The 57,437-nt window shown below is 74.2% G+C and carries 48 protein-coding genes, 1 tRNA gene and 1 pseudogene (2 of these 50 cut by a window edge); 31 read left to right on the forward strand and 19 right to left on the reverse strand.

The window, feature by feature from the left end:
• Positions 1-1,775 carry the 5' portion of an AMP-dependent synthetase/ligase gene (locus AB0K92_RS14245; protein ID WP_365922589.1) on the reverse strand. The gene continues 52 nt to the left of window position 1, outside the view, so the window shows 1,775 of its 1,827 coding nt (coding positions 1-1,775); it begins with the start codon at positions 1,773-1,775; the stop codon falls past the left edge of the window.
• A gap of 289 nt (positions 1,776-2,064) precedes the next feature.
• A complete protein-coding gene (locus tag AB0K92_RS14250; RefSeq protein ID WP_365922591.1) occupies positions 2,065-2,970 on the reverse strand; it encodes a LysR substrate-binding domain-containing protein in 906 nt (301 codons plus the stop codon).
• Between the two features lie 199 nt (positions 2,971-3,169).
• Here AB0K92_RS14250 and AB0K92_RS14255 point away from each other — a divergent pair, with 199 nt between their 5' ends.
• On the forward strand, positions 3,170-4,222 hold the full coding sequence (locus AB0K92_RS14255) for a bile acid:sodium symporter family protein (protein WP_365922593.1): 1,053 nt from the start codon (positions 3,170-3,172) through the stop codon (positions 4,220-4,222).
• Here AB0K92_RS14255 and AB0K92_RS14260 read toward each other — a convergent pair.
• The 3 genes from AB0K92_RS14260 to fdhD form a co-directional block, all read right to left on the reverse strand.
• On the reverse strand, positions 4,155-5,405 hold the full coding sequence (locus tag AB0K92_RS14260; RefSeq protein ID WP_365922714.1) for a hypothetical protein: 1,251 nt from the start codon (positions 5,403-5,405) through the stop codon (positions 4,155-4,157). The genes AB0K92_RS14255 and AB0K92_RS14260 overlap by 68 nt on opposite strands.
• 59 nt (positions 5,406-5,464) lie before the next feature.
• Positions 5,465-7,402 carry an exo-alpha-sialidase gene (locus tag AB0K92_RS14265; RefSeq protein WP_365922595.1) on the reverse strand — a complete coding sequence of 646 codons (1,938 nt, stop codon included), beginning with the start codon at positions 7,400-7,402 and terminating at the stop codon, positions 5,465-5,467.
• Positions 7,403-7,730: 328 nt separating this feature from the next.
• Positions 7,731-8,579, reverse strand: a complete 849-nt coding sequence (gene fdhD / locus AB0K92_RS14270; protein ID WP_365922597.1) for a formate dehydrogenase accessory sulfurtransferase FdhD — start codon at positions 8,577-8,579, stop codon at positions 7,731-7,733.
• 251 nt (positions 8,580-8,830) lie between these two features.
• Between fdhD and AB0K92_RS14275 the strand changes: the two genes are divergently transcribed.
• The 19 genes from AB0K92_RS14275 (at position 8,831) to AB0K92_RS14365 (ending at position 31,913) form a co-directional block, all read left to right on the forward strand.
• Positions 8,831-9,778: a beta-ketoacyl-ACP synthase III gene (locus tag AB0K92_RS14275; RefSeq protein ID WP_365922599.1), complete on the forward strand. Its 948-nt coding sequence runs from the start codon at positions 8,831-8,833 to the stop codon at positions 9,776-9,778.
• A 328-nt stretch (positions 9,779-10,106) separates the two neighbouring features.
• Entirely contained in the window at positions 10,107-11,288 is a 1,182-nt protein-coding gene (locus AB0K92_RS14280; RefSeq protein ID WP_365922601.1) for an ROK family transcriptional regulator, read from the forward strand.
• Positions 11,289-11,465: 177 nt separating this feature from the next.
• A complete protein-coding gene (locus AB0K92_RS14285; RefSeq protein WP_365922603.1) occupies positions 11,466-12,989 on the forward strand; it encodes a sugar ABC transporter ATP-binding protein in 1,524 nt (507 codons plus the stop codon).
• Positions 12,986-14,005, forward strand: coding sequence for an ABC transporter permease (locus AB0K92_RS14290; RefSeq protein WP_166003218.1), 1,020 nt, complete (start codon positions 12,986-12,988; stop codon positions 14,003-14,005). Before AB0K92_RS14285 ends, AB0K92_RS14290 begins: the two co-directional genes overlap by 4 nt.
• Positions 14,006-14,022: 17 nt before the next feature.
• Entirely contained in the window at positions 14,023-15,063 is a 1,041-nt protein-coding gene (locus AB0K92_RS14295; protein WP_166003219.1) for a substrate-binding domain-containing protein, read from the forward strand.
• 592 nt (positions 15,064-15,655) lie between these two features.
• Entirely contained in the window at positions 15,656-16,804 is a 1,149-nt protein-coding gene (locus tag AB0K92_RS14300; RefSeq protein WP_365922716.1) for a Gfo/Idh/MocA family oxidoreductase, read from the forward strand.
• Positions 16,805-16,817: 13 nt separating this feature from the next.
• A complete protein-coding gene (locus tag AB0K92_RS14305; protein ID WP_365922606.1) occupies positions 16,818-17,816 on the forward strand; it encodes a sugar phosphate isomerase/epimerase family protein in 999 nt (332 codons plus the stop codon).
• 145 nt (positions 17,817-17,961) lie between these two features.
• Positions 17,962-20,493, forward strand: coding sequence for a PQQ-dependent sugar dehydrogenase (locus tag AB0K92_RS14310; RefSeq protein ID WP_365922608.1), 2,532 nt, complete (start codon positions 17,962-17,964; stop codon positions 20,491-20,493).
• A gap of 12 nt (positions 20,494-20,505) precedes the next feature.
• On the forward strand, positions 20,506-21,906 hold the full coding sequence (locus AB0K92_RS14315; RefSeq protein ID WP_365922610.1) for a ThuA domain-containing protein: 1,401 nt from the start codon (positions 20,506-20,508) through the stop codon (positions 21,904-21,906).
• A gap of 98 nt (positions 21,907-22,004) precedes the next feature.
• Positions 22,005-23,324 carry an inositol-3-phosphate synthase gene (locus AB0K92_RS14320; RefSeq protein ID WP_365922612.1) on the forward strand — a complete coding sequence of 440 codons (1,320 nt, stop codon included), beginning with the start codon at positions 22,005-22,007 and terminating at the stop codon, positions 23,322-23,324.
• Positions 23,321-24,772 (forward strand): SCO3242 family prenyltransferase, encoded by a 1,452-nt coding sequence (locus tag AB0K92_RS14325; RefSeq protein ID WP_365922614.1) that lies wholly within the window; start codon positions 23,321-23,323, stop codon positions 24,770-24,772. Before AB0K92_RS14320 ends, AB0K92_RS14325 begins: the two co-directional genes overlap by 4 nt.
• Positions 24,769-25,662 (forward strand): sugar phosphate isomerase/epimerase family protein, encoded by an 894-nt coding sequence (locus AB0K92_RS14330; protein ID WP_365922616.1) that lies wholly within the window; start codon positions 24,769-24,771, stop codon positions 25,660-25,662. Before AB0K92_RS14325 ends, AB0K92_RS14330 begins: the two co-directional genes overlap by 4 nt.
• Complete coding sequence (locus AB0K92_RS14335; protein WP_365922618.1) at positions 25,659-26,390, forward strand: EboA domain-containing protein; 732 nt, start codon at positions 25,659-25,661, stop codon at positions 26,388-26,390. The genes AB0K92_RS14330 and AB0K92_RS14335 overlap by 4 nt, the downstream gene beginning before the upstream one ends.
• Complete coding sequence (locus AB0K92_RS14340; RefSeq protein ID WP_365922620.1) at positions 26,390-27,238, forward strand: TatD family hydrolase; 849 nt, start codon at positions 26,390-26,392, stop codon at positions 27,236-27,238. Before AB0K92_RS14335 ends, AB0K92_RS14340 begins: the two co-directional genes overlap by 1 nt.
• 3 nt (positions 27,239-27,241) lie before the next feature.
• Positions 27,242-28,411 carry a metabolite traffic protein EboE gene (gene eboE, locus AB0K92_RS14345; RefSeq protein WP_365922622.1) on the forward strand — a complete coding sequence of 390 codons (1,170 nt, stop codon included), beginning with the start codon at positions 27,242-27,244 and terminating at the stop codon, positions 28,409-28,411.
• Positions 28,408-29,802 carry a nucleotide pyrophosphatase/phosphodiesterase family protein gene (locus AB0K92_RS14350; RefSeq protein WP_365922624.1) on the forward strand — a complete coding sequence of 465 codons (1,395 nt, stop codon included), beginning with the start codon at positions 28,408-28,410 and terminating at the stop codon, positions 29,800-29,802. The genes eboE and AB0K92_RS14350 overlap by 4 nt, the downstream gene beginning before the upstream one ends.
• A 60-nt stretch (positions 29,803-29,862) precedes the next feature.
• Positions 29,863-30,912: a sugar phosphate isomerase/epimerase gene (locus AB0K92_RS14355; protein ID WP_365922626.1), complete on the forward strand. Its 1,050-nt coding sequence runs from the start codon at positions 29,863-29,865 to the stop codon at positions 30,910-30,912.
• A 194-nt stretch (positions 30,913-31,106) separates the two neighbouring features.
• Positions 31,107-31,191 (forward strand) — tRNA-Leu (locus AB0K92_RS14360).
• Between the two features lie 257 nt (positions 31,192-31,448).
• Entirely contained in the window at positions 31,449-31,913 is a 465-nt protein-coding gene (locus AB0K92_RS14365) for a MarR family transcriptional regulator (protein WP_365922628.1), read from the forward strand.
• A 138-nt stretch (positions 31,914-32,051) separates the two neighbouring features.
• Here AB0K92_RS14365 and AB0K92_RS14370 read toward each other — a convergent pair whose 3' ends face one another.
• From AB0K92_RS14370 to AB0K92_RS14380, 3 genes are read right to left on the reverse strand one after another with little or no spacing between them, the layout of a single operon-like run.
• Complete coding sequence (locus AB0K92_RS14370) at positions 32,052-32,732, reverse strand: DUF3618 domain-containing protein (protein ID WP_365922630.1); 681 nt, start codon at positions 32,730-32,732, stop codon at positions 32,052-32,054.
• Positions 32,708-33,115: a phage holin family protein gene (locus AB0K92_RS14375; RefSeq protein WP_365922632.1), complete on the reverse strand. Its 408-nt coding sequence runs from the start codon at positions 33,113-33,115 to the stop codon at positions 32,708-32,710. The genes AB0K92_RS14370 and AB0K92_RS14375 overlap by 25 nt, the downstream gene beginning before the upstream one ends.
• A gap of 1 nt (position 33,116) precedes the next feature.
• The gene (locus AB0K92_RS14380) at positions 33,117-33,791 is read right to left on the reverse strand and encodes a hypothetical protein (protein WP_365922634.1); all 675 of its coding nucleotides are present in this window, start codon (positions 33,789-33,791) and stop codon (positions 33,117-33,119) included.
• Positions 33,792-33,963: 172 nt separating this feature from the next.
• On the opposite strand from AB0K92_RS14380, the gene AB0K92_RS14385 reads away from it, so the two are divergent.
• Complete coding sequence (locus AB0K92_RS14385; RefSeq protein WP_365922636.1) at positions 33,964-34,890, forward strand: universal stress protein; 927 nt, start codon at positions 33,964-33,966, stop codon at positions 34,888-34,890.
• Between the two features lie 131 nt (positions 34,891-35,021).
• Here the strand turns inward: AB0K92_RS14385 and AB0K92_RS14390 are convergent, their stop codons facing one another.
• A complete protein-coding gene (locus tag AB0K92_RS14390) occupies positions 35,022-36,080 on the reverse strand; it encodes a helix-turn-helix domain-containing protein (protein ID WP_365922638.1) in 1,059 nt (352 codons plus the stop codon).
• Positions 36,081-36,386: 306 nt separating this feature from the next.
• Here AB0K92_RS14390 and AB0K92_RS14395 point away from each other — a divergent pair, with 306 nt between their 5' ends.
• On the forward strand, positions 36,387-36,575 hold the full coding sequence (locus AB0K92_RS14395; protein ID WP_365922640.1) for a hypothetical protein: 189 nt from the start codon (positions 36,387-36,389) through the stop codon (positions 36,573-36,575).
• 155 nt (positions 36,576-36,730) lie between these two features.
• Here AB0K92_RS14395 and AB0K92_RS14400 read toward each other — a convergent pair whose 3' ends face one another.
• Positions 36,731-38,182: an amidase gene (locus AB0K92_RS14400; protein WP_365922642.1), complete on the reverse strand. Its 1,452-nt coding sequence runs from the start codon at positions 38,180-38,182 to the stop codon at positions 36,731-36,733.
• Positions 38,183-38,293: 111 nt separating this feature from the next.
• Between AB0K92_RS14400 and AB0K92_RS14405 the strand changes: the two genes are divergently transcribed.
• Complete coding sequence (locus AB0K92_RS14405) at positions 38,294-39,145, forward strand: helix-turn-helix domain-containing protein (protein ID WP_365922644.1); 852 nt, start codon at positions 38,294-38,296, stop codon at positions 39,143-39,145.
• Positions 39,146-39,223: 78 nt separating this feature from the next.
• Here AB0K92_RS14405 and AB0K92_RS14410 read toward each other — a convergent pair whose 3' ends face one another.
• Entirely contained in the window at positions 39,224-40,009 is a 786-nt protein-coding gene (locus tag AB0K92_RS14410; protein WP_365922646.1) for an alpha/beta hydrolase, read from the reverse strand.
• Positions 40,010-40,146: 137 nt separating this feature from the next.
• Here AB0K92_RS14410 and AB0K92_RS14415 point away from each other — a divergent pair, with 137 nt between their 5' ends.
• Positions 40,147-41,013 carry a helix-turn-helix transcriptional regulator gene (locus AB0K92_RS14415; protein ID WP_365922648.1) on the forward strand — a complete coding sequence of 289 codons (867 nt, stop codon included), beginning with the start codon at positions 40,147-40,149 and terminating at the stop codon, positions 41,011-41,013.
• Positions 41,014-41,350: 337 nt separating this feature from the next.
• Here AB0K92_RS14415 and AB0K92_RS14420 read toward each other — a convergent pair.
• A pseudogene (locus tag AB0K92_RS14420) lies at positions 41,351-41,557 on the reverse strand (glycoside hydrolase family 15 protein); the annotation flags it as partial.
• Positions 41,558-41,690: 133 nt separating this feature from the next.
• Between AB0K92_RS14420 and AB0K92_RS14425 the strand changes: the two are divergent.
• A complete protein-coding gene (locus AB0K92_RS14425) occupies positions 41,691-42,812 on the forward strand; it encodes an amidinotransferase (RefSeq protein WP_365922650.1) in 1,122 nt (373 codons plus the stop codon).
• Between the two features lie 99 nt (positions 42,813-42,911).
• On the opposite strand, the gene AB0K92_RS14430 is transcribed toward AB0K92_RS14425, so the two are convergent.
• The 4 genes from AB0K92_RS14430 to AB0K92_RS14445 form a co-directional block, all read right to left on the reverse strand.
• Positions 42,912-43,688: a cation transporter gene (locus tag AB0K92_RS14430; protein ID WP_365922652.1), complete on the reverse strand. Its 777-nt coding sequence runs from the start codon at positions 43,686-43,688 to the stop codon at positions 42,912-42,914.
• A 2-nt stretch (positions 43,689-43,690) separates the two neighbouring features.
• Positions 43,691-44,026, reverse strand: a complete 336-nt coding sequence (locus AB0K92_RS14435; protein WP_365922654.1) for a metalloregulator ArsR/SmtB family transcription factor — start codon at positions 44,024-44,026, stop codon at positions 43,691-43,693.
• 376 nt (positions 44,027-44,402) lie between these two features.
• Positions 44,403-45,776 carry a trypsin-like serine protease gene (locus AB0K92_RS14440; RefSeq protein ID WP_365922656.1) on the reverse strand — a complete coding sequence of 458 codons (1,374 nt, stop codon included), beginning with the start codon at positions 45,774-45,776 and terminating at the stop codon, positions 44,403-44,405.
• A gap of 242 nt (positions 45,777-46,018) precedes the next feature.
• Positions 46,019-47,683, reverse strand: coding sequence for an alkaline phosphatase D family protein (locus AB0K92_RS14445; protein WP_365922658.1), 1,665 nt, complete (start codon positions 47,681-47,683; stop codon positions 46,019-46,021).
• Positions 47,684-47,859: 176 nt separating this feature from the next.
• Here AB0K92_RS14445 and AB0K92_RS14450 point away from each other — a divergent pair, with 176 nt between their 5' ends.
• From AB0K92_RS14450 to AB0K92_RS14475, 6 genes are all read left to right on the forward strand, one after another.
• The gene (locus tag AB0K92_RS14450) at positions 47,860-49,446 is read left to right on the forward strand and encodes an ABC transporter substrate-binding protein (protein ID WP_365922660.1); all 1,587 of its coding nucleotides are present in this window, start codon (positions 47,860-47,862) and stop codon (positions 49,444-49,446) included.
• Between the two features lie 20 nt (positions 49,447-49,466).
• Complete coding sequence (locus AB0K92_RS14455) at positions 49,467-50,435, forward strand: ABC transporter permease (protein WP_365922662.1); 969 nt, start codon at positions 49,467-49,469, stop codon at positions 50,433-50,435.
• Positions 50,425-51,330 carry an ABC transporter permease gene (locus AB0K92_RS14460; protein ID WP_365922664.1) on the forward strand — a complete coding sequence of 302 codons (906 nt, stop codon included), beginning with the start codon at positions 50,425-50,427 and terminating at the stop codon, positions 51,328-51,330. The genes AB0K92_RS14455 and AB0K92_RS14460 overlap by 11 nt, the downstream gene beginning before the upstream one ends.
• Positions 51,331-51,386: 56 nt before the next feature.
• Complete coding sequence (locus tag AB0K92_RS14465; protein WP_365922718.1) at positions 51,387-52,508, forward strand: ABC transporter ATP-binding protein; 1,122 nt, start codon at positions 51,387-51,389, stop codon at positions 52,506-52,508.
• A gap of 103 nt (positions 52,509-52,611) precedes the next feature.
• Positions 52,612-53,280, forward strand: coding sequence for an ATP-binding cassette domain-containing protein (locus tag AB0K92_RS14470; RefSeq protein ID WP_166005425.1), 669 nt, complete (start codon positions 52,612-52,614; stop codon positions 53,278-53,280).
• Between the two features lie 333 nt (positions 53,281-53,613).
• Positions 53,614-55,383 carry an ATP-binding cassette domain-containing protein gene (locus tag AB0K92_RS14475; protein WP_365922721.1) on the forward strand — a complete coding sequence of 590 codons (1,770 nt, stop codon included), beginning with the start codon at positions 53,614-53,616 and terminating at the stop codon, positions 55,381-55,383.
• Positions 55,384-55,498: 115 nt separating this feature from the next.
• On the opposite strand, the gene AB0K92_RS14480 is transcribed toward AB0K92_RS14475, so the two are convergent.
• The 3 genes in view from AB0K92_RS14480 to AB0K92_RS14490 are tightly spaced (at most 6 nt apart) and all read right to left on the reverse strand, a layout consistent with a single transcriptional unit that may run on beyond the window.
• Positions 55,499-56,353 (reverse strand): ATP-binding cassette domain-containing protein, encoded by an 855-nt coding sequence (locus AB0K92_RS14480; protein WP_365922666.1) that lies wholly within the window; start codon positions 56,351-56,353, stop codon positions 55,499-55,501.
• Positions 56,350-57,111 carry a cobalt ECF transporter T component CbiQ gene (cbiQ, locus tag AB0K92_RS14485; protein WP_365922668.1) on the reverse strand — a complete coding sequence of 254 codons (762 nt, stop codon included), beginning with the start codon at positions 57,109-57,111 and terminating at the stop codon, positions 56,350-56,352. Before cbiQ ends, AB0K92_RS14480 begins: the two co-directional genes overlap by 4 nt.
• Positions 57,112-57,117: 6 nt before the next feature.
• Positions 57,118-57,437, reverse strand: the 3' portion of a protein-coding gene (locus AB0K92_RS14490; RefSeq protein WP_365922670.1) for an energy-coupling factor ABC transporter substrate-binding protein. The gene runs 109 nt beyond the window's last position; 320 of the gene's 429 nt are visible here — the last part of the coding sequence; its start codon lies off the right edge, out of view; it ends in the stop codon at positions 57,118-57,120.

A 57,437-nucleotide genomic window follows, 5' to 3' on the forward strand; every position in this document is an offset into this window, starting at 1 on the left:
TTGCGCTTCAGCTTCAGCGACGGGGTGAGCAGCCCGTGCTCCTCCGTGAACGGCTGGGCGAGGATGCGGAACGTGCGGATCGACTCGGCCTGCGACACCAAGGTGTTCGCGGCGACCACCGCGCGCCGGATCTCCGTCTCGAGATCCGCGTCGCGCACGAGTTCGGCGGGGGTGAGCAGGGGCTTGTTGCGCATCTTCAGCCAGTGGTCCACGGCTTCCCGGTCGAGGGTGATCAGCGCGGCGACGAACGGGCGGTCGTTGCCGACGACGACGCACTGCGCGACCAGCGGGTGGTCCCGGACACGTTCCTCCAGCGGCCCCGGTGAAACGCTCTTGCCGCCGGATGTGACCAGGATCTCCTTCTTGCGGCCGGTGATGGTGAGGTAGCCGTCCTCGTCCAGGGTGCCGAGGTCGCCGGTGGCCAGCCAGCCGTCGTGCAGGGCCGCGTCGGTCGCCTTGGCGTTGTTCAGATAGCCCTGGAAGACGTTGGGGCCGCGCAGCCAGATCTCGCCGTCGTCCGCGATGTGCACGGTGACGCCAGGGATGGGCTGCCCGACCGTGCCGTAGCGGGTGCGCTCGGGCGGGTTGGCGGTGGCGGCGGCCGTGGTCTCGGTGAGCCCGTACCCCTCGTAGACGCGCACGCCCGCGCCCGCGAAGAACAGGCCGAGCCGCCGGTCCATCGCCGAGCCGCCGGACATCGCGTGCCGCACCCTGCCGCCCATGGCCTCGCGCAGCCTGGCGTAGACGAGCTTGTCGAAGAACTGGTGCTGCATCCGCAGCCCCGCCGACGGGCCGGGGCCGGTGCCCCAGGCCTTCTCCTCCAGCGCCTCCGCGTACCGGACGGCGACGTCGACGGCCTTCTCGAACGGCCCCGAGCGGCCCTCCAGCTCCGCCTTGCGGCGGGCGGAGTGGAAGACCTTCTCGAAGATGTACGGCACCGCGAGGAAGAAGGTCGGCCTGAAGGCGGCCAGGTCGGGCAGCAGGGCGGCGGCGTTCAGCTGCGGCTGGTGGCCGAAGCGGACCCGGCCGCGGACCGCCGCGACCTGCACCATCCGGCCGAACACGTGCGCGAGCGGCAGGAAGAGCAGGGTGGCCGCCTCGTCGCCCTTGCCGGAGCGGAACACCGGCTCCCAGCGCTCGACGACCGTGTCCGCCTCGTACATGAAGTTGCCGTGCGAGAGCACACAGCCCTTGGGGCGGCCGGTGGTGCCCGAGGTGTAGATGACCGTCGCGACCGTGTCCGGGGTGACCGCGGTGCGGTGCCGGTGCACCATCTCGTCGTCCAGGTGGGCGCCCGCGTCGTACAGCTCGCGCACCGCGCCCGCGTCCAGCTGCCACAGCTGCTTGAGCCGGGGCAGCCGGTCGATGACGGTGGCGATCGTCATCGCGTGGTCCTCGTGCTCCACGACCGCGGCGGTCACCTCCGCGTCGTACAGCATCCAGAAGCACTGGTCGGCCGACGAGGTCGGGTACACCGGCACGACCTGCGCCCCGATCGACCACAGCGCGAAGTCGAACAGCGTCCACTCGTAGCGGGTGCGGGACATGATCGCGACCCGGTCGCCGAACCGGACGCCCTGCGCGAGCAGCCCCTTCGCGAGGGCCAGCACCTCGTCGCGGAACTCCGCGGCGGTCACGTCCCGCCACCGCCCGGTCTCGTCCTTGCGGCCCAGCGCGACGCGGTGCGGGTCCTCGTCGGCGTTGCGGTAGACCGCGTCGGCCAGACCGCCCACGGGGGGCGCCAAGGCCGGCGGAGGGTTGGTGAACTCGCGCAAACCCGCTCCCCCGATCTCCGTGACGGTTCCCGGTGACGCCTGGCGCCCCGCACAGACGGTGAAAGCTACCTCACGCGGAGTCGGGACGGGAGGGGTGTCGAAGGCGAGCGGTGCTCACGTTCGCGCTGGTCAGCGGGGGACAAAGCGCGTAGATCGGGAGGGGCCGGGCGCATTCCTGACGGCGGAGTAAGTTTCGGTGCCGTAATCTCCACGGAATCTGTACGACCCGCTTACCGGGCCGCCGGTGCGCGCACCGTCACCTCTCTCAGCGCGGGAACGGGCAATTTCGTCACTCCCGGTCTCCGCCCGGCCGCTCCCGCGCGGCCGGGGTTCCGCCCCGGTGCAGCCGGTCCCCGCCCGCGAGGATCGCCGCAGCCAGCGCGTCGGCCGCCTCCTGCGCCGGCGTACGCCGCCGGCCGTGCACCAGCACGAAGTCGACCCGGCCCAGCTCCGGCAGCCCGAACCTGTCGGGGACGCGGACCAGGCCCGGCGGGACCAGCCCCCGGGAGTGCGCCATCACCCCGAGCCCGGCGCGGGCCGCCGCGATCAGCCCGTTGAGGCTGCCGCTGGTGCACACGATCCGCCAGGCGCGCCCCTGCCGCTCCAGCGCCTCCAGCGCCAGCGCCCGGGTGATGCCCGGCGGGGGATAGACGATCAGCGGCACCGGGCGCTCCGGGTCGAGGCGCAGCCGGTCGGCGCCGATCCAGACGAGCCGGTCGTGCCAGACCAGCTCGCCGCGCGGGTCCTCCGGCCGCCGCTTGGCCAGCACCAGGTCCAGCTTCCCGGCCGCCAGCTGTTCGTGCAGGGTGCCCGACAGCTCGACCGTCAGCTCCAGGTCGACCTCCGGATGGTCGTGCCGGAAGCCCTCCAGGATCTCCGGCAGCCGGGTCAGCACGAAGTCCTCCGACGCGCCGAACCGCAGCCGGCCCCGCAGCCGGGTGCCGGTGAAGAACGCGGTCGCCTGCTCGTGCACCTCCAGGATGCGCCGGGCGAAGCCGAGCATCGCCTCGCCGTCCTCGGTCAGCTCCACGGAGTGGGTGTCGCGGGAGAACAGCGTCCGCCCGGTGGCGTCCTCCAGCCGCCGCACATGCTGGCTGACGGTCGACTGGCGCAGCCCGAGCCGCCGCGCGGCCTGCGTGAAGCTCAGCGTCTGCGCGACCGCCAGGAAGGTGCGCAGGTGAGAGGGGTCGTACACGGTGCGAGCATAGCGCCGTCATCGCGATCGGCGATGACAGTCAGAGTGGTATGCCGGATTCCCGATCGGCGGGCCGGGGAGCACGATGGAGAGGGCGGCCGGACCTTGTTGCCTGACCCCCTGACCCCCTGACCCCCTGACCCCCTGACCCCCTGACCCCTGCCCCCGAACCCCCTGACCGCGAACTGTGTGGAGCACCGTGAAACGCCTGCGACGGCCGAGCCGGCTGCCGATCGACCCGTACATCCTGCTGCTGCTCGGGACGGTGGGCCTCGCGGCGCTGCTCCCGGCCCGCGGCACGGCCGCCGACGTGGTCTCCGGCGCATCCACCGCCGCCATCGCGTTCCTCTTCTTCCTCTACGGCGCCCGCCTGTCCACCCGCGAGGCGCTGGACGGACTGCGCCACTGGCGGCTCCACGTCACCGTCCTCGCCTGCACCTTCGTCGTCTTCCCGGTGCTCGGGCTGGCCGCCCGCGGACTGGTGCCGGTGGTGCTCACCCACTCCCTGTGGCAGGGCCTGCTCTTCCTCACCCTCGTCCCGTCGACGATCCAGTCCTCCATCGCCTTCACCTCGATCGCCCGCGGCAACGTGCCCGCCGCGATCTGCGCCGGCTCCTTCTCCTCCCTCGCGGGCATCGTCATCACCCCGCTGCTGGCCGCGTCCCTGCTCGGCGGCACCGCCGGCGGGTTCTCCGCCGACTCGCTGGTGAAGATCGTGCTCCAGCTGCTCGTGCCGTTCCTTGCCGGGCAGGTGCTGCGCCGCTGGATCGGCGGGTTCGTCACCCGCCACAAGAAGGTCCTCGGTTACGTCGACCGCGGCTCCATCCTGCTCGTCGTCTACGCCGCGTTCAGCGAGGGCGTCGTCCAGGGCATCTGGCATCAGGTCAGCCCCGCCCGGCTCGCCGGACTGCTCGCGGTGGAGGCCGTGCTGCTGGCCGTGATGCTCGCCCTGACCTGGTACGGCGCCAGGGCGCTCGGCTTCGGCCGCGCCGACCGGATCACCATCCAGTTCGCCGGCTCCAAGAAGTCCCTCGCCGCCGGGCTGCCCATGGCGAGCGTCCTGTTCGGCGCTCAGGCCGCGCTGGCCGTGCTGCCGCTGATGCTCTTCCACCAGATGCAGCTGATGGTGTGCGCGGTCATCGCCAGACGCCGCTCCCGCGACCCGGAGGAAGAGCCCGGACCGGTCAGCGGTCCGCCGGCCGCAGCCGCAGCGTCACGAACCGCGGCCGGTACAGACCGGCGTTCCCGCTGAGCTGCGCCGAGGCGTCCGTCGTCCGCAGCCAGTTGACGTCGTAGCTGAGCACCAGCCGTCCGTCGTCGCCGCCCAGTTCCGGATGCGCCTGCGGGTTGTACGCGGCGACCTCGCCCGGCGGGAGCGGCGCGGTCAGGACGCGGGCCGGGCCGTGCCACGGGCCGGTGGGGGAGCAGGCCCAGTACGACGTCACGTCGGCCAGCCCGCGGGTGCCCGCCGCCATGGTGAACAGCACATACGTGCCGCCCCGCCGCACCACCGAGAACGCGCTGCCCACCCCCGTGCGCCGCTCGTCGCCGAGCACCGCAGCGGGCCGCGCCCCGGCCGCCCACCCGGAACCCGTCCAGAACTCCCAGGCGGCCGCCTCGGCGAGGGAGCCCGCCGGGACCCGGGCGACGAAGGCGGAGGAGACCGGCCGGGCGGCGGCCTGCCCGTCGTCGCCGCCGAAGACATAGCTGAAGCCGTCCCGCGCGACCAGCGTGGTCCCGAACAGCACCCGCCGCGAGGGGTCGGCCACCGCGCGCTCGTCCCGCACCACGGCGATGCTCTCGACGCGCAGTTCCGGCAGCGACAGCGTGGCGACCTCGGTGGCCAGCGGGACACCGTAGATCCACGGCGCCCGGCCGGCCTCGCGCGTCCACAGCACCACCCGCACCACCTGCTCGGCGGCGCCCGGCGAGCGGGGCTCGACGCGGGCGGCGACGGGCCAGCGCCACTGCCCGGGGGCCGGGTCGGGGAAGAGCGGGGCGGGCAGGGTCGCGGTCAGCCGGCCGCCCGCCGTCATCACCACCGCGGAGTTGCGTACCAGCGGGGCGCCGGCGTCGCGCCACGGGTGGGACTCGCTGGCCGGGTTGGGCGGGGCGTGCACCGGGCCGAGGTAGGTGTCGGAGAAGAGCCACAGCAGACGGCCGTCGGGCAGGCGCAGGGAGTGGGTGCCGTCGCCGCCCGTCCAGTCGTCGGTGCGGGCGGGGTCGTCGCCGTAGCGGGCGAACTCGGCGGTGAGGCGGTCGGCGGCGGACCAGGCGGCGACGGTGTGCGGCACGCAGCCGGCCCCCGGTCGTGCCCGGTCGCCGGAGTCCCGCCCGCCGCCCGGCAGCAGGGCCGCGAGCGCCAAGGCCAGCAGCACGGCCGTGAGCGCGGGCACCAGCGGCGGCCCGCCCCCGGCCCGGACCCGGCGCCGCACATCCGGCGCCTTGCGTACGTCTCGTCGCGCGCGTCCGTCCTCGGGCACGCTCCGGGACGTTAGCGGCTGCGGTCCACCCGGTCCATGGGCAGCCACAGCACGGTGCCCGCGGGGGAGGCGTCGTCCGGCTCGCCGTCGGCCAGTGCCCGGTTCCACAGCCGGACCTCGTCGATCGCGCCGGCGAAGAACGCCCGCGCGTCCATGCGCTGCCCGACGCGCACCCCGAACGGCGCGTTGCGGCTGAGCGAGCCGGGCACGTCCGCCGTTTCGGCGGCCGGCGCGCCGTCGACGGACAGGGTGAGCCGCCCGCCCCCGCGCCGCAGCACCAGGCGGTGCCAGCGGCCGTCGTTGCGGGCGCCCGCCGCGCTCACCTCGGCCGTGCGCACCGCCCTGGCGCCCTCCCGCACGGTGATCAGCCCGCGCAGCCGGTCGTGCGCGGGCTCCGCCCACAGCCGCAGCCGCGGCTGCGAGCCGCCGGCGCCGCCGACCGACAGCAGCGGCTGTTCGCCGGAGTCCGCGGTGTACCGGAACCACAGGGACGCCGTGAACTCGCCCGTGCCCAGTTCCAGTTGGGCGCGGTGGGGCAGTCGTACGGCGTCGTCGGCGCCGTCCAGGGCCAGCGCGCCGCCCAGGGCGCCGTCGGGGACGGGCGCGGCGCCGCCGAGGACGGCCGCCCGCTCGCCGTACGGGCCTAGATCCGGGGTGGTCGGGTCGGGGCCGAGGGGCGGCACCAGCCAGTCCTCGGTGAAGCGGGCGAAGCGGATCTCGTCGCGGGCGTCGGCGGTCCCGGCCTCGTAGAGCAGGCCGACGGTGTCCGGGGCGATCTCCGTCATGTCGGAGTAGCCCGCCCAGTCACGGGTGACGACCGTGCCCCGGTCCACGCTGTCCCAGGTGCGGCCGCCGTCGGGGGAGGAGCGGATCATCATGGTCCGGCGGCGGTCGGGATCGGCGGGCGCGGACAGCAGCAGGCGCGAGCCCAGCCGGAGGACCGCGCCCTGCACCTGCGGGGTGTACAGGTCCGGCAGGGCCTCGAAAGGCGCGTCGAAGGTGTCGCCGCCGTCGCCGCTGACGGCCTGGGTGCGGTGGCCGAGGTCCGTGCCGTCCTGTTCCCGGCCGCTCACCAGGACGGCGCCGTCGGCGAGTTCGGTCACCGTCAGCTCGGAGGGCTTCTGGCGGAAGACGCCGTCGTCCGCGACCGGCCAGGAGTCCGTCGCCCCGATCCGCCAGTGGTTGCCGCCGTCGTCGCTGACGACCAGCGCGGCGTGGTTCTCGGTGACCCGGCCGCCGTCCCACGTCTCGGCGTTGACACCGAACACCAGCCGTCCCGCGTGGGTCCCGTGGGCGAGCTGGACGCCGTGCACGGGCCCGGTGGCGTACCAGGAGTTCCAGTGCGGGGGCAGGATCTCCCCGCTCAGCTCGCGCGGCGCGGACCAGGTCCGCCCGTCGTCGTCGCTGTGCTGCAGATGCGGGGTGCGGTCGCAGGGCACCCCGCAGCCCGCTGCGTCCGTACGGCCCGTGTTGTGCGTCTGGGCCAGCAGGACGCGGCCCGTCTCCCGGTCCACCACCGGGGCGGGGTTGCCGTGGGTGTCACCGGCGCCCTCGGTGACCACCTGGAGCGGGCCCCAGGTGCGGCCGCCGTCCGTGGAGCGCTTGACGACGATGTCGATGTCGGCCGCGTCCCCGCAGTTCAGGACCCGTCCCTCGGCGAACGCGAGCAGGGTGCCCGCGGTGGTCCGCACCAGGGCGGGGATGCGGAAGCAGGCGTAACCGGGGTCCTGCGAGGCCTTGAAGAGCACCTGCTGCTCGAACGGGGCCATGCCCGCCGGGGATGCGGCCCACGCGGCTTCCGGGAAGACGCCGGCCCCCGGAAGGCCGCCGGCCCCCGGGAGGACGCCGACGCCCGGAAGGACGCCGGCTCCCGGAAGGACGGCGGTCGCCGTGAGGACGGCGGCCGTGGTGACGGTGGATCTCGTGCGTGCGAGAAGGCCTGACGGCACAGTGGGTCTGCCCTTCGGCTGGGACGGACTTGCGGACCTCCCGCGTCAACCTAGGGAGCCGCGGACGGCCGCCGCCGTCACCGACACCCGCGCGCGGGCACACCGTCACCGGGTCGGGCGTACGCCGCTCCTGACGCCCCGTCAGGCCCGCGGCACCACCTTGCCGAGATCACCCCGCCCTTCGATCATCTCGTGCACACGCCCGGCTGGCGTCGAGGCGAACTTCCGGGTGAACGACGGGCCGTAGCGCACCCTCGTCGCAGTCGCAGTCGCAGTCGCAGTCGCAGTCGTTGTCGCAGTCACACAGCGCCGGGTCGCGGCGCGCCGGTCAGTCGCGGGTGGCCGGGGTGCGCAGCGCGAGGCGGTGTTCCCCCGCGTACACGTTCATGGAGCTGCCGCGCAGGAAGCCCACCAGTGTCAGCCCCGTCTCCGCGGCCAGGTCGACGGCGAGCGAGGACGGCGCCGACACCGCCGCCAGCATCGGAATGCCCGCCATGACCGCCTTCTGCGCCAGCTCGAAGGAGGCCCGGCCGGACACCAGGAGGATCGCCCGGGACAGCGGCAGGCCGCCGCTCCGGAGGGCGCGGCCGACCAGCTTGTCGACCGCGTTGTGCCGGCCCACGTCCTCCCGTACGTCCAGCAGCTCGCCGTCCTCGTCGAACAGGGCCGCCGCGTGCAGCCCGCCGGTGCGGTCGAAGACCCGCTGGGCCGCGCGCAGCCGGTCGGGGAGGGCCGCCAGCAGCTCCGGGTCCACGCGCAGCGGGGGCTCGTCGGCGACCGGGAAGCGGGCCGTCGTGCGCACCGCGTCGAGGCTCGCCTTGCCGCACAGGCCGCAGGAGGAGGTGGTGTAGACGTTGCGTTCGAGGGTGATGTCCGGGAGGGACACCCCGGGAGCGGTCTGCACGTCGACGACGTTGTACGTGTTGGAGCCGTCCGCCGTCGCCCCGGCGCAGTACACGATGGTGCGCAGATCGTCCGCCGCCGCGAGGACGCCCTCGCTCACCAGGAAGCCGGCGGCCAGCGCGAAGTCGTCGCCCGGTGTCCGCATGGTGATCGCGAGCGGCTTGCCGTTCAGCCGGATCTCCAGCGGCTCCTCGGCGACGAGCGTGTCGGGGCGGGACGTGACCGCCCCGTCGCGGATGCGGATCACCTTGCGTCGTTCCGTGACTCGTCCCATGTCCCGATCAGTCCCGTCCGTCCCGGTTGTGTACGTGCCGGCAGCCGACGCGGCCCGTACGCACTCATTGTCCTGCACGCGCCGGGACGGGTCGCGGCCGCACCGTGGCACGCGCGGCTCCCCGCGGCCGGTCTGATGGGAGCCGACAATCCGGGCGCCCGTTTCCTGTGGCATCACCTGCCGTGCTACCCGTCAGTCACTGATCAGACTGGTGAACCCCGCTACCCGAGGCCCAAGGGGGAACACCATCCATGAACGGCTCGCGCATCACCGCCGTCGGCCACTACCAGCCCGCCAGGGTCCTCACCAACGAGGACCTGGCGGGCATGGTCGACACGAGTGACGAGTGGATCACGTCCCGGGTCGGCATCCGTACGCGGCACATCGCCGGCCCCGACGAGCCCGTGGACGAGCTGGCCGCGCACGCCGCCGCCAAGGCGCTCGCGGCGGCGGGACTCACCCCCGGCGACATCGACCTGGTGCTCGTCGCCACGTCGACGGCCGTCGACCGCTCCCCGAACACGGCCGCCCGGGTCGCCGCCCGCCTCGGCATCCCGCAGCCCGCCGCGATGGACGTGAACGTGGTGTGCGCCGGCTTCACCCACGCCCTGGCGACCGCCGACCACACCGTGCGGGCCGGGGCGGCGCGGCGGGCCCTGGTCATCGGCGCCGACAAGATGTCCGACGTCACCGACTGGACCGACCGCACCACCTGCGTGCTCGTCGGTGACGGGGCGGGGGCCGCGGTCGTGGAGGCCTGCGGGTCCGGCGAGGAGGCGGGCATCGGTCCGGTGCTGTGGGGATCGGTGCCCGAGATGGGGCACGCGGTGCGCATCGAGGGCACGCCCGCGCGGTTCGCGCAGGAGGGCCAGAGCGTCTACCGCTGGGCGACGACCCAGCTGCCGCCGCTCGCCCGCGCGGCCTGCGAACGGGCCGGGCTCGCCCCCGAGGACCTGGCCGCGGTGGTGCTGCACCAGGCCAACCTGCGCATCATCGAACCCCTCGCCGAACGGCTCGGCGCCGTCAACGCGGTGGTGGCGCGCGACGTGACCGAATCGGGCAACACCTCGGCCGCCAGCATCCCGCTCGCCTTCTCGAAGCTGGTGGAGAAGGGTGCCGTGTCGAGCGGTGACCCGGTGCTGCTGTTCGGTTTCGGCGGCAACCTGTCGTACGCCGGGCAGGTCGTCCGCTGCCCGTGACACGACCTTGCCGTGTCGCGGGCCCGTCGTGACGCCTTGCCGTGTCGCGGGCCCGCCGTCACCGCCTCGTCGCCGGCGGGGTGCGGGCCTCAGAAGGCGTCGGCGTGCGCCCGGGCTCCCTCGGCGCCGCTCCTTCGGCGGCCCGTACCGATCCCGTCCCCGCGCGGCTTTGTCCGCGCAGCTTTGTCCTGTGAGTGGAAAAAGTCGGGGCCAATTCCTGCGCGACTTCTTCCCACCTCCGGCAGCCGCTGCTACGTTCCCCCTCGAAAGCCGGACGCACCGGTGACCGCGATGGCCGGACATGAGGCGGGAGGGGCACGTGAGACGTATGACCGCGCGACCCGCGAACGCCCATCAGGCCAGACTGCTGAAGCTGTTGCGGGACGGCGGGCCCAACTCGCGGGCCCAGCTGGGCGATCAGGTCGATCTGTCGCGGTCCAAACTGGCCGTGGAGGTCGACCGGCTGCTGGAGACGGGCCTGGTCGTGGCCGACGGACTCGCCGCCTCGCGCGGCGGCCGGCGCTCCCACAACATCCGGCTCGCCCCCGGCCTGCGTTTCCTCGGCGTCGACATCGGTGCCACCTCCATCGACGTCGCCGTCACCAACGCGGAACTCGAGATCCTGGGCCACATCACCCAGCCCATGGAGGTCCGCGAGGGACCCGTCGCGGTTTTCGAGCAAGTCCTCGCCATGGCAGGCAAGTTGAAGGCCTCGGGGCTCGCCGAGGGCTTCGACGGCGCCGGCATCGGCGTGCCCGGCCCGGTGCGCTTCCCCGAGGGCATCCCGGTCGCGCCCCCGATCATGCCGGGCTGGGACGGCTTCCCGGTCCGGGAGGCGCTCAGCCAGGAACTCGGCTGCCCCGTCATGGTCGACAACGACGTGAACCTGATGGCCATGGGGGAGCAGCACGCCGGCGTCGCCCGTTCCGTCGGCGACTTCCTCTGCGTCAAGATCGGCACCGGCATCGGCTGCGGCATCGTCGCCGGCGGGGCGGTCCACCGCGGTACGACGGGCAGCGCCGGCGACATCGGCCACATCCAGGCCGTACCCGACGGCCGCCCCTGCGCCTGCGGCAACCGGGGCTGCCTGGAGGCCCACTTCAGCGGCGCTGCCCTCGCCCGCGACGCCCTGGAGGCCGCCCAGCAGGGGCAGTCCGCCGAACTCGCCGCCCGCCTGGAGGCGAACGGCACCCTCACCGCCGTTGACGTCGCCGCCGCGGCCGCCGCGGGCGACGCCGTCTCGCTCGACCTGATCCGTGAGGGCGGCACCCGCACCGGCCAGGTCATCGCCGGCCTGGTCAGCTTCTTCAACCCCGGCCTGGTGGTGATCGGCGGCGGGGTGACCGGCCTCGGCCACACCCTGCTCGCCGCGATCCGCACCCAGGTCTACCGCCAGTCGCTGCCGCTCGCGACCGGCAACCTGCCCATCGTGCTGGGCGAGTTGGGCCCCACCGCCGGTGTCATCGGCGCGGCCCGTCTCATCAGCGACCACCTGTTCTCACCCGCGTAGGCACAGCCCCGTACGACCGCACGACCGTACGACCCCGAGTTCGACCGCGTCAGTTCGGCACACACACCCGGCTCAGCGCTCCGCCCTGCCCTGCCCTGTTCCGCCCAGACCTTCCCCCCCCCCGCTCCACCCTCGCCCTGAACCGGCCCGCACCCACGCCCGCCGAGGGGAACCCACATGGCACCAGAACCACCGCTGCTCAGCATGTCCGGCATCACCAAGTCGTTCCCCGGAGTCCGCGCCCTGGACGGTGTCGACCTCGACGTCCAGGCCGGTGAAGTGCACTGTCTGCTCGGCCAGAACGGGGCCGGCAAGTCCACCCTCATCAAGGTCCTCGCCGGCGCCCACCAGCCCGACGACGGCACCATCCGCTGGCGCGGCGAGCCGGTCACCCTGCGCTCCCCGGTCGCCGCCATGCGCCTCGGCATCGCCACCATCTACCAGGAACTCGACCTGGTGGAACACCTGTCGGTGGCCGAGAACGTCCACCTCGGCCACGAACCCACGGCCGCCGGCTTCGTCGTACGGCGCGGAGCGGCCCGCGCCTCGACGGCCGCGCTGCTCAAGCGGCTCGGGCACCCCGAGATCGATCCGGCGCGCCTGGTGGGGGAGTTGTCGGCGGCGCAGCAGCAGATCGTCTCCATGGCGCGGGCGCTCTCCCACGACGTACGGCTGATCGTGATGGACGAGCCGTCCGCCGCGCTCGATCCGGACGAGGTCGACAACCTGTTCCGGATCGTCGGCGACCTCACCGCCGACGGCGTCGCGGTCGTCTACATCTCGCACCGGCTGGAGGAGATCCGCCGGATCGGCGACCGGGTGACCGTGCTGAAGGACGGGCGGGCGGTGGCGGGCGGGCTGCCCGCGAAGACGACGCCGACGCGCGACGTCGTGGCCCTGATGACCGGCCGGAACGTGGAGTACGTCTTCCCCGAGCGGCCGGCCGCGCCGGCACCGGGGACGCGGCGCCCCGTGCTGGAAGTGCGGGGACTGGCGCGCAAGGGCGAGTTCGCGCCGCTGGACCTCACGGTGCACGCGGGCGAGATCGTGGGGCTGGCCGGGCTGGTCGGGTCGGGACGGTCCGAGATCCTGGAGACGGTGTACGGCGCGCGCAAGCCGACGGCCGGTCAGGTCCTGGTCGGCGGGCGGCCGTTGAGGACCGGCAGCGTACGGGCCGCCGTCCGCGCCGGCCTCGGCCTGGCCCCCGAGGAACGCAAGGCGCAGGCCCTGCTGATGCTGGAGTCCGTCACCCGCAACGTCTCCGTCTCCTCGCTGTCCCGCTTCTCCCGCGGCGGCTGGATCGACCGGGGCGCCGAACTCGGTGCCGCCCGGGCCGCGACCCGCGAGCTGTCGCTGCGGCCCGACAACCCCGCCGTCCCCGTGCGCACCCTCTCCGGCGGCAACCAGCAGAAGGCCGTCCTGGCGCGCTGGCTGCTGCGCGGCTGCAAGGTGCTGCTGCTCGACGAGCCCACCCGCGGTGTCGACGTCGGCGCCCGCGCCGAGCTGTACGCGGTGGTCCGCCGGCTGGCGGACGAAGGCCTCGCCGTGCTCCTCGTCTCCAGCGAGGTGCCCGAGGTGCTGGGCCTCGCCGACCGTGTGCTGGTGCTGCGCGAGGGCCGCGTCGTCCACACCGCGCCGGCCGGCGAACTCGACGAACACCGCGTACTCGACCTCGTGATGGAAGGAAGCCCGGCGTCATGACGCAGCCCGTCTCCCCGCCGCGGGGCGCCACCGACAAGGCGCCGCCGGCCGACCCCCGCCCCGCCTGGAGCACCCTGGTGTTCCGCGCCGACGTCCGCACCCTGTCCCTGCTGGGTGTGCTGGCCGCGCTCGTCGTCATCGGCGGCATCACCAAGCCCGACGAGTTCCTGGACACCCGCAACCTCCAGCTCGTCCTCACCCAGGCCTCGGTCATCGGTGTCGTCACCGTCGGCATGACCTTCGTGATCACCTCCGGCGGCATCGACCTCTCCGTCGGCGCGATCGTCGCCCTCGCCTCGGTGTGGGCGACGACGGTCGCCACCCAGGAGTACGGCTTCGCAGGCATCCTGTTCACCGCGGTCCTCGTCGGCGTCGGCTGCGGACTGGTCAACGGACTGCTGATCGCCTACGGCGGGATGGTCCCGTTCATCGCCACGCTCGCCATGCTGGCGTCCGCCCGCGGCCTGGCCCTGCAGATCACCGACGGCAAGACGCAGATCGTCACCGTCGACGGCATCCTCGACCTCGGCGAACGCGACGCGTACGTCCTCGGCGTCCCGCCGCTCGTCCTGGTCTTCGCCGCCGTCACGGTCATCGGCTGGCTGGTGCTGAACCGCACCACCTTCGGCCGCCGCACCGTCGCCGTCGGCGGCAACGCGGAGGCCGCCCGGCTCGCCGGCATCGACGTCCGCCGCCAGCGCCTCTACCTCTACCTGCTGTCCGGGCTGTGCTGCGGCATCGCCGCCTTCCTGCTGATCGTCCTGTCCGGCTCCGGCCAGAACACCAACGGCAACCTCTACGAACTCGACGCCATCGCCGCCGCGATCATCGGCGGCACCCTGCTCAGCGGCGGCCGCGGCACCATCACCGGCTCCGTGCTCGGCGTCCTGATCTTCACCACGATCACCAACATCTTCGCCCTGAACAACCTGCAGAGCGACGTCCAGCAGATCGCCAAGGGCGCGATCATCGTCGCCGCCGTGCTGGTCCAGCGCCGTACCGCAAGCACGACCTGAGGAAAGGGTTCACCACCATGTCGCACCTCCCCAGTCGCAGAGGACTGCTCTTCGGGACCGCCGCCGTCTCCGCCGGTGCCCTCCTCGCAGGTTGCACGAGTAACGAGAAGGACGACGACAAGCCCGCCGCGAACGACCAGCCGGCCGCCGACGACAAGCCGGGCAAACAGGTCACCATCGGCTTCGCCGGACCGCAGGCCGACCACGGCTGGCTCAACGCGATCAACGAGAATGCCAAGAGCCGCGCCGAGAAGTACCAGGACGTCACCCTGGAGATCACCGAGGGCTCCAACGACACCGCCCAGCAGATCGGGCAGATCGAGACCCTGATCAACAAGAAGGTCGACGTCCTGGTCGTCCTGCCCGCCGACGGCAAGGCCCTCACCCAGGTCGGCCTGAAGGCGATGCGCGCCGGCATCCCCGTCGTCAACCTCGACCGCATCTTCAACACCCCGCAGGCCTACCGCTGCTGGATCGGCGGCGACAACTACGGCATGGGCCTGAACGCCGGCCACTACATCGGCGAGAAGCTCAAGGACAAGCCGGACGCCCGCGTCATCGAACTCGCCGGACTGGACAACCTGGAACTGACCAAGCAGCGCACCCAGGGCTTCGACGACGCCCTCAAGAACTACCCCAACATCAAAAAGGTCGCCCGCCAGGCCGCCGAGTTCACCGTCGAGTCCGGGCAGGCCAAGATGGCGCAACTGCTCCAGGCCCAGTCCCGGTTCGACGCCCTGTGGAACCACGACGACGACCAGGGCGTGGGCGCGCTGCGCGCCATCGAACAGGCCGGACGCGACGACTTCCTGATGGTCGGCGGAGCCGGTGCGCTCTCCGCCTTCCAGGCCATCAAGCAGGACGACGGCGTCCTCAAGGCGACCGTCCTCTACCCGCCCACCATGGCCGCGTCCGCGATCGACCTCGCCCGCGCCCTCGGCCAGGGCAAGGGCGTCGGCGGTCTCGCCGAGTTCGAGATCCCGGCGTCCCTCACCCTCTACTCGGCCGTGGTCGACAAGACCAACGTCGACCAGTACATGCCCACCGGCTTCGAGTGAGGCGTCCTGCCGCACCCCCCACCGCGCACGGCCCGGGCCGCCCCGGCGGCCCACTGACGAGGAGGACATCTGCATGGAAGAGCCGGAGCAGTCCGCGGCACCGGAACGGTCCGTGACGCCGGATCGGTCCGCGGCACCGGACCGGCCCGCGGACCCGGAGCGGTCGGTGACACCGGAGCAGTCCGCGGCATCCGAGCGGCCCGCGACGGCGGAGCCGTCCGTGGCGGCCGGGCAGACCGTGGTGGCCGGGCAGACTGTGGCGGCCGGGCCGTCTGCGGCGGTACCGGGGCAGTTCGTGGTGGCCGGGCAGCCCGTGGCACCGGGGCAGTCCCTGACGTCGGAGCAATCCATCGCACCGGAGCAATCCGTCGCACCGGAGCAGCTAATCGCACCGGAGCAGCCCATCGCACCGGAGCAGTCCGCGGCACCGCTGCCGACCGCGGCGGCGGAGCGGCCCGCAACGGCAGAGCGACCCGTCGCGGCGGAGTCACCCGCCACGGCGGAGTCACCCGCCACGGCGGAGCGACCCGTCACGGCGGAGCGGCCCGCCGCACCGCCGCCGGGAACGGGCAAGCCCCCGCTGCGCATCGGCATGGTCGGCTACGCCTTCATGGGCGCCGCCCACTCCCAGGGCTGGCGCACCGCGGGCCGTGTCTTCGACCTGCCCCGGCGCCCGGTGCTGGCCGCCATCTGCGGGCGGGACGCGGACGCCGTGCGCGCGGCGGCCGACCGGCACGGCTGGGCCGCCGCCGAGACCGACTGGCGGGCGCTGATCGCCCGCGACGACGTCGACCTCGTCGACATCTGCACCCCCGGCGACAGCCACGCCGAGATCGCGCTCGCCGCCCTCGCCGCCGGCAAGCACGTCCTGTGCGAGAAGCCCCTAGCGAACACCGTCGAGGAGGCCGAGGCGATGACCGAGGCCGCCGAAACCGCCTATCGCAACGGCCAGTTGGCGATGGTCGGGTTCAACTACCGCCGCGTCCCCGCCACCGCGCTCGCCCGCCGGATGGTCGCCGAAGGCCGCCTCGGCACCCTGCGGCACGTACGGGTGGCGTACCTCCAGGACTGGCTGGTCGACCCCCAGTTCCCGCTCACCTGGCGGCTGCGCAAGGAACAGGCCGGCTCCGGCTCGCTCGGCGACCTCGGCGCGCACATCGTCGACCTCGCCCAGTACCTGGCGGGAGAGCCGCTGGCGGGGGTGTCCGCCCTGACCGAGACCTTCGTACGGCAGCGGCCGCTGCCCGGCGGGCCGACGAGCGGTCTCGCCGCCGTCTCCGCGAACGGCACCGGGACCGTCACCGTCGACGACGCCGCCCTGTTCACCGGCCGCTTCGCCTCCGGGGCTCTCGCCTCCTTCGAGGCCACCCGCTACGCCACCGGCCGCAAGAACGCCCTGCGTCTCGAACTCAACGGCGAACGCGGCTCGCTCGCCTTCGACCTGGAGCGGCTGAACGAGCTGTGGTACCACGACGCCACCGAGCCCGGCACGCACGCGGGCTTCCGCCGCATCCTCGTCACCGAGCCCGAGCACCCCTACCTGGACGCCTGGTGGCCGCCCGGCCACGGACTCGGCTACGAGCACACCTTCGTCCACCAGGCCCGTGACCTGGTGCACGCCGTCGCCGAGGGCCGTCGCCCCGAACCCTCCTTCGCCGACGGGCTCCAGGTGCAGCGCGTCCTCGCCGCGGTGGAGGAGAGCGCCCAGAAGAACTCCGTCTACACGCCGATCGCCGCCTGAGGGGACACGCCGTATGCCGCGCAGGTTCACGCTCTTCACCGGTCAGTGGGCCGACCTCCCGCTGGAGGAGGTCTGCCGCCTCGCCCGCGACTTCGGCTACGACGGCCTCGAACTCGCCTGCTGGGGCGACCACTTCGAGGTCGACCGGGCGCTCGCCGACCCCGCCTACGTCGCCTCCCGGCACGAGCTGCTCGACAAGTACGGCCTGAAGTGCTGGGCGATCTCCAACCACCTCGTCGGCCAGGCCGTCTGCGACGCCATCATCGACCAGCGCCACCAGGCGATCCTGCCGTCCGCCATCTGGGGCGACGGCGACCCCGAAGGCGTGCGGCAGCGGGCGGCGGCCCGGATGAAGGACACCGCGCGGGCCGCCGCCGCCCTCGGCGTCGACACCGTTATCGGCTTCACCGGGTCGGCGATCTGGCACCTGGTCGCCATGTTCCCGCCCGCGCCCGAGTCGATGATCGAGCGCGGCTACGAGGACTTCGCCGAGCGCTGGAACCCGATCCTCGACGTCTTCGACGCCGAGGGCGTGCGGTTCGCGCACGAGGTCCACCCCAGCGAGATCGCCTACGACTACTGGACGACCGTACGCGCGCTGGACGCCGTCGACCGCCGGCCCGCCTTCGGCCTCAACTTCGACCCCTCCCACTTCGTCTGGCAGGACCTCGACCCGGTCGGCTTCCTGTGGGACTTCCGCGACCGCATCTATCACGTCGACTGCAAGGAGGCCCGCAAGCGCCTCGACGGCCGCAACGGCCGCCTCGGGTCCCATCTGCCGTGGGGCGACCCGCGGCGCGGCTGGGACTTCGTTTCGGCCGGACACGGTGACGTGCCGTGGGAGGACGTCTTCCGGATGCTGCGGTCCATCGACTATCAAGGACCGGTCTCCGTCGAGTGGGAGGACGCGGGCATGGACCGGCTCCAGGGCGCGCCGGAGGCGCTGACCCGCCTCAAGGCGTACGACTTCGAGCCGCCGTCGGCCTCCTTCGACGCGGCGTTCGGCAACTGAACCGCCCCGGTGCCGGCCGGCGGCCCCACCGCCGGCCCGCACCGGACCCGCACGGCACCGCACCGCACCGCACGACTCTCCGGGATGACGGCGCATCCCGGCGCAGGCACCCGCCCGTACAACCCGCCCCTTTCTGGAGGCATTCGTGCACGGGAACGACCGGAACCACCCCACGACCGGCACCGGAAGAACCGACACCCCCGGGCGACCGCGCCAGGCCCTGCGCAGAGCCGTCGCCCTGCTCGGCGGGGCGCTGCTGGCCGGCGCCTCCCTCACCTTCGTGGCGCCCCAGGCCGGCGCGGCCGTGCCCGGCCGGGACGCCGCCGACGGCCGGAGCGCCGTGGCCGCAGAGGACTTCCAGCAGGTCACCCTGGCCAAGGGCGAGGCGGAGGTGGGCGAGCCCATGTCGCTCGCCGTCCTCCCGGACCGCTCCGTCCTGCACACCTCGCGCGACGGCGAACTGCGCCTGACCGACGCCGCGGGCAACACCAGACTCGCCGGGAAGATCGACGTCTACAGCCACGACGAGGAGGGCCTCCAGGGCGTCGGCGTCGACCCCGGCTTCGCGGAGAACCGTTTCATCTACCTCTACTACGCGCCCCCGCTGAACACCCCCGCGGGCGACGCGCCCGAGACCGGCACCGCCGCCGACTTCGCCCCCTTCGACGGCGTCAACCGCCTCTCCCGCTTCGTGCTGCGGACGGACGGCACCCTCGACACCGCCAGCGAGAAGAAGATCCTCGACGTCCCGGCCAGCCGCGGCATCTGCTGCCACGTCGGCGGCGACATCGACTTCGACGCCGCCGGCAACCTGTACCTGTCGACGGGCGACGACTCCAACCCGTTCCAGTCGGACGGCTTCACCCCGATCGACGAGCGCGCGAACCGCAACCCCGCCTTCGACGCCCAGCGCACCTCCGGCAACACCAACGACCTGCGCGGCAAGATCCTGCGCATCAAGGTGAACGCCGACGGCTCCTACTCCGTCCCCGATGGCAACCTCTTCCCGCCCGGCACCGACAGGACGCGGCCCGAGATCTACGCGATGGGCTTCCGCAACCCGTTCCGCTTCAGCGTCGACAAGGAGACCGGCATCCTCTACGTCGGCGACTACGGCCCCGACGCCGGCGCCGCCGACCCGGCCCGCGGCCCGGCCGGCCAGGTCGAGTTCGCCCGCGTCACCGGCCCCGGCAACTTCGGCTGGCCGTACTGCACCGGCGACAACGACGCCTACGTCGACTACGACTTCGCCACGAAGACCTCGGGCGCGCCCTTCGACTGCGCCGCCCCGAGGAACACCTCGCCGAACAACACCGGCCTGACCGAGCTGCCCCCGGCCCAGCCCGCCTGGATCCCGTACGACGGCGGCTCACTGCCCGAGTTCGGCAGCGGCTCCGAGTCCCCGATGGGCGGCCCGGTCTACCGCTACGACCCGGCGCTCGACTCGCCGGTGAAGTTCCCCGAGGCGTACGACGGCGACTTCTTCGCCGGGGAGTTCGGGCGGCGCTGGATCAAGCGGATCGAGCACGGCGGCGACGGCACGGTGCAGGCGATCTCCGACATCCCGTGGACCGGCACCCAGGTCATGGACATGGCCTTCGGCCCGGACGGCGCGCTGTACGTCCTCGACTACGGCACCGCCTGGTTCGGCGGTGACGAGCACTCGGCCCTGTACCGCATCGAGAACGCCACCGACGGCCACTCCCCGGTCGCCCAGGCGAGCGCGAGCCGCACCTCCGGCAAGGCCCCGCTGTGGGTCCGGTTCTCCTCCGAGGGCTCCACCGACCAGGACGGCGACGCCCTGACCTACCGCTGGGACTTCGGCGACGGCACCAGCTCCACCCAGCCGAACCCCGCCCACCGCTACCGCAAGAACGGCACCTACACGGCGACCGTGACCGCCACGGACCCCTCGGGCCGCACCGGCAGCGCCAGTGTGCGGATCGTCGTCGGCAACACCGCGCCCACCGTGGTGCTGGAGACACCGCGCGACGGACAGCTGTTCAGCTTCGGTGACGCCATCCCGTTCAAGGTGAGGGTCACCGATCCCGAGGACGGCACCGCGATCGACTGCGCCAAGGTCAAGGTCACCTTCATCCTCGGCCACGACTCCCACGGCCACCCGCTGACCTCGGCCAACGGCTGCACCGGCACCCTGCAGACCAGCGCCGACGGCGGCCACGACGAGGACGCCAACATCTTCGGCGTGATCGACGCCGAGTACACCGACGGCGGAGGCGGCGGCCAGGCCCCGCTCACCACCCACGACCAGAACGTCGCCCAGCCCAAGCACCGCCAGGCCGAGCACTTCGGCAACGGCTCCGGCGTCTCGGTCATCACCAAGGACACCGCGCACGGCGGCCGCACCGTCGGCAACGTCCACAACGGCGACTGGATCTCCTTCACGCCGTACCTCCTGAACAATGCCAAGAGCATCACCGCGCGCGTCTCCTCCGGTGGCGCGGGCGGCACCCTGGAGATCCGCGCGGGCTCCTCCACCGGCACCCTCCTCGGCAAGGCCACCGTCCCGGTGACCGGCGGCTGGGACGTCTTCCAGGACGTCAGCGCCGGCCTCTCCCGCGCCCCGCGCGGCACCACCACCCTGTACCTGGTCTTCAAGGGCAGCGGCACCGGCGCGCTGTTCGACGTCGACGACTTCACCTTCACCACCGGCTGAGAGGAGGCCGCGATGCGATCCACCGCACGACTGACCACCGCGGTCACCGCGGCGGCGCTGCTGCTCGGCGGCCTCGCCGCGCAGCCGGCGCTCTCGGCCGCGGAGGGCGCGCACGACGGCAAGCGCGTACTGGTCTTCTCCAAGACGGCCGGCTTCCGCCACGACTCCATCCCCGAGGGCGTCGCCACCGTGCGCGCGCTCGGCGAGCGGGGCGGCTTCACGGTCGACGCCACCGAGGACGCGGCCGCGTTCACCCCGGCCAACCTGCGCCGCTACGACGCGGTCGTGTTCCTCTCCACGACCGGCGACGTCCTGAACGCCACCCAGCAGTCCGCCTTCGAGGGGTTCATCCGCCGCGGCGGAGGTTACGTCGGCATCCACGCGGCCGCCGACACCGAGTACGACTGGGCGTTCTACGGCGGACTCGCCGGCGCCTACTTCCGGTCGCACCCGGCGATCCAGCCGGCCGACGTCCACGTCGAGGACCGCGCCCACCCGGCGACCTCCGGGCTGGCCCGCACCTGGCACCGCACCGACGAGTGGTACGACTACCGCTCCAACCCGCGCGAGCGCGCCCATGTCCTCGCCTCGCTCGACGAGTCCTCGTACACCGGCGGCACCATGCACGGCGACCACCCGATCGCCTGGTGCCAGACCTACCAGGGCGGCCGCGCCTTCTACACCGGCGGCGGCCACACCGAGGAGTCCTTCGCCGAACCCGCCTTCCGCGAGCACCTGCTCGGCGGGATCCGGTACGCCATCGGCGACGCCCAGGCCGACTGCCGCCCGGAGAACGGCTACCGTCCGCTCTTCGACGGCACCCAGGCCTCGCTGGACGGCTGGCGCCAGGCCGGCCCCGGCTCCTTCACCCTCTCCGACGACGGCACGCTCACCTCGTCCGGCGGCATGGGGATGCTCTGGTACGCCGCGTCCGGCTTCTCCGCCTACTCGCTGAAGCTGGACTGGCGCATGGCCGGCGACGACAACTCCGGGGTGTTCGTCGGCTTCCCGCCGTCGGACGACCCCTGGTCGGCGGTGAACCAGGGCTACGAGATCCAGATCGACGCCACCGACGTACCGGAGAAGACCACCGGTTCCGTCTACGGCTTCCGCTCCGCCGACCTGAGGAAACGCGACCGCGCGCTCAACCCGCCGGGGGAGTGGAACACGTACGAGATCCGCGTGGAGGGCGAACGCCTCCGCGTCTGGCTCAACGGCGTGAAGATCAACGATTTCACCAGCACGGACCCGGCGCGGAGCCTTCGGGACGGACACATCGGCATCCAGAACCACGGAGCCGAGGACCAGGTGTCCTTCCGCGACATCCGGATCAAGGAACTGCCCGCGACCGCCTCCCGGGACCTCCAGGGCTCCCAGGGCTCCCAGGGCTCCCAGGGCTCGCAGGGCGACTGAACGGCGGCGGGCGGGGGACGCCGGACCCCTGCCCGCCGTCCTCCGCCACCGCTACGGGGACGACATCCGGCCACATCGTGGGCACAAGGAGGCCGCTCATGTCCGCGTCCGTTTCCCGGCCACGCGTCGGCGTCTGGCTGATCGGGGCCCGCGGGTCCGTCGCCACCACCGTCGTCGCCGGCTGCGCCGCCGTCACGGCGGGACTGCACCCACCCACCGGCATGGTCACCGAGACCCCGCCCTTCGCGGACTGCGGGCTGCCACCCCTGTCCTCCCTCGTCTTCGGCGGCCACGACGTCGTCGACTGCCCCCTGCCCAAACGCGCCGAGGCGCTCGCCGCGGGCGGCGTCCTGCCGCCCGGCCTGCCGGCCGCCGTCGCCGCCGAACTCGCCGCCGCCGACCGGGAGATCCGGCCCGGCGGTCCGGCCCCGGGCGGCGCCGGCGACACCCGTGACGCGGAGGACCTGATCACCGTCTTCACCTCCGACATACGGGACTTCATACGGCGGCACGGGCTGCAGCGGGCCGTCGTGGTGAACGTGGCCTCGACGGAACCCGCGCCGGCCGGCGAGGAGCTGCCGGCCAGCTCCCTGTACGCGGCGGCGGCCCTGCGCGCCGGCTGCCCCTACGTCAACTTCACCCCCTCCACAGGCCTGCACCACCCGGCGCTGGCCGCGGAGACGGCCGCCTCCGGACTGCCGTACGCGGGCCGCGACGGCAAGACCGGGCAGACGCTGCTGCGCTCCGTGCTGGGCCCGATGTTCGCCCAGCGGGCGCTCACCGTACGCGCCTGGTCCGGCACCAACCTGCTGGGCGGCGGGGACGGCGCCGCCCTCGCCGACCCGGCCGCCGCCGCGGCGAAGAACGCCGGCAAGGAACGCGTCCTCGCCGACACCCTCGGCACCGTCCCCGAGGGCGAGATCCACATCGACGACGTGCCCGCCCTCGGTGACTGGAAGACCGCCTGGGACCACATCGCCTTCGACGGCTTCCTCGGCACCCGCATGATCCTCCAGACCATCTGGCAGGGCTGCGACTCCGCCCTCGCCGCGCCCCTCGTCCTCGACCTGGCCCGCCTCCTCGCCCGCGCCCACGAGCAGGGCCTTGCCGGCCCCCTCGCCGAACTGGCCTTCTACTTCAAGGACCCGGTGGGCAACGCCCCGTCGTCCCTCGGCGAGCAGTACACGGTCCTGCTGGACCTCGCGGAACGGCTACGGGGCGAGGGGCGGCCGCAGCCGCCCGAGGCGGAGCCGTTCGGAGCCACGGGGGCGGAGGCGGAGGCCGCCGGGACGACGGCGGAGCGTTCCGGGGCCGCCGGGGCGGGGCGTCGTCACGCTGCGACGGCGGAGCGTTCCGGGGCCGCCGGGGCGCAGGCTCCCGGCGTCGCCCGGGCCGAGTCGTCCGGGGAGCGCCGATGAGTGAGCGACACGTCGACGGGCAGGGACCGTCGGGCGAGACCGGCGGCGGGGCGCTGCGCGACGGGACCGGCCGCCGCACAGGCAGGCTCGCGCACCACGTGTCCGGCGGTGCCGGCCGCACCACCGCCCCGCTCCTCACCGGCACAGGCGGTGCCCCGGAGGCCTCCGACGCCCGCGACGCCCCCGACGTCTCCGACACGGGGGCCGCCCGGGCCGTGCGGGCCGCGCGGCGCGGTGGCCGGGACGGGGCCCGCGCCTGGGCGGAACTGCTGCGTCTGCCCGCCCTGTTCACCGTCCCCGGCGACGCCCTCGCGGGCGCCGCGGCGACGGGGACGCGTCCCGACACCCGCACACTGCTCGCCATCGGTTCCTCCCTCTGCCTGTACGAGGCCGGCATGGCCCTCAACGACTGGGCGGACCGCGCGGAGGACGCCCGGGACCGCCCGCACCGGCCGCTGCCCTCGGGCCGGGTCCGCCCGGTGGCGGCCCTGACCGCGGCCTGTGCGCTGACCGGCGCGGGGCTCGCCCTCGCCGCCCGCGCAGGGCGCCCCGCGCTGGCCGTCGCCGCACCCCTCGCGGCCACCGTCTGGTCGTACGACCTCGGCCTGAAGCACACCCCGGCCGGGCCGGCCGCCATGGCCGCCGCCCGCGGCCTCGACCTGCTCCTGGGTGCCGCGGCCGGCGGCGGTCGCACCCGTGCCGCCCTCCCGTCCGCGGCGCTGCTGGCCGGCCACACCCTCGCGGTGACGACGGTGTCCCGCCGGGAGGCGCAGGGCGGCTCGTCCGCCGGCCCGCTGGCCGCGCTCGCCGCCTCCGCCCTGCTGACCGGCCTGCTGACCCGCCGGCCCGCCCCACCGGAGTCCCGGCAGACCGCCGAGCCCCGGCAGGCGGTGGCGCTCCGGCAGGCCGTCGAGTCGTGGCAGGCCGCCGCGTCCCGGCAGACCACCGCATCCCGGCAGGCCGCCGAGCCCCGGCAGATCGCCGCCCTGCTGACCGGCCCGCTGACCCGCCGGCCCGCCCCACCGGAGTCCCAGCAGACCGTCACGTCGTGGCAGGCCGCCGAGTCCCGGCAGATCGCCGCCCTGCTGACCGGTCTGCTGACCCGCCGGCCCGCCCCACCACTGTCCCGGCAGGCCGCCGAGTCGTGGCAGACCGCCGCATCCCGGCGGACCACCGCACCCCGGCCGGCCGCCGAGTCCCGGCAGACCTCCGCCCTGCGGACCGCCCTCGGCGCCGCGTACGCCGCCACCGTCGCCCGCCCCTACCTGCACGCCGCCCTCAACCCCTCACCCCCGCTCACCCAGCGGGCCGTCGGCGGCGGCATCCGCGCCACCATCCCGCTGCAGGCCGCGCTGTGCGCCCGCGCCGGAGCCCGCGTCACCGCCCTGGCCGTCGCCGCCCTCGCCCCGATCGGCCGGGCCTGCGCGAGGAAGGTGAGCATCACATGACCACCCGCCCCGCCGCCGCCGGCACCCGCTCCCCCCTCCGCTTCGGCTACGGCACCAACGGCCTCGCCGACCTGCGCCTCGACGACGCCCTCGCCCTGCTCGCCGACCTCGGCTACGACGGCGTCGGACTGACCCTCGACCACATGCACCTCGACCCGTACGCACCCCTCCTCTCCGCCCGCACCCGCCGCGTCGCCCGCCGTCTGCACGCGCTCGGCCTGTCCGTCACCGTGGAGACCGGCGCCCGCTACGTCCTCGACCCGCGCCGCAAGCACGGCCCCTCCCTGCTGGACCCGGACCCGCGGGACCGGGCCCGCCGCGCCGACCTGCTGCTGCGCGCCGTGCGGATCGCCGCCGACCTCGGCGCCCACGCCGTGCACTGTTTCAGCGGCATCACCCCCGCCGGGACGGACCCGGACACGGCGTGGAAACGCCTCGCCGACAGCCTCGCCCCCGTCCTGGACGCCGCCGCCACCGCCGGCGTCCCCCTCGCCGTCGAACCCGAACCGGGCCACCTCCTCGCCACCCTCGCCGACTTCCACCACCTGCGCCGCCTCCTCGGCGACCCCGGACCCCTCGGGCTCACCCTGGACATCGGCCACTGCCAGTGCCTCGAACCGCTCCCGCCCGCCGACTGCGTCCGCGCCGCCGCCCCCTGGCTGCGCCACGTCCAGATCGAGGACATGCGGCGCGGAGTCCACGAGCACCTGCCGTTCGGCGACGGCGAGATCGACTTCCCGCCGGTCCTCGCGGCCCTGGCCGCCACCGGCTACCAGGGACTCACCGTCGTCGAACTGCCCCGCCACTCCCACGCGGGCCCGCACCACGCCGAGCGGTCCCTGCCCTTCCTCCGTCACGCGGCGCCGACCCCACAAGGGAGCACCCCATGACCCACGCACAGCCCGACCCGGGCGGCCCCACGCCGGGCGGCCCGGTACCGGGCGTCACCCTCGCCCGCGCCCCGCTGGACGACCTCCGCGCCCGCCTCGACGCCGAACTGTCCGGAGCCGCCCGCGCCTGGCTCGACCAGGCGCTCGCCGAGGCCACCGCCCACCCCGGCGCCCACGGTCCGATCTCGGTGTGGGAGCTGCGGCTCGCCGAGGCCGGCCGCCGCTGCGGCGCCGCCCACGCCGACGCCGCCCGCGTCCTCGTCCTGCACGCCGCCCGCGCCGACCCGGCCGCGCTGCGCCGCGTCTACGCCCAGGGCACCGCCGCCGAACGCCGCGCCGTCCTGCACGCCCTGCCCCACCTGGTGCCCGGCCCGGACGCCCTGCCGCTCGTCGAGGACGCCCTGCGCACCAACGACACCAGCCTGCTCGCCGCCGCCGTAGGCCCGTACGCCGCCCGCCACCTCGACCCGCACACCTGGCGCCACGCCGTCCTGAAGTGCCTGTTCACCGGCGTGCCCGTCGACGCGGTGGCCGGCTTGGCGGAGCGCGCCCGCGGCGACGCCGAACTGGCCCGCATGCTCGGCGACTACGCCGCCGAACGCACCGCCGCCGGCCGCCCCGTCCCCGAGGACCTGCACCGCGTACTGGCCCTGACCGAACCCGGCACCGAGAGCGCGCCCCCGCCCCCGTCGCACGGACCGGACGTCCCCCACGGCAAGGAGTCCTGATGCGCATCTTCGACCCCCACATCCACATGACCTCCCGCACCACCGACGACTACGAGGCCATGTACGCGGCCGGTGTCCGCGCCGTCGTCGAACCCTCCTTCTGGCTCGGCCAGCCCCGCACCTCGCCCGCCACCTTCTTCGACTACTTCGACTCCCTCCTCGGCTGGGAACCCTTCCGCGCCGCCCAGTACGGCATCGCCCACCACTGCACCATCGCGCTCAACCCGAAGGAGGCGAACGACCCGCGCTGCCGTCCCGTCCTCGACGAACTGCCCCGCTATCTCGTCAAGGACCAGGTCGTCGCCGTCGGCGAGATCGGCTACGACTCCATGACCCCCGCCGAGGACACCGCGCTCGCCGCCCAGCTCCAGCTCGCCGCCGACCACGGCCTGCCCGCCCTGGTGCACACCCCGCACCGCGACAAACTCGCCGGTCTGCGCCGCACCCTCGACCTGGTCCGCGAATCCGCCCTCCCGCCGGAGCGGGTGCTGCTGGACCACCTCAACGAGACCACCGTCAAGGAGGCCAAGGACAGCGGCTGCTGGCTCGGCTTCTCGGTCTACCCCGACACCAAGATGGACGAGGAACGGATGGTCGCCCTGCTGCGCGCCCACGGCCTCGACCAGGTCCTGGTGAACTCCGCCGCCGACTGGGGCAGAAGCGATCCGCTGAAGACCCGCAAGGTCGGCGACCTGATGCTCGCCGAGGGCTTCACCGAGGACGACGTCGACCGGGTGCTGTGGCGCAACCCCGTCGCCTTCTACGGCCTCAGCGGCCGGCTCACCCTCGACGTCGCCGCCACCGACGCCACCCACGAGGGCAACTCCATCCTGCGCGGCGGGGAGTGAGCGATGCGCTTCCGCCACCCCGACGGCTCCGTCGTCCACCTCGCCTACTGCACCAACGTCCACCCCGCGGAAACCCTCGACGGAGTCCTCGCCCAGCTGCGCGACCACTGCGAACCGGTGCGCCGCCGCCTCGGCCGCGACCGCCTCGGCATCGGCCTGTGGCTCGCCCGGGACGCCGCCCGCGCCCTCGTCGCCGACCCGTCCGCGCTGCGCGCCCTGCGCACCGAACTCGACCGGCGCGGCCTGGAGGTCGTCACCCTCAACGGCTTCCCCTACGAAGGGTTCGGCGCCGAGGAGGTCAAGTACCGCGTCTACCGCCCCGACTGGGCCGACCCGGAACGTCTCGACCACACCACCGCCCTCGCCCGCGTCCTCGCCGGGCTGCTCCCCGACGACGTCACCGAGGGCAGCATCTCCACCCTGCCGCTCGCCTGGCGCACCGCCGCCGACGAGGAACGCGCCGCGGCCGCCCGCACCGCCCTGGCCACCCTCGGCGAACGCCTCGACGCCCTCGCCGAACTGACCGGCCGCTCCCTGCGCGTCGGCCTCGAACCCGAGCCCGGCTGCGTCGTCGAGACCACCGGCGACGCCCTCGCCCCGCTGGCCGCCATCGCCCACCCCCGCATCGGGATCTGTGTCGACACCTGCCACCTCGCCACCTCCTTCGAAGACCCGGACACCGCCCTCGACGCCCTCACCGACGCCGGTGTCCCCGTCGTCAAATCCCAGCTCTCCGCCGCCCTGCACGCCGAACACCCCCACCTCCCCGAGGTCCGCGACGCCCTCGCCGCCTTCGACGAACCCCGCTTCCTGCACCAGACCCGCACCCCCACCGCGGCCGGCCTGCGCGGCACCGACGACCTCGGCGAGGCCCTGCGCGGCGACACCCTCCCGGACGGCGCACCCTGGCGGTCCCACTTCCACGTCCCGCTGCACGCGGCCCCCGCCGCGCCCCTCACCTCCACCCTCCCCGTCCTCAAGGCCGCCTTGGCCCGGCTCGTCGGCGGCCCGCACCCGCTCACCCGCCACCTGGAGGTCGAGACCTACACCTGGCAGGCCCTCCCGCCCGAACTGCGCCCCCACACCCGCGGCCGGCTCGCCGACGGCATCGCCGCCGAACTCGCCCTCGCCCGCGACCTCCTCACCGACCTCGGCCTGAAGGAGCTGCCGTGACCGCCCACACCCCGGCGCGCCCCACCCCGCTCCTCGTCCTCGACGTCGTCGGCCTCACCCCCCGACTCCTCGACCACATGCCGCACCTCAAGGCCCTCGCCCGGTCCGGCTCCCACGCCCCGCTCGGCACCGTCCTGCCCGCCGTCACCTGCGCCGCCCAGTCCACCTTCCTCACCGGCACCATGCCGGCCGAGCACGGCATCGTCGGCAACGGCTGGTACTTCCGCGAACTCGGCGAGGTGCTGCTGTGGCGCCAGCACAACGGTCTGGTCGCGGGCGACAAGCTCTGGGACGCCGCCCGCCGCGCCCACCCCGGCTACACCGTCGCCAACATCTGCTGGTGGTACGCCATGGGCGCCGACACCGACGTCACCGTCACCCCCCGTCCGGTCTACTACGCCGACGGCCGCAAGGAGCCCGACTGCTACACCCGCCCCGCCGGCCTGCACGACGAACTCACCCGCAACTTCGGCACCTTCCCCCTCTTCCAGTTCTGGGGCCCCGGCGCCGGCCTCGTCTCCAGCCGCTGGATCATCGACGCCACCCGGTACATCCAGCGCACCCGCCGCCCCGACCTGACCCTGTGCTACCTCCCTCACCTCGACTACGACCTCCAGCGCTTCGGCCCCGAGGACCCCCGCTCCCTGCGGGCCGCCGCCGACCTGGACACCGCGCTCGGCCCGCTGCTGGACGACGCCCGCGCCGAGGGCCGCACCGTCGTCGCCCTCTCCGAGTACGGCATCACCCGCGTGTCCCGGCCCGTCGACATCAACCGGGCACTGCGCCGCGCCGGACTGCTGGAGGTGCACACCCAGGACGGCATGGAATACCTCGACCCGATGGCGTCCCGCGCCTTCGCCGTCGCCGACCACCAGATCGCCCACGTCTACGTCCGCCGCCCCGAGGACCTGGCGGCGACCCGCGCCGCGCTCGACGGCCTGCCCGGCATCGACCTGCTCCTCGACGACGAGGGCAAGAAGACCCACCACCTCGGCCATCCGCGCTCCGGTGAACTCGTCGCCGTGGCCGAGCCGGACGCCTGGTTCACGTACTACTACTGGCTCGACGACGCCCGCGCGCCCGACTTCGCGCGCCTCGTCGAGATCCACCGCAAACCCGGCTACGACCCGGTCGAACTCTTCATGGATCCCCTCGACCCCTACGTCAAGGTGAAGGCGGCGACGGCCCTCGCCCGCAAGAAGCTGGGCCTGCGCTACCGCATGGCGGTCGTGCCTCTGGACCCCTCACCCATTCGGGGCAGCCACGGCCGCCTCCCGGCGAGCGACGACGACGGTCCGCTCCTCATCTGCTCCACCCCCCGCGCTGTCGGCGACCGCGTCGCGGCCACCGACGTGAAAGCACTCCTGCTCCGGCTGGCCGGTCTGTCCTGACCTGTCACCAGTGAAGCACCCACCACTGACAACGGCCCCCGACCCCAAGGAGTTCCAGGCATGAGCCGCTTCTCCCAGCCCGACCCCGAACTCACCCACCGCCTCACCAGACGAGGCATGCTCGGTGTCGCCGCCGGCGCCACCGCCGCCGGCCTGCTCGGCGCGGCGTCCGCCCCCGCGGCCGCCGCCGGCAACACCACGGCCGGCACCGCGAGCGCGCCCGGCCGGGGCCGCCCCGTCCTGCCGCCCGGCCGGCTCGGCATCCAGCTGTACAGCCTGCGCGACAAGGTCTCCACGCTCGGCTTCGGCCCCGTCTTCGCCGAACTGGAGAAGTACGGCTACGACGAGGTGGAATTCGCCGGATACACCCAGGGCTCCGCGGGCGCCATCACCCTCGCCCAGCTCAAGCGCCTGGCCCGGAACCACGGCCTCAACCCCATCGGCAGCCACGTCAACTATCACTCCAGCGACCCCAACGCCTACACCTTCGCCACCAACCTCACCAAGGTCCTCGACGACGCCCAGGCACTGGGCCTGAGGCACATCGGCACGGCGTCCAACCCGTTCCGCTACGGCTCGACCGTCGACGCCTGGAAGCGCGCCGCCGAGGACTTCAACACCTACGGCGCGGCGGCGAGGGCGCGCGGCATGAAGTTCTACCAGCACAACCACTCCGAGGAGTTCTCCTTCGCCACCGACAAGCCGCACGTCCGCCTCTACGACGTGCTGCTCGCCGAGACCGACCCCGACCTGGTCTACCTGGAGATGGACATCTACTGGGCGTACGTCGGCCAGTTCCGCTTCTCCAAGCGGCCCGACGGCACACCCGCCCCCTTCGACCCCCTCGACTACGTCCTGAGGCAGCCCCACCGCTACCCCCTGTTCCACGTGAAGGACGGGGTCAGCGACCCGACCACCGAGCACGGCTACCGCATGGTCGACGTCGGTGACGGGGACATCGACTACCGGCGGTTCCTGTCGGCCGTCACCCGGCTGCGCGGCGAGCGCTTCGCCCACCACTGGCAGGCCGAGCACGACAACCCGGCCGAGTCCTTCGCCTTCGCCCGCAAGTCCAGCGAGCACCTGCACTCGCTGCGGGAGAAGTGCTGACCGCATTCGCACCCGCACCTGGCACCATCGAGTGACAGCGCCGTCGCAAGCGGTGACGGTCCCCTTCCGGGTGTCCGCCCGCCGCCCCCTGTCTCCCCGGCCTGCGAATACGCAGGTGAAAGGCACTCCGAAACCTTGGTATTGTTGTCCCTGTCGCCGCGGGGGGAACACCCCGGCAGGGCGGCAGACACCTGGTCCGGGTGGCGGAATGGCAGACGCGCTAGCTTGAGGTGCTAGTGCCCTTTATCGGGCGTGGGGGTTCAAGTCCCCCCTCGGACACAGATCACGAGTGGTGGTCGGGAGCGATCCCGGCCACCATTTCTGTGTTCCGCGACCTGTTCACCGCTCGGCGATCTTCCCGCCCGGTGCCACGGCGCCCCGGTGTCCTTCACCCGAGTGGCTGACCCGGTGATCAACGCTCTCAGGCCGAAAGACCAGGTCACATCGGTTTCGAACGGATTGACGAGGAGCGCTCCGCGGGTGGTGCACCGCCAGGCGGGTAGAGGCCCGGCCTGACGCCGAGGAAGGAGCGGAGCATGTCCACAGACCGTGAGGCTGCCCATGCCATGGCGGTGGTCGAGCCAGTGGTCGAATCCGTTGTCGAGTTGTGGCACCGCGCTCGCCGGGATGTCGCACCCACCGTCTCCGAGCAGCAATTGCGTGCGCTGGCCGCGCTCTCGGAGAGCGCCTGCGCTCTCTCTTCCGACACACTCGCGGACTGTCTGGGCATCAGCCGGTCGTCGGTGACCCGGCTGTGCCACCGGCTGGAGGCGCGCGGCCTGGTGCGCCGTACTCCGGCGGGGCGCCACGTCGAGGTGGCCCTCACCGGGGCGGGGCGAACCCTTCTGGAGGCGACGCGCCAGCGTCGCCGTCAGCTGCTGGAGCAGGCACTCTGGGTCAGCCCGTCCCCCGAGCAGCGCATTCTGCGGGACGCGCTCGGCCTCGTGTGCGGGTTCGTGGGGGCCAAGGCATGGGTGCCTCGGCCACGCAAACCCGTCTGACCGGCGCCACCGCCGGGGCCCGCCGCACCGGCCGCGGTCCGCCACACCGAACGCGGTCCGCCGACCGACAGCGGCCCGCCCCACCGAAGGGGGCCCGCGCACCGGCAGACGCAGCCGGTGCGGCGGGCCGCTGAGCGTTCAGGCCGAGGCGGGGGGCTGCCGACGGGCCTCGTCGGCCACCTGCCCGCCGGACTGCCTGGCCTGCTCGGAGACGTGTCCGGTCTGTTCCCGCGCTTCCTCCTTGGTGGTGCGGGCGGCCTCCGTCGCGGTGTCCTTCACTTCCTGAGCGGCCTGCCTGGCGGTCTCGGCGGCGTCGTCCTTGAGGTGCTGCGCGGACTCCATCACCGCCTGCTTGGCCGGCTCCAAGGCCTGACCGGCCTGCTCGGTGAGCTGGGCGGCCGCCTGTTCCTCCGCTTGCGTGGTCGGCAGGAGCGAGGCGGCCAGCAGACCGGCGCCGAAGGCGATCAGTCCGGCCGCGAGCGGATTGCCCTGGGTCTGCCGGACGGCCTGCTCAGGGGCGCTGCCGACGGCCTCACCGACCTGCCCGGCGGTCCGGCGCACGGTGTCCGCCGCCTGGCCGGCGCTCTCCTGCACCGACGCGGCGGCCTGCTGCGTACGCCCCTGGACCGCGCCCGCGGTCCCGGAGGCGGAGCCCATGACCCGCTCGCGCATTCCGGAGACCGCGCCGCGGACCCGATGGGTGCGGCGGCGCATCACGCGCGCGGGGCTGGTGCGGTCGGCCAACCGGTCGACGTTCTGCGACAGTCGGCCACGGGTCGCTTCGATCTCGGCCCTCACTTGGTCGGGTGACGTGCCCATCGGGCGTCCTCCTTCAGGGTCTCCACGGTCTGCTGCGGTTTCGGCGACACCTCTCGCATCCGGGAGCGGCCCATGACGAACAGCACCGCTCCGATTCCCGCCCACAGAGCGGTGACGATGAGGGCCGCCCAGGCGGCGTCCATCACGTTGGCCAGGCCGAACACGGCCGCGAGCGAGGCGAACAGGGCGACCATGTACCCGGCGAAGCCCGCCCCGCCGAACATGCCGCCCACCTTCCCCGCTTTGGTGGCCTCCTGGCGTATCTCCACCTTGGCCAGCTCGATCTCCTGCCGCAGGAGTGTCTGTACGTCCGAGGTGACCTCGGACAACAGCTCTCCCACCGAGCGGTCCTGGCCGCGTGGCTCGGGTGTGAACGACGGCATGTCACACCCCCGGGTAGACCGGCGGCACCGGCGGCACCGGCGGCGCGGCGCCCTCCGGCAGTTGCGGTGGTGGTGGCGGCGGTGGCGTGGCGGTGCCCGCCATGGACGGCTGCGTGGCGGCGCCCGCCATGGACGGCTGCGTGGCGTCGCCCGCCATGGACGGCTGCTGCTGTGCGGACCGGGCCTTGCCGCCGGCCTTGCCCATCCTGCCGACGGCCAGGCCCGCCAGCGCCGCACCCGCCAGGAACGCGCCCGGCCGCCGGCGAGCGAAGCCCTTCAGGTTCTCGGTCATGCCGGCCACCCCGTGCTGGTCCAGGTACTCGGCGGCGCGGTGACCTCCGTCCGCCACCTGCGTCACGAGACTGCGGGCCGGGGACTCGCCGGGCGCGTTGTCCGCCAGAGCGGCCAGATCGTCCGCCCACTGCCGTACCGTGCCCGCCGCGCGCCGCGCCTGCTCCTCCATCTCCTGGGTCACGCGTTCCCGCAGGTCGGACACCGCGCTCTCGGTCTGCCGGCGGGCCTCTCCGGTCACCGTTCTGGCCTGCTCCAGCGCTGTGCTCCCGACCTGGCCGGCGGCCTGGCCCGCCTGGCCGGTCACGGCCGAGGCCTGTTCCTTCGCCGTCTGTCCGGCCCGCTGGACACGCTCGGGACCGCCGTCCGTCGGTTCAGCAGTCATCGCTTCCTCCCTGCTGCGCGCGTACACCGTTCCGGGCCTTCGCCGCCCTGTACGCGCCGGTATGGATGTGGCAGTTGGTGCGCTTTGCCGCGTATCCGGACGTACGCCAATGAAACGGGCAAATGGCAGCGACCGTGGATCGCTGTCGGAGGGACATTGAGGAGGTCCCTGTGTGACGAAGGCGGTGGGGGCCATGGAACGGCGGCCCTTGGTCGTGGGCGTCGACGGCTCGGAGCCCGGTCTGCTGGCGGTGGACTGGGCCGCCGACGAGGCGGTCCGGCACGGTCTGGCGCTGCGGATCGTCCACGCGTCGCTGTGGGAGCGGTACGAGGCCGACGCGTTCCAGGACGCCCTGGGAGGTGATCCGGAGCCGGTCACCGAGCACGATCTCGCCGAGGCCATCCTGGCGCAGGCCGCGGAGCGGGCCAGGCGGCGCGCCTCCATGCTGGAGATCAGCACCGATCTGGTGCCGCAGGACGCCGCGTCGGCGCTGCTGCGGGAGGCCGCCGGCGCCACCGCCGTCGTGACCGGGTCGAGGGGCCGGGGACCGATCCGGGAGCTGCTGCTCGGCTCGGTCGGCCTGTCCCTGGCGGCCCGCGCCACCTGCCCGGTCGTCGTGGTACGCGGCAGCCTGCGCAATCAGGACGTGGCGAACGGCCGCGTCGTCCTGGGCGTCGGCGGTCCGGCCACCGGTCCGGCGGCGGCGCGGTTCGCGCTGCGCGAGGCCGCGGTGCGCCACAGCGTGCTGGAGGTCGTACGGGTCTGGCACCGGCCGGCCCACCGGGCCGCCGGGCACCCGCTGCTGCGCGGAGAGCCGGCTCATCACCTGGAGGAAGAGGCCTCGGCGCTGGTCGACGAGACCCTGCGTGCCGTGGGGGACCTGCCGGACGGGCTCTCCCGCCCCGACGTGCGGCGCCTGGTGACCGACGGGTCCACCCGCCAGGTGCTGCTCGCCCGCTCCGCCGCGGCCGACCTCCTGGTCGTCGGGGCCCACCGCCGTCACGGGCATCTCGGGCCGCAGCTCGGGGTGGTGGGGCACACGCTGCTGCATCACGCCGACTGCCCGGTGGCGGTGGTCCCGCACCAGGACCAGAAGTGACGTCGCCCTCGCACCGCCGCGTCGCCCTCGCGCCGCCGCGTCGCCCTCGCACCGCCGCGTCGCCCTCGCGCCGCCGCGTCGCCCTCGCGCCGCCGCGTCGCCCTCGCGCCGTCCCGTCGCGACCGCACGCGTCACAGGCTCTGCGCGGGCCAGTCCAGCAGGCGGGCGCCGATGACGGCGGTGTGGAGGGTGTAGCGGCGGGCGGGGTCGGTGGGGTTCACGCCGGTGAGCTGGTGGATGCGTTCCAGCCGGTACGTCAGGGCGCGCACGCTCAGGGAGAGCCGCCGGGCCGCCTCGGCGGCGACGCAGCCGCAGTCGAAGTAGGCGACGAGGGTGTCGAGGAGCGGCTGGGCGCCGTTGCGGGCGGTGGTGAGCGGGCCGAGGGTGCCCTGGACCAGGTCGGCCATGGCCTGGCGGTCACGGGTGAGGACGGGATAGACGAGCATGTCGGCCGCGCGCAGCACGGGCTCGTCGAGGTGGAGGCGGTCCGCGAGTTCCAGTGTGTTGAGCGCCTCCTCGTAGGAGTGGACGACGCCGCCCGGACCGGGCTGGGGGCGCCCGATCGCGACCCGGCCGCCGCCGGTCGCGGCGTGCGCCTGCCGGGCGAAGTGGGTCAGGATCTCCGGCTGGTCGCCGGGGGCGACGCACAGGAGCCGGCCGCCCTTCGTGGTCAGCAGGAAGTCGCGGTCGCCGAAGCGGAGGATGAGCGCCTGCTCCACCTGCCGGGGGACCGGGGCGCCCTCCTCGTACCCGCCGGAGCCCTCGGCGACGGCCACGGCGTGGGCGCGGGAGAGCCGCAGCCCGAAGCGTTCCGCGCGCTCGGCGAGGCGGCCCAGGTCGGAGCGGCCGTAGAGGAGGTCGTCGATGAACTCGCGGCGGGCGGCCTCCTCCTGCCGTACGGCGAGCCGCTGGGCCCGCTCGTAGCCCGCGGCGACCGCGTCGATCGCCTGCTCGACGGCGGCGAGCACGCTGTCGGCGGTGCCGGGGGTGTGGGGCCAGGCGGTGCGGGTGGCGGCGAGATACGCGCCGACCAGGGCGCGCAGGCCCAGTCCGGCGTCGGCGGCCCGCTCGCCGAGGACCCGGCGGGACTCCAGCTCGTCGCGGGTCAGGCGGCGGCCCGTGGCGGACACCTCGGCCAGGATGCGGGCGTAGCCGTCGAGGTACGGCTCCGGTGGTGCGGGTTCCGCCACGCGTACCCCCTTCCAGACGTCCGGCGGTATCCGGCGGATCTTGACGACTTCCTGACAGTGCCAGGCACGCAGACCTTAGAGAACTCTGCCGGGACTCGGCAATGCGCCGGCCCGCGCCGCCGGTGCACCATGGCCGCGGGGAGCACAACGGATCGCTCCGGTGCCGGTGACCGGCAGTACGCCGGGAACCGGCACCGGGCGTGAGGCGCGCCCCTCAAGGCGTGCCCCGTCAAGGCGTGCCCCGTCGAGCGCGCCGCGTCGGCCGTGCCGCGGCAGATGTGAGGAGACCTCCGGACGGAAGGAGTCATGATGACCGCGTTCCTGATCCCGCTCGCCGCCGCGACGGCGGTCGTCGTCCTCCTCACGGCCGTCCTCATGCGCCGCGACCAGCGCCGGGCCGCCACCGTGTGGTGGACGGAGGAGGCACCGGCGGGCACGACGCGCGGCCCCGCCCCGGCCGGTGACCGACGTCCGCCCAGGCCGGCTCGGGGTTGAGCCGGGCACGGGTGAACGGGCCGCGGGGCGGGTCCTCGCGAAGATCCGCATCGACCCGCCGAGCACCAGCCCCCGGACCCCACCGAGCGGCTCCGGCTCCGCGCAGACCCCACCCAAGGGGTACGTCCCGCTCCCCGTCGCTCGCGGGCCGGGCCTCAGCCGACGGGCGGGCGGCGGCCGGCCCAGGGGAGGGCCAGTTCGAGGGCGCGGGCCGCCTGGAGGAGCAGGTCCTCGCGCCAGGGGGCGGCGACGAGCTGCACGCCGACGGGCAGGCCGGTCGCGTCGTCGTGGTGGACGGGGACGGACACCGCCGGCTGGCCCGTCACATTGAACAGCGACGTGAACACCCCCAGGGGATAGCTGTTGCGCAGGGCCGCCAGGGGATCCTCGTCGGTGCCCGCCCGCAGGGCGCCGACGCGCGGCGGGAGGCGGGCCGTCGTCGGGGTGACCAGCAGGTCGAAGCCGGCGACGAAGCCCTCCACGACGCGCCGCGACAGCCGCTGGGTCCCGCGCACCGCTTCCGCGTAGGCCCAGGAGTCGACCGCGCGTGCCGCGTCCCGCAGGACCCGGTTGTGCGGCTCGACCCGGTCCGGGTCCGCGAGCGGGACACCGGCGCCGCCGAGGTTCCAGAGGGTCGTGAAGGACCCGACCAGCTCGTCGGCCGGGGGCAGCGGCAGCGGCGTGTCCACGAGGTGCCCGCCGGCCGATTCGAGCGCCCGCAGGGTGACGTCGACGGCCGCCCGGCACGCCGGGTCCACGGCAATGCCGTCGATCGGGGAGTCGGTGAGCACACCGATCCGCAGCCCGGCCGGCAGCTCCGCGCGCAGCGCGGCCGTGAACGGCCGGCGCGGGCTCGGAGGCGACCACCAGGCGCCCGGGTCATGACGCGCGAGCACGTCGAGGACGGCCGCGGTGTCCGCCACCGAGCGCGTGACCACCCCGCTGGTGGCCAGCCCCTCCACGCCGATCACCTCGTTGGTCACCAGGCCGCGGGTGGGCTTGAGCCCGACGAGGCCGGTGCACGAGGCGGGGATGCGGATCGACCCGCCGCCGTCCTCGGCGTGCGCGAGCGGCGCCATCCCGGCGGCGACCGCGACGCCCGCACCGCTCGACGACCCGCCGGGGGTGCGGTCCGGGTCCCACGGGTTGCGCGAGATCCCCAGGGCCGGGCTCTCGGTGAAGGGCAGGGTGCCGAACTCGGAGGTGGTGGTCTTGCCGAGCAGGACGAACCCCGCGTCCAGGAACCGCCGTACCACCGGATCCGACGCCGTGGCCGGCCGCCGGTCCGCGCCGGCCGAACCGTGCGTGGTGGGCCAGCCGGCCACGTCGACGAGGTCCTTGACGGGCAGCGGGACGCCGAGGAAAGGCGGCAGATCCCTGGCCGCCGACGACGACCGCGACCCGGCCCGGACCACCGCGTCGGCCGCCTCCGCCGCGGCCTTGCGGACGTCGTCGTCGGCCCGGTGACAGAAGGCGTTCAGGCGGGGGTCGAGCGCGTCCATCCGCTCGAGGAACATCTCCGCCACCTCCACCGGGCTCACCTCCTTCCCGCGGATCGCGGCGGCGAGTTCGACGGCCGGCGTGAACGGGTCGATCGGTGAGCGCATCACAACGGTCCTTCCCGGTGCGGGTGTTCACGGCCGCGCTCAGCGGCGCGCCGCCAGTCTCCGGGCACCCGCCCCGGACCGTCTTGGACGAATGTCCCGTAACCTGGCGCCATGCCATCCGCCGAGCGGGCCCCGGACGCCGCCGCGGTGTGGGACATCGCCACCCCGTCGCGGCCCGGTCGGCTGCCCGGGGTCGGCATGGCCGGCTTCCGCGCCCGTACGGCGGACCTGGTCGATCTGAGCGTCGTGCCGTACCCGGCGGTCACGGTCGCCGTCGACCTGGGGGACGGCTCGCTCGCCGTGGCCGACACCAGCGGCCGGCGGCAGGCGGGGAGTGTGGTCGTCGGGCTCGGGCCGAGCGGGGTCAGAGGGCGCGGCCGTGCCATCGAGTGTCTACAGGTGCGGCTGTCGCCGCTGGTCGCGCACGCGGTGCTGGGCGCGCCGTCGCAGCCGGCCGGGACGGTGCTGTCGCTGGAGGACCTGTGGGGCCGTGACGGCGCGCGCACCGGGGAGCGGCTGCGCGAGGCCGGCTCGTGGGAGGGACGGTTCGCGCTCGCGGAGGCCGCCCTCGCCCGGCGGCTCGACGAGGACCGGGCGCCCGATCCCGAAGTCGCCTTCGTCTGGCGGCGGTTGGTGGCGAGCCGGGGCCTGGCGCGGGTCGAGTCGCTGGCCGCCGAGGCCGGATGGAGCCGCAAGCGGCTGTGGTCCCGGTTCCGCGCCCAGATCGGCCTCGGCCCCAAGCGCGCGGCCCGGCTGATCCGCTTCGACCACGCGGTGCACCGTCTCGCCGCCGGGCACGGCGCCGCGCTCGTCGCGGCGGAGAGCGGTTACGTCGACCAGTCCCATCTCCACCGTGACGTCCGGGCGTTCGCCGGGGTGACGCCCGGCGCGGTGGCGGACGCGCCCTGGCTCGCGGTCGACGACGTGGCCTGGTCCGCACCCGCCTACCTGTCCGCGGCCTGACACGGCGTCAGCCTTACGGGAGGCCTGGCGGCCGGCCTCCCGTAAGCCCCGGCGACCCCCTTCCGACTGCCCCTGCGCTCAGCTGTCCAGGAAGCCCGTCACGAGCTTGACGAAGGCGTCCTCCTGCTCGAAGAACATCACATGCCCCGTGTCGATCTCGGCGTAGGAGCTGTGGGGGAGGGCGGCGTGCAGCGCGCGGCTGTGCTCGACGGGGACGGTGATGTCCTGGGCGGCACCGATCACGAGCGAAGGGGCCTGGATCCGGGGCAGCAGGTGCCGGATGTCGACCCGCAGGTCGTAGGCGATGTGCCGCAGAGTGCCCTCGGTGGGCGGCATGTTGGGGATCAGGGCCTCGAACCGCTCCCGCCCGATGGCGTTGAGGAAGCCGCGGCTGAAGCCGGTCATCGCCACGGCCCGGCCGAACGCGGCCGGGGAGGCGGTGCCCAGCTCCTGCCAGAGGGTGAACAGGCTGCGCAGGTACGCGTCGGAGTCGGTGTGGGCCCAGCCGGCCGCGAGCACCAGACGCCGTACGAGGTCGGGGCGCAGGGCGGCCACGGTGGCGGCGACGGTGGCCCCCATGGAGAAGCCCAGCAGGTCCACCGGGCCGTCGGCGGCGTCCTCGATGACGGCGACGACCTGCGCGGCCAGCCCCTCCGCGGTCAGCGGACCACCGTCGTCGGTGGTGGCCTCGGTGCCCGACAGATCGGGGGCGATCACGGTACGGTGCCCGGCGAACCGGGGTGTGATCTCACCCCAGTTGACGGCGGCGCCCGCCGAACCGGTGCCGTGGACCAGGACCAGTGCGGGGCCCTCGCCGGTCCGGTGGTAGTGGACCCGCGCGCCGTCGACGGTCAGGGTGGGCATGGGACGCTCCTCGTGTCATCCGCCGGCGCCTCGTGCCCCGGCCCCGCCCACACTGCCGCCGCGGCGGACGGGCCGGGAGAGACCTCCTCAGCCTGGGACCGGCGATCCCTGGCTGCGCGGAGCAGGGGTGTTGCAGGATGGCGGCCATGACGATCGACCGTGCCGGCCTCGCCGACTTCCTGCGCCGCTCCCGCGACCGTGTGCGCCCCCAGGACGCCGGGCTGCCCGTCGGCCCGCGCCGCCGCACCCCGGGACTGCGCCGCGAGGAGGTCGCCCAGCTCGCCGGCATGTCGGCCGACTACTACATACGGCTCGAACAGGGCCGCGGCCCGCAGCCCTCCCCGGAGATGCTGGCGGCCCTGGCCCGCGCCCTGCGGCTGTCCGACGACGAGTCCGACCACCTCCACCTCCTCGCCGGCCGGCGCCCGCCCGCCGCCCGCACCTGCGGCGACCGCGTCCACCCCGGCCTGCTGCACCTGGTGGACCAACTGCCCACCACCCCGGTGCAGGTGCTGAACGACCTGGGTGACGTGCTGGCGCAGAACGCGATGGCTGAGGCGCTGCTCGGCGGGGTGTGCTCGGTGTCCGAGCACGGCCGCAACATCGTCTGGCGCTGGTTCACCGACCCCGCGCAGCGCGCCGCGTACCCGTCCGACGAGCACGACTACTACAGCCGGCTGCACGTCGCCGACCTGCGGGCCGCCGCGGGCCGGCGCACCGGCGATCCCGCGGCGGCCCGTCTGGTACGGCGCCTGCGCGAGGCCAGCGAGGAGTTCGGCGCCCTGTGGGACCTGCACGAGGTCGCCGTACGGCGGTCGTCCAGGATGCGCGTGCTGCACCCGCTGATCGGCCCGGTCGACCTGGACTGCCAGGTCCTGCTCGCGCCGCGCGGAGACCAGCGCGTCATCCTCTACACCCCGCCCGTCGGCAGTGACGCGAGCGAACGCCTCGCACTGCTGAAGGTGGTGGGCAACGGCCAGTTCACCGCGGCGGACAGCGCCTGAGAGCACGGTCAGCGCCTGAGAGCACGGTCAGCGCCTGAGAGCACGGACAGCGCCCGCGAGCACGGCGGGGGAGGACCGCCGGTGACCGTTCCACGCGCGGGCGCGCGGGCGCGCGGGCGACGGGCGGGGCACGTGGGCGGGGCCGGCCCCGAAGCCCGGCCGCGCGCCCACGGGAGGCGAGCGCGCGACGCCCGGCGCAGAGTGGGGGCATGACCGACCACGACAGGCCGACGGCGGCAGCGGCGGTGCGCGGGCTGGATCCGCTGGGCGCGCAGCCGGTCCCCTCGCGTACGTCGAGCAGATCGCGCACCACCGCGTACCGCACCTTCTGGTGCCCGGGGTTGCCGGCGACCGCGCGCAGCAGCCGGTCCCGCCACTGGGTGGCCTCCTCCAGGTAGCCGGTGCCGATGAGCGCCTGGAGGGTGAACGTGGCGTCGCGCGGCCGGCAGTAGCGGTAGTCCCAGTTGCGGGGGCCGCCGGGCTGTTCGGGCAGTGAGGTGGTGGCCGCGGCGACGATGCCGCCGGTGGGCCGGTAGGTGAGGGCACTTGTCATATGCCAACGGCATGAAAACCGCATATGCCCCCGGTATGGGGATTACGTCGGACTCAGGCGGACTCGGGTGCCTCCGTACGGGTGGGGTGCGCTTGAATCCGGGTCGTCCGGGAATCTGGTCTGCATGGCGCTGGTGAGTGAGGTGACCGACGAGTCGGCGGAACGTCTTGTGTCACCGGTCTGTTCGCACAACGAGTGGGATCCGCTGGAGGAGATCATCGTCGGGCGGCTCGACGGGTCGCGGATCCCCCCGACCCACCCGGTGGTGACGTGCAACGTGCCGCCGTGGGCCGCGCGGCTGCAAGGGCTCGCCGGCGGTTTCCGGTACCCGCGGCTGCTGGTCGAGCGGGCGCAGCAGGAACTGGAAGGGTTCGTCGCGCTGCTCACGTCCCTCGGCGTCACCGTCCGCCGCCCCGACGCCGTCGACCACGGACGGCGCTTCGGCACCCCGGACTGGTCGTCACGCGGCTTCTGCAACAGCTGTCCGCGCGACAGCATGCTCGTGATCGGCGACGAGATCATCGAGACGCCGATGGCCTGGCCCTGCCGGTACTTCGAGACGCACTCCTACCGCCCGATCCTCAAGGACTACTTCCGGCGCGGCGCCCGCTGGACCTCGGCCCCCAAGCCACAGCTCACCGACGACCTGTTCGTCGAGGGCTTCCGCGTCCCCGGGCCGGACGAGCCCATGCGCTACATCCTCACCGAGTTCGAACCCGTCTTCGACGCCGCGGACTTCGTGCGCGCCGGACGGGACCTGTTCGTCACCCGCAGCAACGTCACCAACCGCATGGGCATCGAGTGGCTGCGCCGCCACCTGGGCCCCGGCTACCGCATCCACGAGATCGAGAGCCGCTGCCGCACGCCCATGCACATCGACACCACTTTCGTCCCGCTGGCACCCGGAAAGGTGCTGGTCAACCCCGACTACGTGGACGTCGACCGGCTGCCCGAGGTGCTGCGCTCCTGGGACGTCCTGATCGCCCCCGAGCCCACCCCCATCCGGGACCCGCTGCTGAAGGTCACCTCGATGTGCGGCCGCTGGCTCAGCATGAACGTGCTCATGGTGGACGAGAAGCGGGTGATCGCCGAACGCCACCACACCGAGATGCTGCGCTCCCTCGAACGCTGGGGCTTCGAGCCGATCCCCTGCGACCTCCTGCACTACGCCCCGTTCGGCGGCTCGTTCCACTGCGCGACGCTGGACGTGCGCCGGCGCGGGACGCTGGAGTCGTACGTCGACTGACGCGCCCGGCGGCGGGCGCGGGCCGGGTGGCCGACGCCGACGTGGCCTGGCCGGTGCGGCTACGGTTTTGCCGGCGCGGTGCGGCCTGCCGGCCCGGTCTCAGACGCAGCAGGTCCCGCCCGGCGCGCAAGCGCACGCCTGACTTTCGCGCGGGGTGGACGGGGCCGGTGCCGTGGGCACGGCGGGCGTCGCAGGTGCTGTGGGTGGGGCGGGGGCCGTGGGCGGGGCGCAGCAGCCCTCGCCGCGCCAGGCGGCCCGCCCTTCCCTGACGGCGACGGCGGCGATGGCGAGGGCGGCGAGCGGGTCGGCCCAGGACCAGCCCAGCGTGGCATTGAGAAGCAGTCCGGCCAGCAGGGCGGCGGACAGATACGTGCACAGCAGGGTCTGCCGGGAGTCGGCGACCGCGCTGGCGGAGCCGAGGGCCCGCCCCGCCCGGCGCTGCGCGGCCGAGAGGAACGGCATGACGGCGAGGGAGAGCGCCGCGAGCACGATGCCGGTGACGGAGCGCTCGGCCGGCTCTCCGGTGCCCACGAGGGCGCGTACGGCGTCGACGGTGACGTAGGCGGCGAGGGCGTGGAAGGACACGGCGACGATCCGCAGCGTGCGGCGCTCGCGCGCCTGCCGGACGGCGTGGTCGCGGGCGGAGAACTGCCAGGCGACCGCGGCGGCGGAGGACACCTCGATCACCGAGTCCAGCCCGAAGCCGAGCAGGGCGGTGGACGAGGCGAGCGCGCCCGCGGTGAGGGCGACGGCCGCCTCGACGAGGTTGTAGGCGATGGTCGCGGCGACCAGCAGCCGGATGCGCCGGGTGAGCGCGTCACGGCGGTCCGGGCCGGTGTGGGGGGAGACGACGGTGCGTGCGGGCCGCGCTGTCATGGTCAGCAGCACCCCCTGTCGTCCGCGTCCGCGCATGTCCGGTCCGACTCCACGGTGACCACCGCGGTGCGCAGGGCGTCCAGCGCCTGCCCGAAGCGCGCGTCGGCCAGCTCGTAGCGGGTGCGGCGGCCGTCGGGGACGGTGACGACCAGGCCGCAGTCCCGCAGACACGCGAGATGGTTCGACAGCCGGGGGCGCGAGACGCCGAGCGCGTCGGCCAGGTCGGCCGGGTACGCGGGGGCGGCGCGCAGGGCGAGCAGGACGCGGCAGCGGAGGGGATCGGCGAGCGCGCGGCCGAAACGGGTCAGCACGTCGATGTCGGAGGCAGCAGTCAGCACGGCGGCAGAGTACACGGATTCCTGAATTCAAGAAGTCCTGGATTCAGATGTCGAACGTGCCCGCTCCGTGCGGCAGGCCCCCCGTGCGGACGGGCGCCGACGGGCGCCGGAGCGGCGAACGGCTCCGCCTTCCGCGGTGGTTGACAGCGACGACCGGGGCCTCGGCGCCACCGGCGCGTGCACGGCCATCTTCGGCGGACGGGGCCGCCGAGCTTGCGGCTGCTCCCGTAACCCGCCGCCGTCCTTCTCGGGCTGTCGGCGCAGCCCCGGACGATCTCGCCGACTTGTCACTCACGAGGTCCGAGAAGTCCGCTCGTCAACTGACCGATCGTTGAAATGTCTTCTCGCGGAGCCGTGAATTGGGGTTCCGGGCCGGTTACAGCCGCTGCCAGAGCGCGGGCGTCGTGTCGGGCGCCCACGCGCCCTGCGCCTGGTGCCGCTGGAGGCACTGGTAGCGCACGCCGGCGACGGTCACGGTGGCCCCCACCTCGTAGACCCGGCCGGACTTCCACGCGTCCGCCGCGGCGCCGTCCTGCGGAGCGGGCGCGGCCTGCTGCGACGCCGTCGTCAGGGTGAGGCCGAAGTCGCCGAGGATCTGGTTGACCGGCTGGTAGAACGTCGTGCCGCCGTCGGTGCAGTTGCCGCTGCCGCCGGAGGTGACGCCCTGTGCCTGGACGCCCGCCACGTACGGGCCGCCGGAGTCGCCGGGCTCGGCGCACACCGTGGTCCGGGTGAGGCCGTCGACGGTGCCCTCGGCGTAGCTGACGCTGACCTCGTGCTGCTCGACGGTGCCGCAGTGCCAGCCGGTGGTCGAGCCCGAACGGCACACCGACGCCCCGACCAGCGCCTCGACCGACCCGGCGACCTGCACCTTCTGCTCGCCCTGGCCCTTCACGTCCGGGGTCGCGGTCCAGTTCGCGTTGACGACCACGTGCGCCATGTCCTTGCCGGGGAACGTGGAGGCCTGGAAGGTGCCCTGGTCGGCCTGGTTGAAGCCGGTGGTCTTCGCGCCCGCCTTGCCGCAGTGGCCGGCGGTGACGAAGCCCTGCTGCTGGTCCTTGGTGACGGAGAAGCCGACGGAGCAGCGGGCGGCGCCGTCGATGTAGAAGGCCTCACCACCGGTGATGTTCTCGAACAGGCGCGGCCGGTCCTCCGTCACCCGGATGGCGACCTGTTCCGGGCGGAGCCCGGCGGCCAGCACGAACGCGGCCCCGGACGCCTGATCCGCGGCCTCCAGCACCACCCGGTTGCCCGGCACGTCGACGTACCACAGCGGCGTTCTCTCCGTGTCGTACAGGATGTCCGTGCTGTCCAGCCGCGCCTTCACGGCCCGCAGGGCGGCCAGGGTGTTCGTGACGACCACGGCCTTCGCGCCCTCGGCCTCGATGGCGGGCACGTCCTCGGCGCTGGTGGTCGCCACGGTCAGCTCGCCGGCCACCGGGCCGCGCAGCCAGGCGCCGGCGAACCGCTCGCCGAGCGCGTTGCGCAGCCTGCCCGCGCGCGTCCCGGCCTCCGCCTCGTTGACCAGCCGCTCCCGCGCCTGCGTCGACGTCAGCCTCAGGTCCCGCTGCAGCGCGAGGAGCACCTGCTGCGACGGCTTGTCGGCACCGAGGGTCTGGGCCGCCGTGGCCACCGAGCCGGCGGAGGGCTCCGGATCGGCCGCCTCGGCCGTGGGGATCGCGGCGAGGACGAGCGCGCCGAGCACGGTGAGCGCGGCCCCGTGCCGGGCAACGGTGTGTCTGTGGGCCATGCGAGCTGTCTCCTTCGCTCCTGGGGAAGCTGCCGTGAGGCCATAGGCCTTGCCGCGACGGCCCGTCGGGATGTCGCGTGCGGCGCGGTTTCGCGCTTTTGGTGACGCCACGGGGCGCCATGTGCAGTAGGACGCCCCCTGGCGGAGCGGGGGCGCCCGGAGGCGGACCCAGGCGGGCCGGAGGGCGGGCCGGGGTGGGCCGGGGGTGGGCCGGGGTGGGCCGGGGCGGGCCGGGGCCGGTGTCACGCCGGTGTGAGCCCGGGGTTTCCCACCTCGGTGACGAACGACGCGGCCGTCGTGACGGGCGCCCCGGGCGTCGACACGGCCGGGATCGTCCGGAAGTCGGCCTCCGCCCTGGTCCGGTCCAGCCGCACCCGGAGGTAGCCGCGCCTGCCGTCGTAGAACTTCATGTGCGGGTTGGCCCGCAGGTGCGACTCCCAGTTGGGCAGCCTCGCCGCGCCGTCCTTGCCGCTGGTGATGGAGGTGCAGGCGAGTTCCGTGCCGAGGTTGCGGGAGGCCGGGTCGTCGAAGTCGTCCTTGATGTCGAGGGCGTAGCTGACGTGGACGTCGCCGGTGAGGACGAGCCAGTTGGCGAGTCCGGCGGCCTTCGCCCCGGCGACGACCCGGTTGCGTGAGGCGCGGTAGCCGTCCCAGGCGTCCATGGAGACCTTCGGCGGGTTGGTCACGTCGAAGTTGCGCTGACTGAACAGCACTTGCTGGGGCATCACGTTCCACAGCGCGCCGGAGTCGTGCCAGCCGTCGATCAGCCAGCGTTCCTGCTCGGCGCCGGTGAGGGTGCGCGCCGGGTCGTCGGACTCGGGGCCCGGGACGTGCGGGCGGTCGCCGTAGGCCTGGTCGGAGCGGTACTGGCGGGTGTCGAGCAGGTCGAACTGGGCGAGGGTGCCCCAGTGGAGGCGGCGGTACAGCCGGGCGTCCGGGCCCTGGGGGAGCTGCGCGGAGCGCAGCGGCTGGTTCTCCCAGTACGCGCGGTAGGCGGCGGCCCGCCGCAGCAGGAACTGCTCGGGCGGGCTGCCGTTCTCGTCGAAGGGGCCCGCGTAGTTGTTCTCGGTCTCGTGGTCGTCCCAGGTGACCACGAAGGGGTGCGTGGCGTGCGCGGCCCGCAGGTCGGCGTCGGTCTTGTACAGGGCGTACCGCATCCGGTAGTCCGCCAGGGTCATCGTCTCCCGGTTGAAGACGTCCGGGAGCGTGCCGTCGGCGTATCCGCGCTCGCCGCCGGCGGAGTTGACGGAGTACTCGTACAGGTAGTCGCCGAGGTGGAAGACGAGGTCGACGTCCTCGTTCGCCAGGTGCCGGTAGGCGGTGTAGTAGCCGTCGTGGTAAGCCTGGCAGGCGACGGCGGCCAGGCGCAGGGACGCGACCGGGGTGCCGGTGTCCGGCGCGGTGTGGGTGCGGCCCACCGGGCTGATCCAGGCCCCGGTGCGGAACCGGTAGTAGTACGGGGTGCCCGGGTCCAGGCCCTTGACGTCGACATGCACGCTGTGGCCGTACTCCGGGTAGGCCAGGGCGACGCCGTCGCGCACGACGATGGCGAACCACTCGTCGAGGGCGACCTCCCACTGCACGGCGATCCGCTGCTGCCCGAGTCCGCCGTCCGGCTCGTACGGGGTGGGCGCGAGCCGGGTCCACAGCACGACCGAGTCCGGCAGCGGATCGCCGGAGGCGACCCCCAGGGTGAAGGGGTCCTCGGTGATCCGGGCGGCGTCGAGCTGCGGGGCGGCCATCGCGCCGCGGGCGGGCAGGCCGGTGCCGAAGGCGAGGGTGGCGGCCGCGGCGGCGACGGTGAAGAAGCGGCGGCGGGCGAGGTGCGGGACCGCGGCACGCCATACGGCGTCGGTGGGGGCCGAGGGATGCTCGGGCAGGCCTGTGCGACGGCCTGTGGGCGCCATCTGATGTCCTCTCATCACGCGGAGTACGCATGCTAAGCAGACAAAATGGGCAATCCGGGCGCGCCTTGCGGTGACGTCCCACGGGGGACGTACGGACTGGTGCTCGAGCGCCTTCGTGACCTTTAATTGCCACCGCTATGCAACAACGCGAAAACGGCAACAAGGGTGTGAGGTCCATGACGGCCCGACGGATACGAGGTGCCGCCGCCACGGCGGCGTTGACCGCCGGGGTCGCCGCCTGCTCGGCACCCGGCGGCGGGACGGACGACGCGAAGGCCGCCGACTCCGTCGTCATCGGCGTGGCCACCGAGCCGGAGACCCTCAGCCCGCTGCTCGGCTACGGCAAGGACGGCAACTCCAAGATCTTCGACGGGCTGCTCGCCCGCGACGCCGGCCTGAAGCTGAAGCCGGCCCTCGCCACCGCGCTGCCGAAGATCACCGACGGCGGCCGCACGTACACCTACACCCTGCGCGACGGGGTCGAGTTCAGCGACGGCGAACCGCTGACCGCCGACGACGTCGTCTTCACCTACCGGACCGTCCTCGACGCCAAGACCAACAACACCGCCAAGAGCGAGCTGGACGCCGTCGACAGCGTCACGGCACGCGGCGACGACACGGTCGTCTTCCGCCTGGAGTACCCCTACGCGCCCTTCGCCGCCCGCACGGTGCTGCCCATCGTCCCCGAGCACATCGCCGGGAAGCAGGACCCCAACACCGGCTCCTTCAACACCGAGCCCGTCGGCACCGGACCGTACGTCCTCGCCGACTGGCGCAAGGGCGAGAAGCTGACTTTCAAGGCCAACCCCCACTACTGGGGACCGAAGCCGAAGGTGAAGACCTTCACCATGGCGGTCATCGCCGACGACGACGTCCGCGCCACCCGGCTGCGCTCCGGCGACCTCGACGGCGCCGTCCTGCCGCCCAACCTCGCCGCCACCTTCGTCGAGGACGGCGACAGGCGGACGTACGAGGCGAAGTCCTACGACTTCCGGGCCGTCACCCTCCCCAGCGACGGTCCCGTCACCGGCGACCGGGCGATCCGGCGGGCCCTCGACGCCGCCGTGGACCGCCGGGCCATGGTCGACAAGATCCTCGACGGCGCGGGCCGCCCGGCCTACGGGCCGCTGCCCACCGACGACCCCGCGTTCGACCCGGCCGTCGAACGCGACCGCGACCTCGCGAAGGCGGAGAAGATCCTCGACGAGGCCGGCTGGAAGCCCGGCGGCGACGGCGTCCGCGCCAAGGACGGCCGCCGCGCCTCCTTCACCCTGCTCTACCCCTCCGGCGACAAGGTCCGCCAGGACCACGCCCTCGCCTACGCCTCCGACGCCAAGAAGGCCGGCATCGAGGTGAAGGTGGAGAGCGCCACCTGGGAGGTCATCGAGCCGCGCATGGGCAAGGACGCGGTCCTCGCCGGCTTCGGCAGCGTCGGCGACCCCGACTTCGGCCTGTACACCCTGCTGCACTCCTCCCTCGCCGGCGACGGCTTCAACAACATGGCCCGCTACCGCAACCCGGCCGTGGACAAGGCCCTCGACACCGGCCGCCGCACCCAGGACCCGGACCGGCGCGAGGCCGCCTACGGCACGGTCCAGCGCGCCCTCGTCGACGACCCCGGCTACACCTTCCTCACCCACATCGACCACGTGTACGTGCTCGCCGACCGCTGGGACGGCCTGACCACCCAGCTGGAGCCGCACGAGCACGGCTTCGCCAGCGGCCCCTGGTGGAACATCGAGGACTGGCAGCCGAAGCGATGAGAACACCCCCCTGGGGGGCGATGGCACGCCTGGCGGGACGACGGGCCCTGTTCGCGGGGCCCGTCCTCCTCGCCGTCACCTTCGGCGTGTTCGCCATCGCCGCCGCCTCCCCGTTCGACCCCGTCAAGGCCTACGCCGGCACCGCCGCGCTCGGCGCCGACCAGGAGACCCTGGACCGGCTGCGCGCCAACCTCGGCGTGGACCAGCCGTTCTGGACCCGCTGGTGGGACTGGCTGACCGCCGCCCTCACCGGCGACCTCGGCCACTCCACCGTGCTGCGCCAGCCGGTCACCCAGGTCATCGGCGAACGCCTGGTGTGGTCGGCGCTGCTGTGCGCGGTCGCGTTCGCCGTCGCCGTGCTGCTCGGCACGGTGCTCGGCGTGCTCGCCGCCCGCCGCCCCGGCTCCCCCGTGGACCGCGCCGTCAGCTCGCTCGCCTACCTCCTGGAGGCCGCCCCGGTCTTCTGGATCGCGCTGCTCGCCGTCTGGCTGTTCGCCCTGCGCTGGGACCTCCTCCCGGCGGGCGGCCTCACCGACACCGCCAGCGGGCAGGTCACCTTCGGGCAGGTCACGAGCCACCTGGTGCTGCCCGCCGGGGTGCTCGCCGTCTCCCAGCTGCCCTGGTTCACGCTCTACGTCCGCCAGGGCGTCGGCGACGCACTCGCCGAGGACCCGGTGCGCGGCGCCCGCGCCCGCGGCCTGGCCGAACGCACCGTGCTGCTCGGCCACGCCCTGCGCTCCGGACTGCTGCCCGTGCTCACCCTGATCGGCTCCCGCGTGCCCGAACTCATCACCGGCGCCCTGTTGGTGGAGAGCGTCTTCAGCTGGCCCGGCATCGCCGCCGCCACCGTCCAGGCGGCCACCGCCGTGGACTTCCCGCTGCTGGCCGCCCTCACCACGCTCGCCACCGCCGCCGTCCTCGTCGGCAACCTGCTCGCCGACCTGCTCTACGGACTGTTCGACCCGAGGGTGAAGCTCAGTGACATGTGACGCACCGGCGCCCTCCGCGGCGAAGTCCCCGGCCGGGCGCGTCTGGCGGTCGTACGGCACGAACCGCCGCACCAGCCGCGCCCTGCGGGTCCGCGTCTCGGCCGCCGTGCTGGCCGCGACCGTCCTCGCCGTGCTGCTCGTCCCGCCCCTGGTCCAGCTCGACCAGCAGGCCGTCGACCTGGCCGCCAAGCTGAAGGCGCCCTCCTGGGAGCACCCGTTCGGCACCGACGACGTCGGCCGCGACCTGCTGCTGCGCTGCGTCTACGGGCTGCGGGTCTCGCTGCTCGTCGGCGTGGCCGCGGCGCTCACCGCCACCGTCGTCGGCACCGCCGTCGGCGCCACCGCCGGAGCACTCGGCGGCTGGGCCGACCGCGCCGTCATGCGGGTCGTCGACACCGTTTCCTCCGTGCCGCACCTGCTGCTCGGCATCTTCATCGTCGCCATGTTCCGGCCCGGCGTCTGGCCCGTGGTGGTCTCCGTCGCCCTCACCCACTGGCTGTCCACCGCGCGGATCGTGCGCGCCGAGGTGCTGTCGCTGCGCTCCCGGCCGTACATCGACGCCGCCGTCAGCGGGGGAGCGTCCCGGTGGCGGGTGACCGTACGGCACCTGCTGCCCGCCGTGCTGCCGCAGGCCGCGCTCGCCGCCGTCCTGATGGTGCCGCACGCGATGTGGCACGAGTCCGCGCTGTCCTTCCTCGGCCTCGGACTGCCCACCCACACCGCGAGCCTCGGCAACCTCATCCAGAGCGCCCGCGGCTCCCTGCTCGCCGGACAGTGGTGGCCCACCCTCTTCCCCGGCCTGTTCATCATCCTGCCCACCCTCGCCATCGCCGGACTCGCCGGCGCCTGGCGGGAGCGGATCAACCCCCGCCGCCGATCGGAGCTGATGCTGTGAGCGAGCGCGCCCCCGCCCCCGTCCTGTCGGTGCGCGGTCTGTCGGTGCGTTTCCTGATGCCCGGCGGACGCGGTGTCGCCGCCGTCACCGACGCCCACTTCGACGTCGCGCCCGGCGAGTGCCTGGCGCTCATCGGCGAGAGCGGCTGCGGCAAGTCCGTGCTGGCCTCCGCCCTGCTCGGACTGCTGCCCGGCAACGCCCAGGTCGCCGGGCAGGCCCTCCTCGGCGACCTCGACCTGCTCGCCGCCGACGAGCGGACCCTCGCCCGCACCGTCCGTGGCCGCCTCGTCGGTCTCGTCCCGCAGAGCCCGGCCGCGCACCTCACCCCCGTGCGCACCATCCGCTCCCAGCTGGAGGAGACGGTCGCCGCGCTCACCCCGGTGCGCGGCCGCGACGCCCTGCGCGCCGCCGCCGAACGGGCCGCCGAGCGCGCCGCGTTCCCGGTCGGCCACCTCGACCGCTACCCGCACGAACTCTCCGGCGGCCTCGCCCAGCGCGCCGCCACCGCGCTCGCCCTCGTCGGCGACGCCCCGCTGCTGCTCGCCGACGAGCCGACCACCGGCCTCGACCGCGACCTCGTCGACCGCACCGTCGACGAGCTGCGGCGGCATGTCGACGAGGGGGCCCGGGGTGGCGAGAGGGCCAGGAGGGCCGAGGAGACGGCGGGTGGCGAGACGGCCGAGGGCGCGGAGCGGGCCAAGGTGACCGAGAAGGGCGAAGAGGCCGAGGGCGCCGAGAGGGGCGGAGGGGCCGAGACGGCCGAGGGCGCCGGGGGTGCGGAAAAGGCCGAGGGGCCCGCCGGCTCCACCGGCCGCGCACTGCTGGTGATCACCCACGACCTGGCCGCCGCCGAACGCATCGCCGACCGCGTCGCCGTGATGTACGCGGGCCGCATCGTCGAACTCGCCGACGCGGCCGCCTTCTTCGGCACGCCCGGTCCCCGCCACCCCTACAGCCGCGGTCTCCTCGACGCCCTGCCCGACCGCGCCTTCACCCCCATCCCCGGCATGCCCCCGGAACTCGGCGACCTCCCCGGCGGCTGCGCCTTCGCCCCGCGCTGCGCCCGCGCCACCGAGGTCTGCGGCACCCCGCCGCCGGGCGGCGCCGTCGCCTGCCACCACCCGTACGCGGTCGAGGACGTCCGGGACACCACCCGCGTGGGAGACCTCCGTGCCTGAAACCCCCGTGTCCGCGACCTCCGCAGCCTCCGCGCCCCCCGCAGCCTCCGCAACCTCCACGGCCGGCACCGCCGCGCCCGAGACCCCCGCACCCGCAACGCCCCTGCTCGAACTGCGCGCCATCACCGCCGGATACGACCGCCGCGACCCCGTCGTCCGGGACGTCTCCCTGACCGTCGCCCCCGGTGAAGCCGTCGGACTGCTCGGGCCCAGCGGGTGCGGCAAGTCCACCCTGGCGCGGGTCGCCGCACTGCTGCACCGCCCCGACGCGGGCGCCGTCGTGCTCGACGGCACCCCCGCGCGCGGATGGCGCCACCGCGCGCCCCGCGAGCAGCGCACCGCGTTCGGCGTCGTCTTCCAGCAGCCGCGGCTCTCCGCCGACCCCCGGCTGCGGCTCGCCGACCTGATCGCCGAACCCCTGCGCGCCACCGGCCGGCGCGCCCAGGTCCCCGAACGGGTCGCCGAACTCGCCGCCACGGTCGGCCTGACCCCGGACCTGCTGACCCGGCGGCCGCACGAGGTCAGCGACGGCCAGCTGCAACGCGCCTGCCTCGCCCGCGCCCTGGTGCTGCGCCCGCGCCTGCTGGTGTGCGACGAGATGACCGCGATGCTCGACGCCTCCACCACCGCCGCCCTGGTCGCCGTCGTGGAGGACTACCGGGCCGCCACCGGAGCGGGACTGCTCGCCGTGGGGCACGACCACGTCCTGCTGCGCCGCTGGTGCGACCGCACGGTCCACTGGGACGAGCTGACCGCGCACCGGGCCGGCTGAACCCCACCGGCCACCTCCGTCACGAGCACCGGCGTTTCGGCCAACGCCGGTGCCGGCACGGCCCGTGCGGTACGCGGACGCGGCGCGCCCCGCCCCGGCATCACCGGCCTCCCCGTCGTCCGGAATCGAGCGCGTTCGATTCGCCCTCGCCCTCGTTGAGCCGGGCACCGCCGGACCACCCAGGTGCGGCGCCCGACCCGAGGAGGGATGCAGGTGACCGTTCCCGACACCGCGCCAGAGAGCCCGAAGACGCCACCCCCTCCACCACCGGCGACGATCGCCTACGGGGGCAAGTTCGGCAAGAACCCCCTGGAGGAGGCCAGTTTCCGGGCGATGTGCCGGCGGCTGCCCGCCGTGCTCGGCCAGACCGCGCGCATGGCCTGGGCGGTCGACCGCCCCGCCGTCCTGCTGCTGCTCGGCTGCCAGCTCCTCACCGGCGCCGCCGCCGCCGTCGTCCTCGGCTTCACCGCGCGCGCCATGACCCACCTCCTCGCGGGCGGCGCGGTCCCCGACCGCCTGCACGCCGCCCTGCCCGACCTCCTGGCCGTCACCGCGGCCGCCGCGGCCGGCCGGGTCGGCGCCGCCCTCGCCTCCTACGCCGACGGACGGATCACCCCCCGCCTGACCACCGAGGCCGACGTCGCCCTGGTGTCCGCCGTCTGCCGCGTCGAGGCCTCCGCCTACGGCGTGGACGGCTTCGCCGACCGCCAGGAGGCCGCCGAGGTCGGCGTCACCCGCACCACCTACATGGTCCGCGACGCCCAGCGCTTCGTGGCCTCCCTCATCCGCATGCTCGCCGCGGCCGGCGTCATCGGCGCCCTGCACGGGCTGATGCTGCCGCTGCTGCTCCTCGCCGTGCTGCCCGCCGGCCTCGGCGCCGTCCTCTCCGCCCGCGTCGACTACGCCACGCACTACGCCAACGTCGCCGACCGCAACGTCCGCGGCATGATGCGGTTCTGGGCCACCTACCCCCGCCACGGCGACGAGATCCGCGCCAACGGCATGACCGGCTACCTCGTCTACTGGTACCGCGCCCTGTCCGAACGCATCGACCGGCGCACCCTGTCCGCCGCGCCGCGCATGCTGCGCATCGTCCTCGCCACCTCCGCCCTCGGCGGCGTGTTCCTGCTCGGCACCTGGGCCGCGCTCGCCTGGCTCACCGCCACCGGCCGGGTCGCCCTGCCCGTCGCCGCCACCGCGGTCGTCGCCGTGCAGACCACGCTGGCCGCTCTCTCCCAGCTCGTGCAGCACGGAGCCGCCCTGTTCCACACCTCGCTCTACCTCGCCGACATGCGCGCCTTCCTCGACCTCGCCGCCGAACGCGCCCCGCGGCGAGGTGACCTGACGATCCCCGAGGAGGTGGCCGAGATCCAGCTCGACGAGGTCGTCTACCAGTACCCCGGCAAGGACGAGCCCGCCGTCGCCGGTGTCTCCCTCACCCTGCGCCGCGGCGAGATCCTGGCGGTCGTCGGCGAGAACGGCTCCGGCAAGTCCACCCTCACCAAGCTCCTGACCGGCATCCTCCTGCCGGACAAGGGACAGGTCCGGTGGGACGGCGTCGACCTGGCCCGGGTCCGGCCCGACTCCGTCTGGGCGCGCACCGCGCTCGTCCCGCAGAACTTCGCCTGCTGGCCGCTGCGCACCCGCGAGAACGTCACCCTCGGCCAGCCCCGCACCCACGACGACGACCCCGTGTGGGAGGCCGTCGACGCCGTCGGCATGCGCGAGACCGTCGAGCGGCTGCCGCACGGGCTCGACACCCTGCTCGCCCGGGAACTCTTCGGCGGCGTCGAGCTGTCCGGCGGCCAGTGGCAGCGCCTGGCCTGCGCCCGCGCCCTGTACCGCCGTACCCCGCTGCTGATCCTCGACGAGCCGACCTCGCAGATGGACCCGCGCGGCGAGCACCGCATCTTCCTGGAGATCAAACGCATCGCCGCCGAGCGGATGACCGTCGTCGTCACCCACCAGCTGGAGAACACCCGCCTCGCCGACCGGATCGTGGTCCTGCGGGAGGGCCGTATCGTCGAACAGGGCTCCTACGACGACCTGGTCCACGCGGGCGGCCTGTTCGCCGAGCTGGTCGCCCTCGCCAAGGACCGGTAGGCGCACCGCCGCCCGCAGAGGACCGCGACCGGCACGCGCACCCCCCTGCCGTGAGAGACGACCCCCTCCGCGCGGGCGCACCCTGAAAAGGAGGAAGACCCGCGCGGCCGGGGGCTCAGCCCTCGGCGGGGGTGTGCGTGGTGGCGAACGCGGCCAGCGCCTCCGCGGTGCGCGGGCCGGCGGCGGGGTCGGACAGCAGTCCCCGCGCGTGCAGCAGCCGGGCCGCCGCGACCCCCCACGGCAGCCGCAGACCCGCCTGCTCCAGCAGGTCCGCGCGGGCGAGCAGTTCGGGCGCCGGGCCGGTGCGCACACCGGACGGGGTGAGCAGCGCCGCGTCGTCGGCCCAGCGCAGCGCCAGGTCCACGTCGTGGGTGGCCATCACCACCGTCGTGCCGTTCGCCCGCAGCCCGTCGAGCGTGGCCAGCAGCCGCTCCTGGCCGTCCGGGTCGAGCCCGGCGGTCGGCTCGTCGAGGATCAGCACCCGCGGCCGCATCGCGACCGCGCCCGCGATCGCGGTCCGCTTGCGCTGCCCGTACGACAGCAGGTGGGTGGGCCGGTCGGCCAGCGCGGTGATGTCCAGCGCCGCCAGCGCCTCCGCGACCCGAGCCCGCACCCGCGGTTCGGGCAGCCCCAGGTTGAGCGGCCCGAACGACACGTCCTGCGCGACGGACGCCGCGAACAGCTGGTCGTCCGGGTCCTGCACGACCAGCTGGACGGTCGTCCGGAGCCGGGTCAGCCCCTTGCGGTCGTAGCGCACCGGCGTGCCCTCGACCACCAGCTCGCCCTCACGCGGGCGCAGCCCCCCGCTGAGCAGCCGCATCAGCGTGGTCTTGCCGCTGCCGTTGCGGCCGAGCAGCGCCAGCGCGCGTGACGCGCGCACCTCGAAGTCGAGCCCGCTGAGCACGGCCGGGCCGTCCTCGTAGGCGAACGACGCGCCCCGCAGGGCGACCAGGGCGGTGGCCTCGCTCATGTCAGCGTGCCCTTCCCGTACGCATCCAGTACGAACGTGAGCGCGACCAGCGCCGCCAGCAGGGCGCAGCTCGCGACGGTGAAGCGGACGGAGACCCGGGCCTCGGGCACCAGGACGCGCAGGGTGCCGTCGTAGCCGCGCCCGGCGAGCCCGGCCTGGAGCCGCGACGCCCGGTCGAAGGCGCGGACGAACGCGGTGGCGCCGAGCCCGCCCAGCGAACGCCAGGTCGCGGCCCGCGTGGTGTGCCCGAGCCGGGCGGCCTGCGCGTCCCGGATCAGCCGCACCGAGTCCAGCAGCAGAAAGCTCATCCGGTACGTCACCAGCGCCACGTCGACGACCGGCGCGGGCACCCCCGCCCGCACCAGCCGGGGCAGCAGGTCGGACATCGGCGTGGTGAAGGCGAACAGCAGCATCCCGAGGGAGGCCGCCGAGGTGCGCAGCAGCAGCTCCCCGGCGCGCACCGCGCCACCGGGGGCGAGCGCGACGAACCCGCCGGGCCCGCCCACCTGGACCAGCAGCGTCGCCGCGCCGGTGACACAGAACCCGAGCGGCACCCGGTACGCGCGCCACAGCCGCCGGGCGGGCACTCCCGCCGCGCCGAGCAGCACGGCCAGCGCCGCCGACAGCACCAGCGCCGCGCCCGGCCACGGCGGCAGGGAGATCGCGAGCACGGTCAGGCCGAGCCCGAGCACGGCCTTGTCCACGGGGTGACGGCGGCGCCAGCGGCTGCCGTGCGCCGCCGCGTCGATCGGCAGCACGCGCGCTCAGACCCCGGACTCGCGCTCGGCCCCCGCGGCGGCGCCGCCCCGCGGTGCGCCGGCGTCCTCGGGCACTTCGGCGTGCTGCGGCACCTCGGGGTGCTGCGGCACTTCGGCGTCCCGCCGGGCCAGCGCCCGCTCCTCGCCCTGGCGCCGCCCGCGCCGCAGCCCGAAGTAGTACGCGAGGACCCCCGCGCCGATCGCCGCCTGGACGGCGAACAGCGCCGACTCGATCTCCCCGGACGGCGGCTCGTACAGCGGCGAGAACCACGGCTCGTAGTCCGGGTCGAGCTCGGTGATCGCCGTCTCGGCCTGCGCGTCGGCGC

The sequence above is a fragment of the Streptomyces sp. NPDC052687 genome (assembly GCF_040678395.1).
Classification (GTDB): Bacteria; Actinomycetota; Actinomycetes; order Streptomycetales; family Streptomycetaceae; genus Streptomyces.

Coding starts and splice junctions, on each gene's coding strand:
- fdhD (WP_365922597.1), bottom strand. CDS start 8,579: ATGGGACGAGTCACGGAACGACGCAAGGTGATCCGCATCCGCGACGGG.
- AB0K92_RS14275 (WP_365922599.1), top strand. CDS start 8,831: ATGAACGGCTCGCGCATCACCGCCGTCGGCCACTACCAGCCCGCCAGG.
- AB0K92_RS14280 (WP_365922601.1), top strand. CDS start 10,107: ATGACCGCGCGACCCGCGAACGCCCATCAGGCCAGACTGCTGAAGCTG.
- AB0K92_RS14285 (WP_365922603.1), top strand. CDS start 11,466: ATGGCACCAGAACCACCGCTGCTCAGCATGTCCGGCATCACCAAGTCG.
- AB0K92_RS14290 (WP_166003218.1), top strand. CDS start 12,986: ATGACGCAGCCCGTCTCCCCGCCGCGGGGCGCCACCGACAAGGCGCCG.
- AB0K92_RS14295 (WP_166003219.1), top strand. CDS start 14,023: ATGTCGCACCTCCCCAGTCGCAGAGGACTGCTCTTCGGGACCGCCGCC.
- AB0K92_RS14300 (WP_365922716.1), top strand. CDS start 15,656: ATGGTCGGCTACGCCTTCATGGGCGCCGCCCACTCCCAGGGCTGGCGC.
- AB0K92_RS14305 (WP_365922606.1), top strand. CDS start 16,818: ATGCCGCGCAGGTTCACGCTCTTCACCGGTCAGTGGGCCGACCTCCCG.
- AB0K92_RS14315 (WP_365922610.1), top strand. CDS start 20,506: ATGCGATCCACCGCACGACTGACCACCGCGGTCACCGCGGCGGCGCTG.
- AB0K92_RS14320 (WP_365922612.1), top strand. CDS start 22,005: ATGTCCGCGTCCGTTTCCCGGCCACGCGTCGGCGTCTGGCTGATCGGG.
- AB0K92_RS14325 (WP_365922614.1), top strand. CDS start 23,321: ATGAGTGAGCGACACGTCGACGGGCAGGGACCGTCGGGCGAGACCGGC.
- AB0K92_RS14330 (WP_365922616.1), top strand. CDS start 24,769: ATGACCACCCGCCCCGCCGCCGCCGGCACCCGCTCCCCCCTCCGCTTC.
- AB0K92_RS14335 (WP_365922618.1), top strand. CDS start 25,659: ATGACCCACGCACAGCCCGACCCGGGCGGCCCCACGCCGGGCGGCCCG.
- AB0K92_RS14340 (WP_365922620.1), top strand. CDS start 26,390: ATGCGCATCTTCGACCCCCACATCCACATGACCTCCCGCACCACCGAC.
- eboE (WP_365922622.1), top strand. CDS start 27,242: ATGCGCTTCCGCCACCCCGACGGCTCCGTCGTCCACCTCGCCTACTGC.
- AB0K92_RS14355 (WP_365922626.1), top strand. CDS start 29,863: ATGAGCCGCTTCTCCCAGCCCGACCCCGAACTCACCCACCGCCTCACC.
- AB0K92_RS14365 (WP_365922628.1), top strand. CDS start 31,449: ATGTCCACAGACCGTGAGGCTGCCCATGCCATGGCGGTGGTCGAGCCA.
- AB0K92_RS14370 (WP_365922630.1), bottom strand. CDS start 32,732: ATGGGCACGTCACCCGACCAAGTGAGGGCCGAGATCGAAGCGACCCGT.
- AB0K92_RS14375 (WP_365922632.1), bottom strand. CDS start 33,115: ATGCCGTCGTTCACACCCGAGCCACGCGGCCAGGACCGCTCGGTGGGA.
- AB0K92_RS14380 (WP_365922634.1), bottom strand. CDS start 33,791: ATGACTGCTGAACCGACGGACGGCGGTCCCGAGCGTGTCCAGCGGGCC.
- AB0K92_RS14395 (WP_365922640.1), top strand. CDS start 36,387: ATGATGACCGCGTTCCTGATCCCGCTCGCCGCCGCGACGGCGGTCGTC.
- AB0K92_RS14400 (WP_365922642.1), bottom strand. CDS start 38,182: ATGCGCTCACCGATCGACCCGTTCACGCCGGCCGTCGAACTCGCCGCC.
- AB0K92_RS14405 (WP_365922644.1), top strand. CDS start 38,294: ATGCCATCCGCCGAGCGGGCCCCGGACGCCGCCGCGGTGTGGGACATC.
- AB0K92_RS14410 (WP_365922646.1), bottom strand. CDS start 40,009: ATGCCCACCCTGACCGTCGACGGCGCGCGGGTCCACTACCACCGGACC.
- AB0K92_RS14415 (WP_365922648.1), top strand. CDS start 40,147: ATGGCGGCCATGACGATCGACCGTGCCGGCCTCGCCGACTTCCTGCGC.
- AB0K92_RS14425 (WP_365922650.1), top strand. CDS start 41,691: ATGGCGCTGGTGAGTGAGGTGACCGACGAGTCGGCGGAACGTCTTGTG.
- AB0K92_RS14430 (WP_365922652.1), bottom strand. CDS start 43,688: ATGACAGCGCGGCCCGCACGCACCGTCGTCTCCCCCCACACCGGCCCG.
- AB0K92_RS14440 (WP_365922656.1), bottom strand. CDS start 45,776: ATGGCCCACAGACACACCGTTGCCCGGCACGGGGCCGCGCTCACCGTG.
- AB0K92_RS14445 (WP_365922658.1), bottom strand. CDS start 47,683: ATGGCGCCCACAGGCCGTCGCACAGGCCTGCCCGAGCATCCCTCGGCC.
- AB0K92_RS14450 (WP_365922660.1), top strand. CDS start 47,860: ATGACGGCCCGACGGATACGAGGTGCCGCCGCCACGGCGGCGTTGACC.
- AB0K92_RS14455 (WP_365922662.1), top strand. CDS start 49,467: ATGGCACGCCTGGCGGGACGACGGGCCCTGTTCGCGGGGCCCGTCCTC.
- AB0K92_RS14465 (WP_365922718.1), top strand. CDS start 51,387: ATGCCCGGCGGACGCGGTGTCGCCGCCGTCACCGACGCCCACTTCGAC.
- AB0K92_RS14475 (WP_365922721.1), top strand. CDS start 53,614: ATGTGCCGGCGGCTGCCCGCCGTGCTCGGCCAGACCGCGCGCATGGCC.
- AB0K92_RS14480 (WP_365922666.1), bottom strand. CDS start 56,353: ATGAGCGAGGCCACCGCCCTGGTCGCCCTGCGGGGCGCGTCGTTCGCC.